This window comes from Nocardia sp. NPDC058658, from assembly GCF_042716665.1.
Lineage (GTDB): Bacteria > Actinomycetota > Actinomycetes > Mycobacteriales > Mycobacteriaceae > Nocardia.
Genome location: NZ_JBHXRR010000004.1, coordinates 114,531 through 172,201 on the forward strand (window position 1 = coordinate 114,531; position 57,671 = coordinate 172,201).

Below are 57,671 nucleotides of genomic sequence, written 5' to 3' on the forward strand. Positions count from 1 at the left end.
GACAACCCTCGCGGCTCCACCGGCCCAGATTCGTCGGCAGCATCACCGCACTTCCGGTGCCGGGGATGTCGATGTCGAGCCCCGCGAGCTCGGCGGCCTCTTCCTCGGAGGGCCTGGCGTCGGGAACGGCGAGCACACTCCAGCGGATCTGGCGTGCCAGCACCGGACCCTCACGGCGTTGCTCGCGCAGCGCCGTGAGCACCTTCTCGGCGCGCATGGTCGGTAGGTGCACCACGCACAGCCGGTCGGTGATCGGCAGCATCACAAAGCCGCCGCGCTCGCGGACGGGTAGCCGGAATTCGCGCTGGTAACACCGCACCCAGTCGTCGACAGTTCTGGCTTCCACGCTTCCAGAATCGCGCATGCGAGCGCGCGGGGCCACTGCCCTCCACCGCCCTTTCACTGCCTCTGATAGGCGATTGTGGCGAATTGTGGTGTGTCTCACTGCAAGCTCGTACCCTGGAAGGAGTAGTCCGTCGGATGAGGTGACGCCGTGGTCGGGGAGTGGACAGGCAGAGAGGCCAGAGCTCTACGTGATGCCAAACGCATGAGCATCCGGGAGTTCGCGGCTCATCTCGGTGTGCACGAACGACTGGTGTCGAAGTGGGAGGCGGGCGGGGTGCGGGTTCGCCCGCGTCCGGTGAACCAGGCCGCGCTAGACACGTCGCTGGCTCGTTCCGATGATGTTGTGCGCGCGCGGTTTTCGACCCTGCTTGCGCCCGCGGGTGATGTCGACCTGCTCGCGTTCGTCGATGCGGGAACTGTCAAAAGCGCTGTGCCCGAGGTGTTGTCGGAGAGGGAGTTGATCATGGCGGCTGCGCACGAGGCCAGCGAACACGCGGCCGCCGCGGAGGGCACCAACGTGGGGGCCACGACATTGGCCCAGCTCGACGCCGACGTGCGGCGCATCGCCAACGAATACGTCCATGCCGCACCGGCACCCATGATGGTGGAGATGCTGCGGGTGCGCAGACGGGTGTATCGACTACTCGACGGGCAGCAGAAGCCGGTCGACACCAGCCACCTATATCTGCTGGCCGGGACGTTGTCGGGGCTGCTGGCCAACGCGAGCACCGACCTCGGCTACCTCGATGCCGCCGGCGAACAGATCAGGGCCGCTTGGGCTTACGCGGAACTGAGCGGGCACAACGGGTTACGCGCGTGGACGCGGGGCATGCACGCGCTGATCGAGAACTGGTCGGATCGGCCACGTAATGCGGTCCAATTGGCCCGCAGTGGACAGGAATTCGTCGGCCCGGGGCTCGGGAAGGTGCGGCTGCTCAATATCGAGGCCAGAGTGTGGGCGCGATTGGGTAGTGATGTGGAGACAGACAGGTGCCTGCGCGCGGCCGAAGTGGCGGCCGGTGACCGGCGCGACGAACTCCACGACGAGATCGGCGGGGTCTTCGGGTTCGGGCCACCCAAGGCGGCCTATTACGCGGGTGCCACCTGCATCCAGCTCGGCCGCGCCGAACAGGCACTCGCCGCCACCGAACGCGCCATCACCCTCTACTCGAGCGGGCCACCTTTGCAGCGCTCCTACGGCGCCGAATCGCTGGCCCGCGTCGACAACGCGGCCGCGCATCTCATCAACGGCAGCATCGACGGTGCGGCGGACGCGTTGCGCCCGGTCCTCGACCTGCCCGAGGACAAACGCATCGCCCAGCTGAGCGAACGCCTCGTCGGGTTGCGTCGCCGCATCGCCGCCCCTACTTATCGCGACGCCGTCGAAGCGCGAGGCCTGGATGAGCGCATCGAAGAGTTCTGCGTGGCGACCTCGGCGTTGGCCAGTCACCCGCGCCCGTAGGTGTCCGGCCGATCACGCCCCGGTAGCGCGCTGGGGCGACCCGATCCGCAGCCCTGCGATCGCCCGCCCCCGCCGAGTAACGCCTGGTCACGCATGCACATGGGTAACTCGCCGGGGACGAGCCAACTGACTCACCACCTTGCCGCCGGCCGCGAACACACGCCAGACCGCGCCTCGGTCTGGCCAAAAGACGCGGAGAGGCGGAACAGGCCGTAATTCCACTTGCCGGTAATGGCACGATGGATCGCGTGAGTCCTCAATCGCCGCATGTGCCCCCGCGCGTTCTCGAGCAGTCGACGAAACTGCAGAACGTGGTCTACGAGATTCGTGGGCCGGTTCACGCGCAGGCAGCACGGCTGGAGGCCGAGGGGCACCGGATTCTCAAGCTCAACATCGGTAACCCGGCTCCGTTCGGGTTCGAGGCGCCCGATGTGATCATGCGCGACATCATCGCGGCGCTGCCCTATGCCCAGGGGTATTCGGAGTCCAAGGGGATTCTGTCGGCGCGGCGCGCAATTGTGACCCGGTACGAGCTGGTGCCGGGGTTCCCCGAGCTCGATGTGGACGACGTCTACCTCGGCAACGGGGTGTCCGAGCTGATCACCGTCACCATGCAGGCCCTGCTCGACAACGGCGACGAGGTGCTGATCCCGGCCCCGGACTACCCGCTGTGGACCGCCATGACCAGCCTCGCCGGCGGCACTCCTGTGCACTACCTGTGCGACGAGGAGAACGGCTGGCAGCCCGATATCGCCGATATCGAATCGAAGATCACCGACAAGACCAAGGCCCTGCTGGTGATCAACCCGAACAACCCGACGGGTGCGGTGTACTCGGCGGAGGTGCTGCAGCAGATCGTCGACCTGGCGCGCAAGCACCGGTTGCTGCTGCTGGCCGACGAGATCTACGACAAGATCCTCTACGACGACGCCAAGCACATCTCCCTCGCCTCGCTCGCCCCCGACCTGCTGTGCCTGACGTTCAACGGGCTGTCGAAGGCGTACCGGGTGGCCGGTTACCGCTCGGGCTGGCTCGCCATCACCGGGCCCAAGGAGCACGCGGCCGGGTTCCTCGAGGGCATCGACCTGCTCGCGTCCTCGCGACTGTGCCCGAACGTGCCCGCGCAGCACGCCATTCAGGTGGCGCTCGGCGGGCATCAGAGCATCGACGACCTGATCCTGCCCGGCGGGCGGCTGCTCGAGCAGCGCGATGTGGCGTACGAGCGGCTCAACATGATCCCGGGTGTCTCGGTCGTGAAGCCGCGTGGCGCGCTGTACGCGTTCCCCCGGCTCGATCCGAACGTGCACGAGATCCACGACGACGGCAAGCTCGTACTGGATCTGCTGCTGCAGGAGAAGATCCTGATGGTGCAGGGGACCGGGTTCAACTGGCCCGCGACCGACCATCTGCGGATCGTGACGCTGCCGTGGGCGCGGGATCTGGCCGTGGCGATCGAGCGATTCGGCAACTTCCTCGCCAGCTACCGGCAGTAAAGTTACAGTGGATACTCACTTGTCACGTCTGTGGCCTGTGAGTTTCTGGGCAATAGGCCGGATGGCGATCCTGTTAATCCTGATCGAAACCGACCTTGAGTTCGGAATCTTGGAAGTTTTGAAGATCTACTAGTGCAAAAGTCCATCTTTTGTGTACAGTAGACCTCGGCGCTTCGGCGCCCTGGCCCGGTTGTCTACCCCCCCCCTGGACAACCGAGAGCCTTAGGTACGCGCGCCTACCCCCCTGGGCGCCTGCCTCCGGCGGCGGAGACACCCCCCTGCTCTCCGCCGCCCACAAACCGCCTCCCCGGGTATCTAGGCCAGACCTAGGACCCGGGGAGTTTTTTGTGACCCCAGATCACGCACGAACATGGGTAACTCGTCGGGCACGGGCGAGCTGAGCAACCGAGCCTGCCGCCGCACGCCATCGCAGCCGCCGCACGCGCGTGAGTCTGGCCAAGAATCGCGGAGAGGCGGGCTGTGTTATTGAAAACCGGAGCCTTTAAGCTTCGGGGCGTGAGCGATCATCATCACCATCACGACCATTCCGGGCCCATTGCCATCAGTGACACGGCTGCCAAGGTTGTTGTCTGGCTGTTGGGGATCATCGGGGCGGTGGTGCTGGTCGCGACGGTGATTCTGTGGCCGAGTGCCCAGCACGTCGATATTCCGTTGCCGATGCAGACGATGACCGGCGGGGCGGTGCAGACCGAGGCAGGGACCGTGGTCATGCAGGACGTCGGGCCCTGCGGGAGTCCGTCGATGGGCAAGGCGTTCGCGCAGACGCCGGAACCGCCGCGCACCGCCGCCTACACCTGTCAGCGCAGCATCATCGACATTCGATCGGGGCCCGACGAGGGCAAGAAGACGTTGTTCGAGATCGCGCCGGGGCCGGGACAGCCGGATCTGCGGGCCGGTGACGACATTCGGATGGTGCGGGCCGCTGACCCGGCGGGGATCACCCTCTACGGGTTCGAGGACTACTCGCGCGGGCTGCCTTTGCTGGTGATCGTGCTGTTGTTCGTGGTGGTGATCTGCGTGGTCGCGCGGTGGCGCGGGTTCCGGGCGCTGGTGGGGTTGTGCTTCGCGTTCGGGGTGGTGGTGATGTTCCTGCTGCCCGCGTTGCTCGACGGGAAGGCCGCGATCCCGGTCGCGCTGGTGTCGGGGGCGCTGATTCTCTACGTGGTGCTCTACCTCGCGCACGGGGTGAATCTGCGGACCAGTTCGGCGCTGCTGGGGACGCTCGCGTCGATGGCGGTGGCGGCGGTGCTGTCGTGGGCGGCGATCGAAGTCACGCACCTGACGGGACTGTCCGAGGAACAGAACACCAACGTGGCCACCTACATTCAGCACGTCAGCATCACGGGACTGCTGTTGGCGGGGTTCATCATCGGCTCACTCGGTGTGCTCAACGACGTGACGATCACCCAGGCGTCAGCGGCCTTCGAACTCGCCGCGCTCGACGAAGGCGCGTCGCGGCGGGAGATCTTCACCGCGGCCATGCGCGTCGGACGCGACCACATCGCCAGTACCGTCTACACGCTCGTGCTCGCCTATGCCGGTGGGGCGCTGCCGCTGCTGCTGTTGTTCAGTGTGGCGGGGCGGTCGATCACCGATGTGCTCACCGGGGACGCGGTGGCCATCGAGATCACGCGGTCGGCGGTGGGTGGTATCGCGCTCGCGCTGTCGGTGCCGTTGACGACGGCCATCGCGGTGATGCTGGCGCGGCCCTTCGGGTCGAAGCAGGTCGTGGCGCCGGCACGCGCGCGGCACGCCCGGAACTGAACCTCTCGGTTACTGACCTGCGGGCGGGAAGCCCGGGATGACCACGGGCGGGAGAGTCGGCAGCACGACCGGGGGGAGGCCGGGGACCACGGTGAACGTGTTGGGGCCGGTGGTCGGGGGCGCTTCGGTGGTTTCCTCGGCTCGGCGCGGGTTGACCGGGGGCGCGGCGACGGTTTCGTGTTGGGCCTCGGTGGTGGTGGCGGGGGCCGAGGTCGGGCCCGCCGAGCTCGGCCGGGGCGGGGTGCTCGCGGGGACGGCGTGGGAACCGTCGCTCGACGAACCGCTCTCCAGCACCTCGGGGCCGTAACCGAGACCGAGCCCGATCGCGGCCAGAACCACCAGCGAACTCACCGTCAGCACCGCCACATTCAGCTCACGACGGGAATGCGAACGGTTGGTGAGGGCGCTGAGTGGGCGGCGGCCACGGGTGGGCGCGGTGAGCCAGGCGGGGGTCGCGTCGTCGTGCTCGCCCATCGGGATCGGGGCCGGAGCGGCCGGCGCCTGCTGGATCTGGGCAGGCCTTGCCAGCAGTGCGGCACCGCGGGCCAACGCCGTCTCCGGCTCGGGCGGCACGATCACCGGCACCCCGATCGTGCGCTCGAGCACGCGCGCGATCAGCGGAATCCGGGCGCCGCCACCGAGCACGAGCACCGCCTGCACCGGGTGCTGCGCGCGGATTATGACATCGCGCGTCATCCGGGCCGACGACTCGATCGCCAACATCATCAGCGATTCGAAATTCTCCTGGGTGAGCAGGACCAGGCCCTGCTCACTGGGTAACGCCACCGCGTTGCTGTTGGACAGCTGCTCCTTGGCGGCCCGGCACAGCCCGTCCAGTGCCGCCAGACCCGCCGGATCGGCCGGATGCGCGATCCGGCCGGAGGCGATCTGCTGCTCCCTGATCAGCGAATCCAGGTAATCGCCGCTGATATCGCTGATCCGCTCGCACTGGTACACATCGCTGGTGCGGGCGTTGATCACGCTCACCGTGAGACCCGAACTGCCGAGGTCGTAGACGGCCAACGTGGACACTTCGCGCATATCGCTGGTGGCGTGCGCGAAATGCACGGCGGCAACAGCTTCGGGCACGAGCTGGTAGTTGGTGAGCTGGCGCCGGGCCATCGCGGCACGAACGGCCCTGGCCTGCGGCTCGCTACGGAAGGTGATGGTGGTGGCGGCGACCTCGGGCGACGCGGCCAGCGTGGCGGCGATCGCCTCGGCCGCCGACTCCTCGGCCTGCTGCTCGGGCATCGAGATCGACTGCAGCTCGAACGAATGCGGGGGAACAGCACCGTGTTGTGGACGCGCAAGGCGCACCGTCCCGGCCCCCACCGATACTCCCAGAACCGAACTCATCCACTGCCCATCTCGCCTCGTGCTGTACGAAACTTCGTCCAGACCCCGCTTGGCTCGCTACTTTACGGGGTACCGAGTCCGGCGTACACCCACCCGGCTCCACGCCAGGTCGAGCTGTCCAAGCAGTTGCGACCGTCGATGATCGAACGGGAACGTACCACCGGGGCCAGGTCGGCCGGGGTCAAAGCGGTGAATTCGTTCCACTCGGTCAGGACCAGCACCACATCGGCACGATCGCAGGCTTCGGCGACCGAGGTGGCGTAGTTCAACGTGGGGAACACTCTGCGCGAATTCTCCACCGCCTTCGGGTCGTACACGGTGACGACCGCGCCGTGCAGCTGGATCATGCCCGCCACGTTCAGGGCGGGGGAGTCGCGGACGTCGTCGGACTCGGGCTTGAAGGCCGCGCCGAGGACCGCCACGTTCGCGCCGAGCAGGGAACCGCCGCAGGCACGGGCGGCCATGTCGACGACCTTGGTGCGGCGGCGCATGTTGATGTTGTCGACCTCGCGCAGGAACGCGACCGCGTGATCGGCGCCGAGTTCGCCCGAGCGGGCCATGAAGGCGCGAATGTCCTTGGGTAAGCAGCCACCGCCGAAACCCAGTCCGGCATTGAGGAACCGGCGGCCGATGCGGGCGTCGTAGCCGAGCGCGTCGGCCAGCATGGTGACGTCGGCGCCGGTGGCCTCACACACCTCCGAGACGGCGTTGATGAACGAGATCTTCGTCGCCAGAAAGGCATTCGCCGACACCTTCACCAATTCGGCGGTGGCCAGATCGGTGAGCAGGAACGGGATCTCGGCGGCGAGGAGGTCGGCGTAGACCTCGCGGATGGTCTGCTCCACCCAGGCGCTGCGCTCGCGGGCGGGGTCGAGACCGAGGACGAGACGGTCGGGGCGCAGAGTGTCCTGGACGGCGAAACCCTCGCGCAGGAACTCCGGGTTCCACGCCACCTCGACATCGACCCTCGCCTGTTCGCGCGCTCGAATGCCAAGGGCCGCAGCGGTTCCCACCGGCACCGTGGACTTGCCGACAATCATCGCCGGACGTTCCAGCATCGGGGCGAGCGTATCCACCACGGCGTGCACGTATTTCAGGTCGGCGCCGTATTCGCCCTTCTTCTGCGGGGTTCCCACGCCGAGGAAGTGGACGTCGGCGTGCGCGGCTGCATCCTCGTACTCGGTGGTGAACCGCAGACGGCCCGCCGCGAGGTTGCGTTTCAGCACATCCTCGAGCCCCGGTTCGTAGAACGGCACCACACCGTCGGCCAACTTGGCCACCTTGCCGGGATCGACGTCCACCCCGACCACGTCGTGCCCCAACTCGGCCATACACGCTGCATGCGTGGCTCCGAGGTACCCGGTTCCGAAGACTGTGCATCGCATAGTTCTGTTGGTAAGCGGCGCGCGTGGCTACGCCGCGTCAGTGAGGCAAGAGGGGGCGCAACATCTGGTGTACAGGGGGAAACGTTCGGTTTCGCGGTTCGTGCGCGAGGGTTCTACCTGCGGTGATGTGATTCTGGTCGGTGCACGGTTCGGATCGTCGGCCTGCATCCCGGGAGCTCTCGGTCCGGCGTAATCACGCAATCGGCGCCTTCATAATCAGATATCTGACTGTGCGAGCGCGAATTGCGTGATTACGCCGGGTCACTAGCATTCGCATATGCGCCGGATCCTGTTCGCCACGGGTGGATTGCTGGTCGCGGTGTTGATCGCGGTGGTCGCGCTGTGGCCGGTGTATGTGCGGCCGCGCACGGACGCGGTGCGGGCGGCCGATGCGATCCTGATCCTCGGGGGCGCGCACGACGGGCGCGAACAGCTCGGGCTGCGGTTGGCGGCGCAGGGGTACGCGCCGCGCGTGCTGGTCTCCAACCCCTACGAGCACAGCCCGATGGTGAATCGAATCTGCCACGGGGGCTACAGCTTCGAGGTGATCTGCTTCGACCCTTCGCCACGCACGACACTCGGTGAGGGACGCGAGCTGGCCCGGCTCGGTGCCGACTGGGACCGCGTCATCGTGGTCACCTTCACCCCACACATCTCCCGCGCCCGCTACATCCTCGGAAAATGCTGGGCCGGGGAGTTGCTCTTCGTCGACCCACGCCCCCACCTGTCACCAGCACGCTGGGCCTGGGATTACGCCTACCAATCGGCGGGATTCGTGAAGGCGTGGTTCGCGGACTGCTGACGGGGTGTCGCACGGGCTGGTTTCGCGGCGGCGCCGATACCTTTGAACGAAATCCCGAGTGTGGAGGAGCTGTCGATGGTCGATCGAATGCGCCAGGCCCAACTCGACGAATGGGGCGGTCCGGAGGTACTGCACGTCGTCGACGACGCTGCTGTGCCCGAGGCGTACCCGGGTCACCTACTGCTCGAGACGATATCGATCGGGCTCAATCCCGTGGACTGGAAGACTCGGGCAGGCTCGGGTGTTGCCGACCAGCTCCCGGCTTCGCGGCCGCTGGTACTCGGTTGGGACATCGCGGGCACGGTGGTGGCGACTGGGCACGATTCGACCGGGTTCGAGGTCGGGGACACGGTTTTCGGGATGGCGGGGTTCCCTGGCCTCGGCAACGCGTACGCGGACTATGTGGCGGTGCGCGCGATCGACGTCGCGCACGCGCCCACCGATGTGGACCCCGCGGAACTGGCAGGCACGCCGATGGTGTCGCTGACCGCTTGGCAGGCGCTGTTCGCCATCGCGGAACTCGTTGCGGGACAGAAGGTTCTCATTCACGGCGGCGCGGGCGGTGTCGGTCATATGGCGGTGCAGTTCGCGGTGAACGCCGGCGCCACGGTGTTCGCCACGGCGGGGCCATCGGACCAACAGTTCGTCACCGAACTCGGCGCGAGTCCGATCGACTACACCAAGGGCGACTTCGCCGACCACATCGACAAGGTCGACCTGGTGCTGGACACCATCGGCGGCAAGGTCTTCACCCGCTCCCTCGACGTCATCGCCGACGGCGGCCGCATCGTCACCACACCGGACCCCAGCCAGCTCGACATCGCACGCCGTCGCGGGATCCGCGCGGACTGGGTGTTCGTCCACCCGGACCAGGCGCAGCTCACCGAGATCGCCGCGCTGCAGTCGGCGGGCAAGATCCACACCCGCATCGACCGCAGATTCACCCTCGCCGAGATCGCCGAGGCGCACGCCTACGGGGAACAGGGGCGCGCACACGGGAAGATCGTGGTCACTCCTCGCTAGGCGTCCGGTAGATCTCAGCGCCACGCGCCGCGCATTCCTTCAGGTGACAAGGCGGTGTCGTGGGCGCAAAGGCGTCAGAGCATGTGCGCAACGACGTGGCGGCCGGCGACTTCGAGCGTGGTTGTCTTGCCACATTGCGGCGTGATGTTCGGTGCGCCGACGCTCGCGGTGACGGTTCCTGGTATGCGGGACGGCGATCGGTGCTGACAGCAGTGAGGCGCGGGTTCCGGGGAAACCGCGCCTCACTGGGTGTTCAGGGTGTTCAGTTCTTGCGGCCGGGAGCCTTTGCGCCGGACTTGAAGCCGAGGCCGCCTGGCTTGGCGGTCGGCGGGGCTGCCGGGGTGCCGTTGCCGTTGGCGGCTTCGGGCTGAGCGGGCGGTTCCGGTGCGGAGGTTTCCGGTTCGGACGGGGCTTCAGCCGGGGTGGCGGGAGCCTCGGTCGGTGCGGCGGCAGGAGCTGCCGCGGTGCCGGGGGCCTTCGGGCCGGGGCGCTTGAGGCCGGACTTCATGGCCAGGCCCTTGGCGGGTACCGAGGGCTTGGATTCGGTGGGTGCCGACGCCTCGGTGGCCGCGGTGGATTCGGCGGGGGCCGAAACCTCGGGGGTAGCTTCGGCGGCGGTTGCCGGAGCAGCCGGTGCCGTGGGCTTGGTGCCGGGGGCCTTGGGGGCCGGGCGTTTCAGGCCGGACTTCATGGCCAGGCCCTTGGCGGGGACCGACGGCTTGGACTCGGCGGGGGCCGAAGCCTCGGTGGCTTCAGTAGCTGCCGAAACCTCGGGGGCTTCAGCGGAAGTCGCCGCCTCGGCCGGAGCCGCTGCGGGGGTCTTCGCACCGGGGGCCTTGATGCCGCCCTTCATGCCGAGGCCGCCGGGAGCCTTTGCTCCACCCTTCATGCCCAGACCCTTGACCGGAGCGGCGGGGGCGGCGGTGTCAGCGGCGGGAGCTGCTTCGGCCGCGGGGGCCTTCGCGCCGGGGGCCTTGGCGGCGCCCTTCATGCCGAGGCCACCACCGGGAGCCTTTGCTCCGCCCTTCATACCGAGGCCCTTGGCGGGCGCGGCAGTTTCGGGAGCTGCTTCGGCGGCAGGCGCTTGCGCGCCCGGAGCCTTGGCTGCGCCCTTCATACCGAGTCCGCCGCCGGGTGCCTTCGAGGCGCCCTTCATGCCCAGACCACCACCGGGGGCACCCTTCATACCCAGACCGCCACCGGTCGGCGCGGCCTTCGGAGCGGCTTCGGTCGCGACCTCGGCGACGACCGGTTCCGGTTCGGGCTCGGGTTCCGGCTCGGCCTTGGGCTCCTGGATGACGACCAGGTTGGCCGAGAGCTGCTCGGCATCGATACGGGTGATCGAGTCCAGCATCAGCTGCGAGACGTCGACGACCTCGACACCCTCGCCCTGGCCCTGCTCCTGACGGGCGGTGACGCCGTCGTTGAGCATGACGCGGCAGAACGGGCAGCCGGTCGCGATCTTGGTCGGGTTGGTCGAGAGTGCTTCGTCGACGCGGTCGACGTTGATGCGCTTGCCGAGCTGCTCTTCCATCCACATGCGGGCGCCACCGGCACCACAGCACATGGAACGTTCGGCGTGGCGGGGCATTTCGACCAGGGTCGAGCCCGAGGCTTCCATCAGCTCACGCGGGGCGTTGTAGATCTTGTTGTGGCGGCCCAGGTAGCAGGGGTCGTGGTAGGTGATCTGCTGGGAGACCTGCGCGACCGGGACCAGCTGCTTCTGGCGCACGAGGCGGTTGAGGAGCTGGGTGTGGTGCACGACCTCGTAGGTGCCGCCGACCTGCGGGTATTCGTTGTTCAGCGTGTTGAAGCAGTGGGCGCAGGTGACGACGATCTTCTTCTTCGACTGCTCGACACCTTCGAAGACCGAGTTGATGACCTCGATGTTCTGCAGGGCCAGCTGCTGGAAGAGGAACTCGTTGCCCGCGCGGCGAGCCGAGTCACCGGTGCAGGTTTCCTCCGCGCCGAGGACCATGAACTTGGTGCCCGCGGTGGCGAGGAGTTCGGCGACGGCCTTGGTGGTCTTCTTCGCGCGGTCCTCGTAGGCGCCGGCGCAGCCGACCCAGAACAGGTACTCGTAGCCGTCGAAGCTGTCGGCGTCCTTACCGAAGACGGGGATGTCGAAGTCGACTTCCTTGATCCAGTTGAGGCGGTCTTTGGAGTTCTGGCCCCACGGGTTGCCCTTGTTCTCGAGGTTCTTGAACAGGCCGGCCAGCTCGGACGGGAACTCCGACTCGATCAGGACCTGGTAGCGGCGCATGTCGATGATGTGGTCGACGTGTTCGATATCGACGGGGCACTGTTCGACGCAGGCACCACAGGTGGTGCACGACCACAGGACCTCGGGGTCGATGATGCCGCCGAGGTCCTCGGGGCCGACCAGCGGACGATCGGCCTCGGCGCGCGCGGCCTCGGGGATCTTGGCCAGGGCGGCCTCGTCGGGCTTGCCGTCGGCGTCGACCAGACCGATCTCGTCGCCGGCGGCGTCCTTGCGGCCACCGGCCAGCAGGTACGGGGCCGAGGCGTAACCGTGGTCGCGCAGCGACATGATCAGCAGCTTCGGCGAGAGCGGCTTACCGGTGTTCCAGGCGGGGCACTGCGACTGGCAGCGACCACACTCGGTGCAGGTGGTGAAGTCGAGCCAGCCCTTCCAGGAGAAGTCCTCCATGCGGCCCGCGCCCAGGTTGTCGACCTCGGGGTCGACGTTCTCCATGTCGAGAACCTTGCCGTTGGACATCATCGGCTTGACCGCGCCGAGCGCGACGCTGCCGTCGGCCTCGCGCTTGAAGTAGATGTTGAAGAAGGCCGAGAAACGGTGCCAGGCCACGCCCCAGGTGATGTTGCGGCCGACCAGGTACAGGAAGGCCATGCCCGACATCAGCTTGATGAACGCGAAGATCGACACCATGGTCGGGCTCGCGGGCAGCAGCTTGGCGATCTGCATGGTGAAGAAGTCGGTGGAGGCGTGCCCGTTGCCGTAGGTGGCGATCTTGCCCGCCTTGACGAAGATCATGCCGAGGCCTTCCATCAAGACGATCGTCTCGATGACATAGGCGGGCGCCATCTTGGAGCCGCTGAAACGCGACAGGCGTTCGGGGATCCGCGGGTGGTTGAGCTGACGGATGATGATCAGCGCGCCGATACCGACCACGGTGCCGATGCCGAGGATCTCGTCGACCAGGTGGTAGATCGCCCAGTTGCCGATGATCGGCCAGTGGAACGAGCCGTCGAAGGTCTGGCCGTAGGCCTCGAACCACAGGATCGCGCCGAGGATGAAGCCGGTCATGACCAGCCAGTGCGCCCAGCCGACGGTGCGGAACTTGTTCATCCGCGTGTGTGCCGCGACCTCGATGAACATGTGCTTGAACCGGGGGAAGAACGGTCGCCAGCGATCGGGAGCTGACTGGCCGATGGTGATGGCCTTGCCGATGTTCCAGGCGCCGCCGATAAACGACGCCCAACAGAACAGGCTGAGCACAGCTCCAATCGTGCCCAACGTGATAGTCAGGGCATTCATGTCGCGACCTTTCTTTCGAGGCAACACGCGGTCTGGGCGAGGAGACCTCACCCGGTTGGACGTATCGTAACCGCCACTAAGTTACCGGCCAGTAACTAATGCTGTCCACCGTAGGATCGGCATTTGTGCTCTGACCTTGTTTACTGGGATTTGACCTGCGGATTGCTTGTGAGCAATATCACAAAAATGTTTGCTGCGGGGTTCCCGAAGCGCCTGCTGAACACCGTAAACCGTGCGTGAACTGCGGCGAAGCTAAGGTCAGGCTTACATGCCCCCTGAAATGTGGTGTGGCTTCCGGCGTTTCGGTCCATTAGGCTCCAGCTGTTCTGCATGTTGTGCCGGTCTTCACACTGCTCGGGGAGAAGTAGGGGACATCTCATAGAAATCCCTACTTGACGAGTCTCGCGTGTCGCTCGATCGCACTACACCGCACCACACCTGATGAATGGAACCTGAATGAACTTCCGTAGGGCTACTACGGCTGCCGCACTGGTAATCGGGGCGATGACCGTGGCCATGGGCACTGCTCATGCCGAAGAGGCACCGCAGGACATCAAGTACTCGGTCAAGCTGGTCGACAAGACCGTGGTCGCGACCGTGAAGAACGGCACCTTCTCGATCATCGAGCAGGACGGTGCGACCCCTGAGGCGCCCAAGACCAAGATCGCCGAGATCAAGGACACCCGCGGTGATGTGGTGATCGCGCTGCCGATCGCCTTCACCATCGGTGGCGCGGAGATCCCGACCAAGGCTGAGGTCGTCAGCGACTCCACCGTTCTGGAGATCACCCCGGAGAAGCCTGCCGGTGTGGATGTCACTGCCCAGACGGTCAGCCCGAAGCCGGTCCTCAAGGACATCGCTTCGGCGCAGGAGAACCAGAAGGCGATCAACGACTTCTCCAGCAAGTTCAGCATCGGTACCGCGATCGGTACGTTCGTCGGCACTGCTGTCGGCGCGCTGATCGGTTGCGTTGTCACCATTCCCGTCGGGTGCATCCCGGGTCTGACCGTTGGTGCTGCTGTCGGTGGCATCGTGGGCATGATCGCTATCGGTGGGCCGACGATGGCCGTCACCGGTTGGGAGCTGCTGCAGGTGCTGCAGGCTCCGGATGGCACGACTGTTTGGGCTGACAAGCCTAAGTAGGTTGCGTGGGCTGCGGCCCTTTGTACTGCGTGAGGCCTCGCTTCTTTATGGGAGCGGGGCCTTTTGCTGTGTGTGGGGTTTGTTGGTTGGCGGTCGTGGGTGGTGTTGTGTGGCGGGGGTTCGGGGTCTGGTTGTCCCAGAGGTTTGACGCTGTGTTTATTGGAGCGCTGGCGCGCTCGAGTCGCGACCCGGCCGCGACCGGCCACTTCGTGGCCGCTGCTCCCTAGGGGTCGCAGGTGGGGGGCTGGGTTGGTGCGGTCATGTGGGAACGGGGTGTGGTGAGGACATGGGTGACTCCCAGCCGCTTCGTAGCCGCCACGCGCGTGGCGGAAGGCCGAGAGCTGACAGTCGACTACCGGACGACACGCTGAAGGTTCGGGGAGGCGGTACAGACAGCCAAAAGGCCGGTAGCGCAATTGCTACCGGCCTCTTTAGGCTGCTCTGTGCCTACAGGGGGTTACTCAGTTGGTTCTGACCGACAAGCCGGGGTTGTCCGACAGGACCACGCTCAGGGGCTGGGCGAAGAGCTGGGGGGTGTCGCCTGTGATGGCGCCGATGATGTTGGGGATCTCGCAGATGGGGTAGTCGGCTACCGAGCTGGCGCTGGAGATGCCCAGGGCGAGGCGGCCGGTGACGATGGGGCCGCCGGAGTCGCCGGGGAGGGCGCAGATATTCGCCGAGAAGCTCTGGGTGAGCTGGCGGTCGCCGACCTGGACGGTCTGGTCGACGCCGTTGATCACGCCGCAGCTGAAGCCGGTGCGCGAACCGGACTTGCACACGGGGGCGCCGACCACGGGGGTGGCGACGCCGTCGACGGCGATGGGGGCCTGGCCGGGGATGCGGACCAGGTTGTTCTCGAAGCGGGCGCGCGCGTTGTCGTTGACGCGGATGATCGAGTAGTCCTGCTCGCCGAGCACCGATTTCCCGAAGGTGCCGAGCTGGGCGCCTGCCTTGTCGCCGACGATCTCGTAGATGGCGGCGGCGGTGCCGGTGCCTGCCGACTCGATCTCGGGGTTGCAGTGGCCCGCCGAGATGTTGACGACGTTGCCCGCGCGGTCGGTGCCGTTGAAGCCGAGCGAGCAGCGCAGCGAGCTGCGGCCGATCACCGAGGCGTAACCGTCGCCGCCTGCCAGCGCGCCGTGGCCGTCACCGGCGACGGGGGTGGCGGTCAGGTCGACGTGCTCGCCTGCCACCGGCGGGGCGGTGACGATGACGCGGGCGGGGTCGATGAAGCTGGGCAGCGGCAGACCGGCCTGCTGCACGCGGACCGCGATCGCGTTGTTCACGGTGTCGACGACGACGCCACGCACCAGCGCGGAGATCTCCGGCGGGGCTGCGGCGAGCCAGTTCTCGAACGCGGTCTTCTCCCCGCGCAGGGTCGACTCGCTCTTGGCGACGTTGCGGACCTCGAAACCGGCCGACTGCGCGGCCTCACGGGCCTGGTCGGCGCCGGGGCCCTGCGACAGCGCGACGACGGCGTTGCCCTGATCGTTCAGCCAGGAACCGGCGAAGACCTGCGGGAACTGACGCTGCGCGGTGGTGGAGAACGCGGCGACCTGCTGGGCGACGTCGGCGCGGCGCAGGTACTCGTCGGGCGAGATCTTCAGATCGCGGGTGACCGCTTCGATGAGCTGAGCGGGCAGATCTGCGGGCTGCGCTTCGGCAACCGCCATCGTGGGGCCGAACAAAAGAAACGCCGCCGAAGCGGCGATCAGGGATTTCCGAGCTCTTCTCGAGCTTCGCGCGGACGGGGTACGACCCATACGTGGCAGGAGCATGGTCCGAACTATATGGGCTCGAGCGACTTATGCCTACTCGGACCGGGCAAGAGATTTCGCTCACCCCCGGTCCGGTCGGTGATTCGTCCCCGCTCAGCCCGCGTTGGTCTTGGTGCGCACCATGATTCCGCTGCCGAGACCGCCGCCGGAGGACGCTTCGATGTCGGCCAGGATGGGCCGGATCGCGACGCCGAGGGAGGCGGTGCCGCCGTAGGGGGCGAGCTGGGTGTTGGCCTCGGTGCAGTTGGGTGCGCCAGAGGCGTTCGAACCGCTGGTGATGCCGAGGGCGAGGGTGCCCGAGACGATTGCGCCGCCGCTGTCGCCGCCGAGGGTGCAGGCGGTGCTGGCGAAGCCGCGGATGGTCTTGCTGACACCTTCCTCGGTGAACAGCTGGGTCTCCACATGATCGGCCGAGACGAAACCACAGGTGAAGGTGGAGGACTGGCCGGTCTTGCAGACCGGTGCGCCGGTGACCGGTTCGGCGGTGCCGGTGAGCGTGAGCGTGGTGCCCTCGGCGCCGCGCACGCGCGGCTGGTCCATGCCCGCGTTCACCGCGCGCTCGTTGAGCTTGATCACCGAGTAGTCCAGCGAGGCGGGCCCGCCGAGTACGGCGCGCGCGAAGGTGCCGACCTCGGGACTGTTGGGGATGTCGCGCACGTTCGGCACGTACACCGAGGCCGCGCCGCCGTTGTCGACATTCGGATTGCAGTGGCCCGCGGAGATATTGAGCGCGTTGCCCGCGGCGTCGGTGCTGTTGAAACCGAACGAGCACACGTCCACACCGCGCAGGCCCGCGTCGTGCAGGTCCTTGGTGGCGGTGATGTAGGTGTCGCCGCCCATCGGCTTGTACTCCACCGGACCGCCGCCGCCGGGCTGCAGCACCACCTTGATGGTGGCGATCAGGGTGGGCAGGTTGAGCATGTGGCCGGTGCCGGTGTTGGCCACGTTGAGCACCAGCTGGCTGTTGAGCACGTCGATCGCGATCGAGCTGATCGGTGCGGAGAGCGCGGGCGGCAGGTTCGCGATCCACTGACTCAGTTGCACCAGTGCGCCTTCCAGTCCACCGGCTGAGATCGGCGCGAGGTGGGTCTGGTAGCCGGCGGCGGTGACGAGCTTGCCCGCCTCGGCGTCGGTGGTGGCGACGACGGCCTTGCCCTCGGGGGTGAGCCAGGCGCCGGCGAAGGTGTCGGGATGCGAGGCACGGAAATCGGTCGCGTAGTCGCGCAGCTGCTGGGCGCGGGCGGCGCGATCGAGGTACTCCGACGGCGACATACCCAGATCACGCTCGAGCGCGGTCACCAATGCGCCGGGTAGCGCATCAGCTGAAAGTTGTAGTGGCGCAGCAGGTTCCGAGGACGCGATACCGGATCCGAGCAGGGGTGCGAGTAGAACAGTCGCGGCGAACCCGGCGGAGGCTGCCTTGACCGCGGCGCGACGCGCCACCAACTTGCGCATGAAATCCCTTCGTCGACAACCAGTGACCGAGAACACCGCCGGCGGCGATCATGTCGGTCAGCGCATCACTCTAGGGCACGCTCGCCGAGCTGGCGCGGTTACGGTCGGGCTGCTGGATTCAGCGATAGCCCGGGATCGGCACCGGCGCCTGCAGCTCGGTCCCGAACGGCAGCAGCGGACGAGTGGTGGTGCGGGGCGCGGTCGTCGTCGGTGGGGTCGTCGGTTCCGGGGTGGTCGTCGGCGGCGCCTCGGTGGTGGTCGTCGCTTCCGGCTCCGGTTCGGTGGTGACCGGGGCGGGCGTGGTCGTGACGACCGGCGGCGGCGGGGGCAGCGCGGGTTCCGGAGTCGGCGTCGGGGTTTCCGGGCGGGCATCGGAAATCGCGGGCGGCGGGGTGGTCTCGGCATCACGCAGCAGGGTCGACACCGCGACACCACCGAGCAGCAGGCCGATGAGTGCGGCGGCGGCGATCAGGAACGGGGTCTTGCTGCGGATCGGCTTGTCCGCCTTGGCGATCGGGGCCGCGGTGATCGGGGCCTGCGCGATCGGCGACATCCCCTTCGTCGGCAACGGTGACACCGGGGGCGCCGCGGAATACGCCTGCGCGGTCACCATCGGCGATGCCACCGCGGGCATCACATCGGTGGACACCCCCGCGTTCTCGGTGACGATCGGATCGGGCGGAGTCGCGCCCGCCGGCGTCGCCAGCACCGCGACCAGCGCGGCCTGCGCAGCGGCATTGGCGAACGTCTTGCCCGGATCGGCGCCGTCGGTGGGCTGGGGCAACTCGTCCTCGCCGAGCAGGGCCACCGACTTCAAACCCAGATAGTCCAGCGCCTCGCGCACCCCACGCACGACCTCGGTCGACCAGCCCGCGGGATGGGTCGCGTAGAACTCGGCGGGACCACTCAGGTGCTCGGTGGTCAGGTCGATCAGACAGAACATGGCCGTCGCGAAGAGATCCTCGGCGCGATAGGCCTCGCCGCCGTCGACATCGACACCGGCCGGATCACCGATCGCGCGCACGAACCCGTCGATCGAATGGGCGTGCCCGGTCGGCGCGGGTCCGCCCAGGGCGGCGTCACCGTCGTCGGACATGTGCAGCACGCAGGCACGCTCGATCACCTCGACCGTGCCGTCCTCGGTGACCACCGCGGCGATGCATTCATCATCGGCGATACGCAGGCCGACCCCAGTGGCCATCGGCGGAACACCCCTCAACTCGGCGTCGACATCATCCGCGCGAGTCACACCAGCAGTTGGCCGTGTCCCATCGCGCGCAGCATTGACAGTAATTCCGATCGTGAGCGCGCGCCTATTCGACGTCGGATTCGCGCGACGTGATGCTCCACGGTTTTCGCGGAAATGTACAGCCGTGCGCCGATCTCCCGATAGGTCAGACCGAGCAGCACCAGCTCGGCGACCTCACGCTCGCGGTCGCTGAGGGCGCGCGGTTCGATCACCTGCTGTGGGCCGGTCTGGGGGTCGTCGGTACTGGTCCTGGCCTGATCCGGGCGGGCGGGGATGCGGACAGAACGGGCCAGTTTCAGCAGTGCGTTGGCGGCGGCGGGGTCGTCGACGGCGCGCGCGGTGTCACCGGCCAGGCGGGCGCTGTCGAAGGTGTGGCCCTGGGCGGCCAGCGCCAGAACCGCGGACTGGACGGCCGCCAGATTGATCTGGCCGCGCAGGACCAGCAGCCAGGTGCGGCCCGCGTCGGCGAGGACGGCGGCGTGCGGATCGCCGTCGGCGGCGGCGTTCTTCAACGCGTGCGCGTGCGGGAGCAGGTTCTGCGGCGAGGACTTCGCGATGGCCGCCTGGACGCCGTACCAGTGGAAGGCATTGGTCCAGGCGGGGGCGCGGCCGAGTTTGCGGATCAGTGCCATCGCGGAATCGACCATGGGCTGGATGCGGCCCTCGTCGCGCAGGCCGATGCCCGCCAGCCACAGTTCGCCGACGGGGACCAGGCTCAACAGGTCGACATCGACCTCGTCGAACAGCGGGAACGCGGCGGTCCAGGCATTGTGCAGGGCCTTCTCATCACCGCTGCGGCGGGCTAGACCGACCGTGAGGGCGTGGGCCAGCAGCCGGTCGCGCGGGGGGAGGGTGGCGATGTCGATCTTCGCCAAGGTTTCGGTGGCCAGGCATTCGTCGCCGATGCGCAGGGCGGTCCACGCGGAGAGGACGGGCAGTTGCAGGCCCGAGCCCGCGGCGGCGCGGATCGCGTCACCGGCGCGACGGGGCTCGCCCGCGCTCAGACTCAGCAGCGCGGCGGCGGTGACCGCGCTGCACGGGGTGGTCCCGCCGTCGCCGGTATGGGCGGCCTGGACCAGTTCGGAGATGGCGGCGGCGGTGCCGGCGCCGTGCGGGTCGAGGGAAGCGAGCAGGGCGTGGGCGGCCAGGCGGGCGCCCGCGGCGGCCTGGGTGGGCGGCCACTTGTCGGCGTCGGTGGCCATGTCAGCCGCCGCGGCGCCGTCGCCCGCCAGGACAAGAACCGTGGTCGCGACCGCCCAGTCGGCACCGACGCGATCGGCGCCGAGCCAGCGGTACAGGGCGGCGGCCCTGGTCACCAGGCCGCGGCGGGTGAGGACACTCGCGCAGATGCGGACCGCGACGGCCAGGTCGGTGTTGTCAGCGCTTTCCAGGAGGGGTTCGGCCAGGCGAAGGGCGGTCTCGTCGTCGCCCGCGCGGGCGGCGGCTTCGGCCCAGGCCAGGGCGATCGTGCGGGGGTCGGTGCCCGCCGCGACGGCCGCCCGGTAGTAGCGGGCCGCCTCGGCGCTGTTGTGCTCGGCCGCGCGGCAGAGGAATTCGGCAAGGCGCTCGTCGTGGACACCGGATTCGGCGAGCAGCAGGGCGGTGTGGTCGCGCAGCAGGCCCGCGGCGAGACGGGTGTCGAGCAGGCGCTTCTGGACGGCGACGAAACGGCGGTCGCCGAGCATGACCCGCAGCTGCGGGACGGCCGCGCTCAGCAGGAGATCGGCGTCGGTGACCAGCGAGCACGCTCTGGCCCTTGCCAGCAGATCGTGGGCGAGGGGCAGGTCGATGCCGAGGACTTCGGCGAGCTCGCCCGCGTCCAGGCCGGTCCCGGTGGCGGCGACGACGAGGGTGTCGAGCAGGGCCGGGTCGGCGCCGGCGAGCTGGGATCGCGTCCAGCCGATCAAGGCTTCGTCGACCGCGGCGAAACCCGCGTCCAGGCGAGCTGTGCCCGCGGCGAGCAAGGCCGCGACCACGCCGCCGTGCACGCCCGCGGTCCGATCGTGGATGTGGGTGACCAGCGGGCGAGGGACGGTGACGCCGAGTTCCCTGGCGAACGAACCGATATCGCCGCAGCCAAGAGCGCGCAGTTCCACCGTGCGGCCGTGCCGGTTGACGGCCTCGCACAGGGCGCGCAGCGCGGGGTGATGGGGGCGGGGCTGCATGGCGCAGATGAACGATCTGGTGCCGGATTCGATCTCGGCGCGCAGAGCATCGAGCTGTTCGACGGGCATGGTGTGCAGGTCGTCGGCCACCACGATCGCGCCGTTGTCGGCTGCGGTGGGGGCGCTCGCCATCACGGACAGGCCGCGGCCGCGCAGGCGTTGGCGCACCGCCTCGAGCAGAACGGACTTTCCGGTACCGGAACGGCCGGACAGGAGCAGGACGACCGGTCGGTCAGGAGCCGCGTCGACCGAACGGAGGACTTCGCGGGCATTGGGCATGGTGTCGAGCGCGATGGTGCTCAATTGCCTCCTCCGAGCAGTCCACCGGGCAGGCCGGTGACGCCTTCGACAACATTGCCCGCGCCGTCGAGAACCTGGCCGGGAACCGCGCCGACATTGGGGACATTCGGGGCCGGGAACTGTTGTTGGGGCGCGGGTTGTTGGGGCGCAGGCTGTTGCGGGGCAGGCTGTTGCGGAGCGGGCTGTTGCGGAGCGGGCTGCTGGGGGGCGGGCTGCTGCGGGGCCGGTTGTTGCGGGGCGGGTGCCTGCTGTTGACGGGGAGCGGGCGCCTGCTGTTGTTGCGGGGCGGGAGCCTGACCGCCCTGAGCGGGGGCCGAACCACCCGATTGGACCTGCTGCTGACTCTGGGGCGCGCTCTGGGTGCCGGGGGCGATCGGCGCGCCGGTGGCGTCGCGAGTGGGGGCGCCGACCACCGGCTGCCCGGTCGCGTCGACGGTGGTGCCCGGGATGGGCTTGCCGGTCGGATCGAGAGTGGGGGCGCCGGGGATCGGTTTGCCGGTCGCATCGAGAGTCGGGGTGCCGAGGACGGGCTTGCCGTCGGCGCCGAGAGGTGGGGTGACCGCAACGGAAACCGGCGAATCGATATTCGCGACCGGAGTGCCGCTGGTGGTCGTCTCGGGGACGCTCGGAGTGGCGAACTGGGGGGCAACGGCCAAGGTTCCCGCGGTCAGCGCACCGAAGACCGCGACCGCCGCGGCGACGACAGCCAGGCGTTTCTTGGTGACGAACGGCGGGGCCGGCTCGTCGTCGTCGATGTCGGCGAGTGCGGTGATGTCGCTGAAGGGCTCCGCGGTGGCGATCTCGGAGGTCTTCACGAGCGACACCTCCGTCGCCGCGTGTCTGCCCGCGGGCTCGGCTGCCGGGTGTTCGGGCGTTGCGTGCTTACCCGTCGGCTCGAGCTCGATCACCGAATCATCGGCCTCAGCTGTCGCGAGCCCCGCGACACCCGACGCGCTCGCGAACATCCCGTCCACCAGCAGCGGCGCCGCGCCGTCGGCCTCGGCCGCCAGCAGATCCGCGGCCAACTCCGCGGCACCCGCCGCGCTCGCCGTCGCGGGGTCCTCACACGCCACCACCGGCAGCCCGAACTCCGCCGAGATCAGCTCCGCGACCAGCGGAATCGCGCCGCCGCCGCCGGTCAGCAGGACAGCCGCCACATCGGCGAGTCCGACACCGGCGCGCTGCACCGCCTCGTGAACCAGTTCGAGCGAATCCCGCACATCCGAGCGCAGCAAGTCCTCTAGTTCATTGCGCACGATGCGCACCTGGCCGGTGCCGTCGGCCGCGAGCGCGCCCACCGAGACCACCGCCGCGGTATCGAGCGACAGCGCTTCCTTCGCGGTGCGGCAGCGTTCGCGCAGCGCGGCCAGCTCGGTCTCGACCACCGGATCGAAGGGGTCGATCTCCTTGTCACCGAGCGCGTGACCGAGCACGTAGCGCATTGTCAGCAAATCGAATTCCGAGCCCGCGATCTCCGCGCTGTGCGCCGCGACGCCGAGCAAACCGGACTTCTCACCCGTCCGGACGACCGAGACGGTCAGGCCGCTGGCACCGAGGTCGTAGACCACGAGGGCGCCTTCGTCGAGGAGTCCGCGCTCGATCTCATAGCGACGAACCACCGCCAACGGCTCGGGAACGAGCACCACCGCGCCTGCGCCCGCGTTGTCCAACGCCGCGCGCACGGCCTGCACCCGAACATCGGGCCACCAACCCGGATGGCACGACACCACCGCCGCGTCGACATCGGAGATATCGGCGATCAAACGGGTCGTTGCCGCCGCTACCAGGTCGGCGGCCACATGACTCGAACCGTCCTGCGCGAGCATGCGCACCGGGTCGCCCACCCGGGACAGGAACCCCTCCACCACCACCGCGGGACCCGCGGTCGTCGCTACTTCTACTGCGGTGGGTCGCTGGATCACGGCAACCGGTGCACCGCCGTCGGCCGCCGTCGCGACGGCCACTGAACGGGATGCACCGACGGTGAGGCCGAGCGCGAGACGGTCTGTCATATCGGAACCTCTGCGGATGCGGGAGATGCGGACACCATCGAGCGAGCTATCCCCATTGTCGGTTGCTGGAGGGCTGCTGTTACCGCTTCGCGGGGGATCGTCGGGCCGATCCCCTATTCCCAGCCGATCCCCTAATAAACATTCCCGACCAGATGCGGGGGTTCGCCCCGTTACGGGCCGGTGGCCTCCCGCCATAGCGTCGATGCATCGTGCCGATTCACGAAGGAGCTGATTTCGATGACCACACCCATGGAGAACGCGATCCTGCAGTTCATTCTCGATCTGCTGCGCGACCCCAAGGCCGCCGCGGCCTACTGCAACGCGCCGGACAAGGTCATCGAACAGGCCCAACTGTGCGCGACTCCGCAGTACATCGCTGCCTGCGCGCCGATGGTGGCGCGCTCGGTCTGTGACGGTGGCGGGGCGCCGCTGCGGGGGATCGTCGGGGCGGGCAACGGAGGATACGGCGCGGGTGGGGGGTTCGGGGCCGGTCGATTCGGTGCGGCCGGCGGTGGCGGTGGTGCCGCAGCGTATGGGGCAGGGCCCGCGATGTTCTTCGGCGGGCCGGGGCGTTGGTTCGGGCCGGGTGGGCCCGGTGGTGGTGGATGGGGCCCCGGTGGGGGTAATGGTGGCGCAGGTGGTGGTGGCCGCGGTGGTAACGGTGGTGGCGGCAACGGTGGCAATGGTGGTGGCGGCAACGGGGGTAATGGTGGTGGCGGAAATGGTGGGCCCGGGGGCCCGGGTGGACCCGGTGGGAACAACGGTGGTGGCGGCAACGGTGGCAACGGTGGCAACAACACCAACAGCGGCAACACGACCAACACCAACAGCGGCAACACCACGAACAATCAGGGCAACGGCGACAACGAGATCTTCAGCCCCGACATCCTCACCGGCGATCCGATCAGCAACGTGCTCAACGGCAGCCCGATCGGCAACGTGCTCAACGGTGGTATCGGCAACCTCGGTGACGTAGGCAATCTCGGCGACGTCGGCAATCTGGGCGACACCCTCAACGAGGTCGTCAGCATCGGCAACGTCGGCGACACCCTCAACGATGTCGGCAACTTGACCAACGCGGTCGGCGACATCTCCGGCCTCGGCAACGTGGCCAACCTGACCAACACGCTCGGCGACCTCGGCGACGTGACCAACACGCTCGGCAACCTGGGCGACGTCGGCAACCTCACCAACACGCTCGGCGACCTCACCAACGTCGGCCAGCTCGGCGACCTCACCAACACCGTCGGCAACCTCGGCGACATCACCGGGCTCGGCGACGTGATCGGCGGCGGCAACACCCTCGGCGACGTCACCAACCTGGTGAGCGGCGCCAACATCGGCGACCTGGTCGGCGGCAACACCGTCGGCGACGTGACCAATCTGATCAGCGGCGCCAACATCGGCGACATCGCCGGCCTCGCAAACGGCAGCACCCTCGGCGACATCACCGGCATCGACGCGTTCAACGAAGCCGCCCAGATCGCCGCCGACATGACCGACGCGTTCAACGCCGTCCAGATCGGCGACGCCCTCATCGGCAACCTCACCGCCCCCGTCTCGGTGGTGTCCGGGTCGCTCGGCGGCGTGAGCGGCGTCCTCAACGGAATCAGCCCGATCAGCAACGTACTCAACGACTTCGGCGACGTCAGCCACGTCATCGAGGAACTGGCGTTCGGCGACTTCATCCAGACGCTCAACAATGTGGGCAACGTCGGCGACGTGATCGGTTCCGCCGGCGACATCAGCGGTGTCGGCGACGTACTCGGCGGCATCACCAACGTGGGCGATGTGCTCGGCAACGTCGCCTCCGTCGGGGACGTGACCGACCTCGGTGGCATTACCGGAATCGGTTCTGCCGGAGACATTCTCAGCAACGTCGGATCCGTCAGCAACGTAATCCGAGATGCGAATATCGGGGACGTGACCGACCTGGTCGATGCCGGGTCGGTTGGTGATGTGCTGGGTGGGGTCACCAATATCGGGTCGCTCGGAGACGTGACCAACTTCGGCGATGTGCTCGGGGATATCACCAACACCGGCGGCGTGGTGAACGGTGTCGGTGATGTGAGCAATGTTGTCGGCGACGTGCTCGGCGGAGTCACCAATGTCGGTTCGGTGGGCGACATCACCGACCTCGACGCGGTCAGCAATGTGCTCAACGGCGCGGGATCTGTCGGGGATGTCAGCAATGTGGTCGGTGATGTCGTCAGCGGTGCCACGAATGTCGGCTCGGTGGGCGACGTGCTCTCGAACGTGACCAACACCGGCGACATCGTCGGCGACCTCACCAACGTCGGCTCCGTCGGCGACGTGCTCGGCGGCATCACCGACATCGACACCGGCACCGTCGGTGACGTGCTCAACGGGACGGGTTCGGTCGGCGATGTCACCGATGTTCTCAACGGCTCGACCGTCGGCGACGTGTTGTCCAACAGCGGGGACGTGATCGGCAATGTCGGCTCGATCGGCGACGTCACCGACGTGCTCAATGGCGACGTGACCGACGTGGTCAGCAACGTCGGCTCGATCGGTGACCTGACAAACGTCCTCAACGACGCTGCCGTGATCGGCGACATCACCAACGGCAACGTCGGCGACCTGACCAACGCCGTCACCGGCATCGGCGCCATCGGCGACATCACTAACGTGGCAGGCGATATCGGCTCGGTCGGCGACGTCACCGAGGTACTCAGCAACGTGGGCTCCGTCGGCGACGTGAGCAACGTGGTCGGCGACGTGAGCAATGTGGCAGGCAACATCGGCGACGTCACCGACGTGCTCAACGGCGCGGGCTCGATCACCGATATCACCGGCGTCGCAGGCGATCTCACCAACACCGGCGACATCGGCAGCATCACCGGTGACCTCGTCGACGGCGGTATCAGCAACGTGACCGGCGACATCGGCATCGGCGACGTGACCGACGTACTGAACGGCGCGGGCTCGGTCACCGACGTGGTCGGCGACGTCAGCAACATCGGCTCCGTCACGGACGTGCTCAACGGGGCCGGCTCGATCAGCGACGTGACCAACACCGTCGGCGACACCCTCAACGGGGCAGGCGCGATCAGCAGTGTGGTCGGCGACGTCACCAACGCGACGGGCGACATCGGTTCGATCGGCGACATCAGCAATGTCGCAGGCAACGTGACCGACGTGCTCAACGGCGCAGGCTCGGTCGGCGACGTGACCAATGTGGTCGGCTCGGTGGTAGGCGATGTGGGCTCGGTCGGCGACGTGACCGACACGGTGACCGGCATCGGCTCCGTCGGCGACGTGATCGGCGACCTGACAGATGTCGGCAATATCGGCGGCGACGTGACCGACGTGATCGGCGACCTCACGAACGTGGGCAGCGTCGGCGGCGACGTGACCGATGTGGTCGGCGGGATCGGCAATGTCAGCGATGTCGTCGGCGACCTCACCGACGTCGGCAATGTGGGCAACGTCGTGGGCTCGGTCGGCGACGTAACCCAGAACATCGGCTCGATCGGCAGCGTCGTAGGCGACGTGACCGGTGTCGGTGGCTCGGTCGGCGACGTGATCTCGGGCGTCGGTTCGGTCGGCGACATCGGCTCGGTCGGCGACGTGGTCGCCGGTGTCGGTTCGATCGGCGATGTGAGCAACGTGGTCGGCGATATCGGTTCCGTCAGCGACGTCCTCGACGGTGGCATCGGCTCCGTCGGCGATATCACGCAGTCGGTCGGCTCGATCGGCGACATCACCGGCATCGCGGGCTCGGTCGGCGAATTCACCGGGGTAGCAGGCGATCTCACCGGCGTGGCCGGCGACCTCGGTTCGATCGGCGATGTGAGCAACGTCGTCGGCGACGTGGTCGGCGGCGATGTGAGCGGCGTAGCGGGCGACCTGACCAACACGATCGGTGACCTCACCGCGGTCGGCGGCGACCTCGGCTCGATCAGCGACGTGACCGGCGTAGCGGGCGACCTCACCGGCGTGGCTGGCGACCTGACCGGAATCACCGGCGGCATCTCCGGCGTAACGGGCGATGTCATCGGCACGGTCGGCGACATCACCGGCGTCGGCGGCGACCTGGGTTCCGTCGGCGACGTCCTCGGTTCGGTAGGCGACATCACCGGAATCGCCGGTTCGGTCGGCGAGGTAACCGGCGTCGCAGGCGATCTGACGAACACCTTCGGCGACCTCACCAACACCGTCGGCTCGGTCGGCGACGTGACCGGCGTAGCGGGCGACCTGGTCGGCTCCGTCGGCGACGTATCCGGTGTCGCTGGCGACGTGGTCGGTTCCGTAGGCGACATCTCCGGCGTAGCGGGCGATCTCACCGGTGTAGCAGGCGATTTCACCGGTATAGCTGGCGACGTGCTCGGCACCGTCGGCTCGGTCGGCGACCTGACCGGCGTAGCAGGCGACCTCACCGACATCGGCTCGATCGGTGACCTGACCGGTGTGGCGGGCGACCTGACCAACACCGTCGGTTCCGTGGGCGACATCACCGATATCACCGGTGTCGCAGGCGATCTGACCAACACAGTCGGCTCGGTGGGTGACATCGCCGGTGTAGCGGGCGACCTCACCGGCGTGGCAGGCGACCTGACCGGCGTAGCAGGCGACCTCACCAACACCGTTGGCTCCGTGGGCGATTGGACCAACACTGTCGGCGACGTAACGGGCGTGGGCGGCGACCTGCTCGGCACCGTCACCGGCACAGTCGGCTCCATCGGTGATGTGACCGGCGTCGCCGGTGACCTGACCAATTCCGTCGGCGACATCTCCGGCGTCGCAGGAGACCTCACACAAACCGTCGGCGACGTGACCGGCGTCGCGGGCGACCTGACCAACACCATCGGCTCGGTAGGCGACATCGCGGGCGGCCTGACTGGTGTGGCGGGCGACGTCACCGGAATCGCCGGTTCGGTCGGCGAAGTGACCAACTCGATCGGCGACGTCTCCGGCGTGGCGGGCGATCTCACCAACTCCGTCGGTGACTTCACCGGTGTAGCAGGCGATCTCACCAATTCGATCAGTGGAATCACCGGCGACCTCACCGGCGTGGGCGGCGACCTCTCCGGAGTCACCGGCGACGTGACCGGTGTCGCGGGCAATCTCACCAACACCGTCGGCTCGGTAGGCGACATCGCGGGCGGCCTGACCGGTGTGGCGGGCGACGTCACCGGAATCGCCGGCTCGGTCGGCGAAGTGACCAACACGATCAGCGACATCACCAGCATGACGGGCGACATCACCGGCATCACGGGCGACATCACCGGCATGACGGGCGACATCACGGGCGTAGCGGGCGACCTGACCGGCACTGTCGGCTCCATCGGCGACGTGACCGGCGTCGCGGGCGACCTGGTCGGCTCGATCAGCGACGTGAGCGGTGTGGCGGGCGACCTCACGAACACCGTCGGTTCGGTCGGTGACATCGCGGGCGTGGCGGGCGACATCACCGGTGTCGCGGGCGACCTCACGAATTCCACGACCGGCGTCGCGGGCGATGTCGGCAGCGTCGTCGGCTCGGTCGGCGACGTCACCGGCGTTGCCGGTGACCTGACCAACACCGTTGGGTCCGTGGGTGATTGGACAAACACGGTCGGCAACCTCACCAACACCGTGGGTGATGTATCGGGCGTAGCGGGCGATCTCACCCAGTCGGTGGGCGATGTGTCCGGCGTCGCGGGCGACCTGACCGGCACCGTCGGCTCCATCGGCGACGTGACCGGCGTCGCAGGCGATGTGCTCGGTTCGGTCGGTGATGTGACAGGCGTAGCCGGCGGCATCTCGGGCGTGGCGGGCGATCTCACCAATTCGATCACCGATATCAGCGGTGTCGCCGGCGATTTCACCGGCGTGGCAGGCGATCTCACCCAGACCGTCGGTTCGATCAGCGACGTGACCGGCGTCGCGGGCGACCTCGTCGGTTCGGTCGGCGACGTTTCCGGCGTGGCAGGCGGCATCTCCGGTGTGGCCGGTGACCTGACGAACACGGTCGGCTCGATCAGCGAGGTGACGGGAGTCGCCGGCGACCTCGTCGGTTCCGTCGGCGACGTTTCCGGCGTGGCGGGCGATCTGACGAACACGGTCGGCTCGGTCGGCGACGTGACCGGCGTCGCGGGTGATCTCACCCAGACCGTCGGCGATGTGACCGGAACCGTTGGCTCCGTGGGCGATTGGACCAACACGGTCGGAAACCTGACCCAGTCCATCGGAGACGTATCCGGTGTCGCCGGCGACCTGACCGGCGTGGCGGGCGACCTGACCCAAACAGTGGGCTCGATCGGCGACGTGACAGGCGTGGCCGGTGATCTCACGCAGACTGTCGGTTCGATCAGCGACGTAACCGGTGTCGCGGGCGACGTACTCGGCTCCGTCGGCGACGTCACCGGAACGGTTGGTTCCGTGGGCGATTGGACCAACACGGTCGGAGACGTCACCAACGCCATCGGCTCGGTCGGCGACGTGACGAACACCGTCGGCGACCTGACCGGCGTCGCGGGCGACTTGACCAACACTGTCGGTTCGATCAGCGACGTGACGGGCGTGGCGGGCGACCTCACGCAGACCGTTGGTTCGATCAGCGACGTGACCGGTGTCGCCGGTGACCTCACAGGGGTGGCGGGTGACCTGACACAGACTGTCGGTTCGATCAGCGACGTCACCGGTGTGGCGGGCGATCTGACCAACACGGTTGGTTCGATCAGCGACGTAACGGGCGTAGCGGGCGACCTGACCCAGACCGTCGGTTCGATCAGTGACGTGACCGGTGTTGCCGGCGACCTCACAGGTGTTGCCGGCGACCTGACGCAGACCGTCGGCTCGGTCGGCGACCTCACGAATTCCGTCGGTGACCTCACTGGCATCGCAGGTGACCTCACGGGTGTGGCGGGCGACCTGACCGGCACAGCCGGTTCGATCGGCGACGTGACAGGCGTGGCCGGTGATCTCACGCAGACTGTCGGTTCCATCAGCGACGTCACGAATACCGTTGGCGATCTGACCGGTGTCGCGGGCGACCTCGGCTCCATCGGCGACGTCACAGGCATCGCCGGTGATCTGACCCAGACCGTCGGTTCGATCAGTGACGTGACAGGCGTGGCAGGCGATCTCACCCAGACCGTCGGTTCGATCAGCGACGTGACCGGCATCGCGGGCGATCTGACGAACACCGTCGGCTCGATCGGAGATCTCACCGCGGTCGGCGGTGACCTGATCGGCGAGGCGACCGGGGTGGCAGGCGATTTGACCAACACGGTCGGCTCGATCAGCGACGTGACGGGTGTCGCGGGTGATCTCACGCAGACCGTCGGTTCGATCGGAGATGTGACCGGTGTGGCCGGCGACCTCACCAACACCATCAGCTCGGGTGATCTCACCGGCATCGCGGGCGGCCTCGTCAACAACACCGGCGACCTGACCAACACCATCGGCGACGTGACCGGCGTGGCAGGTGGCCTGCTCAGCAACTCGGGCGATCTCACGGGCATCGCGGGTGACCTCACCGGGGTAGCAGGCGATCTCAGTGGCATCGGCGACGTGACGGGTGTCGGTGGCGACCTGGTCGGTGACCTGACCGGCGTCGCGGGTGACCTGACCGGCAATTCCGGCGACCTGACAAACACCATCGGCGATGTCACCGGCGTTGCGGGTGGCCTGCTCAGCAACTCGGGCGACTTCACCGGCATCGCGGGAGACCTGGTCGGTTCGGTCGGCGACATCACGGGCAACACCGGCGACCTGAGCGGAATCGCCGGTGACATCACCGGCGTCGCGGGTGACCTGACCGGCATCGTCGGCGACCCCAGCGGCGTCGGCGACATCACGGGCGTAGCGGGCGGCTTGATCAACGGTGACGTCACCGGCGGTCTCATCAACGGCGACGTCACCGGTGACCTGATCGACAACGCGGGCACGATCACCGGCGTCGCGGGCGGCCTCGTCAACAACACCGGCGATATCAGCGGCGTCGCGGGCGACCTGATCGGCTCGGTCGGCGATATCGGCAACAGCGGTGACCTGACCGGCATCGCAGGCGACCTGATCGACAACTCCGGTGACCTGACCGGCACCATCGGCGATCTCACCGGCATCGCGGGCGATCTCACCGGCAACAGCGGCGATCTCACCGGCATCGCGGGCGACCTTCTCGACAACTCCGGCTCGATCGGCAGCATTTCCGACAACGTCGACGACCTGGTCTTCTCGGTCGGCGACTGGACCAACTCGGTCGGCGACGTCACCGGTATCGCGGGCGATCTCACGGGAGTCGCCGGCGGGCTGATCAACAACACGGGCGATATCAGTGGCATCGCGGGCGACTTGACCGGCGTCGCAGGCGGTTTGGTCAACGGCGATGTGATCGGCGACTTGACCGGCAACTCCGGCGACATCATCGGCGACCTCACCAACACCGGCGACCTGACCGGCGGCCTCGTCAACGGAGACCTGCTCAGCGACATCACCGGCAACTCCGGCGATCTGACCAACGTGGTCGGCTCCATCACCAACAACGGCGATCTCGCGGGCGTCGCAGGCGGAATCCTCAACGGCGACATCACCGGCGCCCTCGTCGACGGCGACCTGACCGGCATCGCCGGCGGCCTCGTGAACGGCGACGTACTCAGCGACGTCACCAACAGCGGTGATATCGGCGGCGTGATCGGCACGGTCGGTGACATCACCGGCAACAGCGGCGACCTGACGGGCGACCTGCTGGACAACTCGGGCGACATCGGTGGCGTGGTCGGTGACATCACCAACTCCGGCGACATCGGTGGCCTGATCGGTTCGGTCGGCGACATCACCAACAACGGCGATATCGCCGGCGTAGCAGGAGGACTCGTGAACAACACCGGAGACATCGTCGGTGACATCACCGGCAACAGCGGAGACCTGACCGGCATCGCGGGTGGCCTGATCAACGGCGACGTCACCGGCGTAGCGGGCGACCTGGTCGACAACTCGGGCACCCTGGTCGGCGACCTCGTCGACAATTCCGGCGACATCGGCGGCGTAGTCGGCGACATCACCAACACCGGCGACCTGCTCAGCGACATCACCGGCAACACCGGCGACCTGACCGGCATCGCAGGCGATATGAGTGGCGTCGCGGGCGGCCTCGTCAACGGCGATCTCACCGGCATCGCAGGCGGTTTGGTCAACGGCGACGTCACCGGCATCGCGGGCGACCTGCTGAACAACTCCGGTGACATCGGCGGCGTCCTCAGCGACATCACCAACACCGGTGACCTGACCGGCATCGCGGGCGGGCTGGTGAACGGCGACTTCACCGGCGATCTGATCGACGGCGGCCTGACCGGCATCGCAGGCGGCCTCGTGAACGGCGATATCGCCGGTGACCTGCTCGATAACTCGGGTGACCTGACCGGTGTCGCTGGTGATCTGACCGCAGGACTCGTCAACGGCGACCTGGTCGGTGACATCACCAACACCGGCAACCTGGTCGGCGATCTGACCGGTGTCGCGGGCGGCCTCGTCAACGGTGACATCACCGGTGATCTGATCGACGGTGACATCACCGGCGTAGCGGGGGATCTCGCCGGAGTGGCGGGCGGCCTGGTGAACGGCGACGTGATCGGCGACATCACCAATGGCGACTTCACCGGCATCGCAGGTGGCCTCATCTCCAACACCGGCGACATCACCGGCGACCTCATCGACGGCGACGTGACCGGCGACCTGATCGACGGCGGCCTCACCGGCATCGCGGGCGGCTTGGTGAACGGTGACATCACGGGCGATCTGCTCGACGTGACCGGCGTGGCGGGCGATCTCACCGGTGTCGCGGGCGGCCTCGTGAACGGTGACATCACCGGCGATCTGCTCGACAACTCCGGCGACATCGGCGGCTTGGTCGGCTCGATCACCGACAACGACATCGCCGGTGTCGCGGGCGGAATCCTCAACGGCGACATCACCGGCGTGGCGGGCGATCTGACCGGCGGCCTCGTGAACGGCGACCTCATCGATGGCGACTTGACCGGCGTGGCAGGCGATCTCACCGCGGGCCTGGTGAACGGCGGCCTGACCGGCGTCGCGGGCGATCTCACCGGCGGCCTGGTGAACGGCGACATCACCGGCGTGGCAGGCGACTTGACCAACGGTCTGGTCAACGGTGACATCACCGGCGACCTCCTCGACAACTCCGGCGACATCGGCGGCCTCGTCGGTTCGATCACCGACAACGACATCACCGGCGGCCTCGTCAACGGCGACCTGACGGGTGTGGCCGGTGGAATCCTCAACGGCGACATCGTCGGTGACCTGACCGACGTCGGTTCGATCGGCGACATCACGGGCGACCTCGTGGACGGTGACATCACCGGCGGCCTTATCAACGGCGATGCCTTCAACGACATCACCGGTGTCGCGGGTGGCCTGGTCAACGGGGATGTGACCGGCGATCTGCTCGATGTCGGCAACGTGACCGGCGACCTCGTCGGCGGTGACCTGACCGGTGTCGCCGGCGGAATCCTCAACGGCGACATCGTCGGCGATGTCACCGAAAACGGTGTCCTCACAGGCGATTTCCTCAACGACCTCTCGGCGGCCACCGGCGGCGTGGTCAACGGTGACATCCTCAGCGACATCACCGGTGCCGCGGGCGGTGTCGTCAACGGCGACATCACCGACAACGACATCGCCGGCCTGATCAATGGCGACGTCCTCAGCGGCATCAGCGACAACGAGCTCACCGGTGACCTCGTCGAGAACGTCGGCAACGTGACCAACACCGGCGACATCGCGAACCTCATCGGCCTCACGGGTCTGGCCGCGGCGGTCACCGGCATCGGCGGCGACTTCATCGGCGGCGACCTGATCGGCGGCATCGACCTGGCAGGCCTCGCGAGCGACCTGTTCGACAACTCCGGCGATATCACCGGCGTCGCAGGCGGCCTCGTCAACGGCGACGTCCTCAGCAACATCACCGACAACGACTTCGTCGGCGGCGTCCTCAACGGCGACATCACCAACACCGGCGACATCGGCAACCTGGTCGGCGACCTCACGAATACCGGCGACATCGGCGGCGTGGTCGGCGACATCACCGGCGGTGACCTCACCGGGATCGGCGACATCACCGGCGTCGCAGGCGGAATCCTCGACGGCGACCTGACGAACGTCGGCGCGATCGGTGATATCACCGGCGGCCTGGTCGGCGGCGATGTAGTCGGTGACATCACGGGTGGTCTCGTCAACGGCGACGTTGTCGGTGACATCACGGGTGGTCTCGTCAACGGCGACGTTGTCGATGACATCACCGGTGGTCTCGTCGGTGGCGACCTGGTTGGCGATATCACCGGAGACCTTGTTGATGGCGGCGTGGTCGGTGACATCACGGGCGGCCTGGTCGGTGGTGACCTGGTCGGCGACCTGACGAATGTCGGCACTGTCGGTGACATCACCGGCGGCCTCGTCGGTGGCGACCTGGTCGGCGATCTGACCGGAGTCGCGGGCGACCTCAACGGCGTCGGCGACATCCTCGACGGCGACTTCACCAACGTCGGCAACCTGACCGGCATCGCAGGCGACCTGACGAACGTCGGCAACATCGGTGATGTAACCGGTGGCCTCGTCGGTGGCGACCTGGTCGGCGACGTGACCGGCGACCTGATCGACAATTCGATCGGTGATGTAACCGGAGGCCTGGTCGGCGGCGACCTGGTCGGCGATCTGACCGGAGTCGCAGGTGACCTCAACGGCATCGGCGACATCACCGGCGACCTCTTCGACGGTGACCTCACCGACGTCGGCAACCTGACCGGCATCGCAGGCGACCTGACGAACGTGGGCAACATCGGCGACGTGACCGGCGACCTCACCAACGTCGGCAACATCAGCGACCTCACCGCCGGCCTGATCAATGGCGACGTGACCGGCGATCTCCTCGACGTCGGCGCCGTCGGCGACATCCTGAGCGGCGACCTCTCCAACACCATCGGCGACATCACCACAGACCCGAGCGGTGCCCTCATCGGCTCCATCGGCGACCTGACCGGTGTCGGCGGCGACCTGACCGGAATCAATGACGTGACCGGCATTGCCGGTGACCTGACCAGCACGGTGGGCGACATGACGGGACCTCTGAGCGGCAACGACATCACAGGCACGATCGGCGACATCACCGGGATCATCGGCGGCGATAGTGGCGGCGGGGGAGGTGTCGGTGGCGGCACCGGCGGTCTTCTGGGCGACATCACCTGGGTCGGTGACGTGACGGGCGTGGCGGGCGACCTGTCCGGCATCACCGATTCCTTCAGCGACGTGACCGCGGTCTTCGGCGACTGGTCGAACATGATCGGCGACGTCGGCGGCACCTTCGGCGACCTGACCGGCACCTTCGGTGACCTGAACGTGGGCGATCTGGTGGGCGATGTCGCGGGCGTCTCCGGCGACTGGTCGGCCATGATCGCCGGCATCAGCGACAACGCGCTCGAGATCACCGGTTTCGGCAGCGGTCTGGTGAGCGACCTCGTGTCGGTCTCGGGCGACTGGAACAACACTTTCGAAGGCATCACCGGCAGCTTCGGCGACGTGGTGAACGTGGGCGGCGACCTGCTCGGCTCGGTGACCGGCATCGGCGGTTCCGTCGGCGACATCGGCGGCACCTTCGGCGACCTCACGGGTTCGCTCACCGGCATCGGCGGTTCGGTCGGCGACATCACCGGTTCGCTCACCGGCATCGGTGGCTCGGTCGGCGACATCACCGGCTCCCTCACCGGAGTCGGCGGATCGCTCACGGGTATCACCGGTTCCTTCGGCGATATCACCGGCAACCTGACCGACGTGTTCGGTGACGTGACCGGTTCGTTCGGCGACCTGACCGGCTTCGGTGGCGACATCACCGGTTTCGTCGCCGACATCACCGGTATCGGCGGTGACCTCACCGGTTCGTTCGGCGACCTGACCGGCTTCTTCGGAGACTTCACCGGTATCGCCGGTGACGTGGCCGCCTTCACCGGCGACCTGACCGGCATCGTCACCGACGTGGCCGATGTGACCGGCATCGGTGGTGACCTGATCGGCTCGGTCGGTGACCTCACCGGTGTCGGTGGCGTTGTCGGCGACGTGACCGGCTCGATCGGTGACATCAGTGGGATCGCAGGTGATGTGACTGGTGTTGCCGGTGGCATTGCGGGAGACATGACCGGGATCGTCGGCTCGATCGGCGACGTGACCGGAGTTGTAGGTGACCTTGACCTTTCTGGCATTGGGGATGTGAGTGACATGGGCGACATCAATATCGGCGGCAACAACAACATTCTGGGCGCGGGACTCAACGATGTGAACGGCATCGGCGACGACTTCGGCGGCCTTGCGAACAGCGTGGCGAGTGCCTGGGAGGACGTGCAGATCCAGGGCATCGGCGGCCAGGTCGACGAGTCGCTGAACAACTTCGGCGGCCTCGGCAACGGCGCGCTGACCGGAGCGCTGGCGGGAGGCCTGGTCGGCGGCGACCTGACCGGCATCGGCGCCCACGACGTGACCGATGTTGTCGACGTCGATGATGTCGCTTCGAATATCAACGACGTCACCGCCAACGGCATCGGCGCGGCGATCGACGAGAGCAACGTGCTCAACAACATCACCGGCGTCGGCGGTGCAGGCGGCGTCCTCAGCGGTGACGGCGGCTTGGCCGGTGCCGGTGGCCTCCTCAGCGGCAACAACGTCACCGACTTCGCCGACCTCACCGACATCACGACCAACGGCATCGGCGCGGCGATCGACGAGAGCTCGGTTCTCAACGACCTCTCGGGCAGCGGCGGCGGCATCCTTTCCGGCAATCTCACCAACCCGACCGATCTGGTCGATGTCAACGACGTGACCGCGAACGGCATCGGCGCGGCGATCGACGAGTCCCCGATCACCGGCGTGGCGGGCGGCTTGCTCTCCGGCGACGGCGGCCTGGCCGGCGCGGGCGGCATCCTCAGCGGTGACGGCGGTCTCGCCGGCGCGGGTGGTGTCTTCAACGGCAACGCCTTCGAGGACATCACCGCCAACGGCATCGGCGCGGCTGTGGACGACGTGTCGGATGTGGTCGACGGCGGCATCCTCTCCGGCAACACCTTCGAGGACATCACCACCAGCGGCATCGGCGCGGCGATCGACGAGAGCTCGGTCCTCAACGACCTCGCGGCAGGCGGTGGCATCGGCAACGGCAATGTGGTCGGCGGCATCGTCGGCGGCCTGACCGGCGACGGTGACGGTGGCCTGGCCGGTGCGGGCGGCGTGCTCAACGGCGACGGTGGCCTGCTCGGTGCGGCCGGTGTCGGCAACGATTTGCTCGCCGCGGGTGGCGACGGCGGCCTGTTCGGTGGCGCCACGGACACCACCATCAACGGCATCGGCGCGGCGATCGACGAGAGCGCGATCCTCAACAACGTCAATGTCGAGGACATCACCGGTATCGGCGGCAACGTCGACGATATGGGCGGCATCCTCAACGGCGATGGTGGTCTGGCAGGCGCGGGCGGCGTCCTCAACGGTGGCCTGCTCGGTGGCGTCACCAATACCGGCGACATCACCGGCGTCGGCGGTCTGGTCGACGGTGGCGCGGGTGGCGGCCTGGTCGGTGGCATCCTCAACGGCGCGAATTTCGAGGACATCACCACCAGCGGCATCGGCGCGGCTATCGACGAGTCCCCGATCCTCAACGACGCCGTCGACGGCGGCATCACCGGCCTGGCGGGCGGTGTCTTCAGCGGTGACTTCGAGGACATCACCACGAACGGCATCGGTGCGGCGATCGACGAATCCACCTTCACCGACCTGGTCGACGTCGAGAACATCACCGGTATCGGTGGCGCGCTCAGCGGCGACGGCGGTTTGGCCGGCGCGGGTGGCGTCTTGAACGGCGACGGTGGCCTGGCCGGCGCGGGCGGCATCCTCAACGGTGCGGCGTTCGAGGACATCACCGGCATCGGCGGCAACGTCGACGACCTGGGCGGCATCGCCAACGGCGCGGCGCTCACCGGCCTTGCGGGCGGCGTCCTGAGCGGCGACTTCGAAGACATCACCACCAATGGCATCGGTGCGGCGATCGACGAGTCCAACGTCCTCAACGACGTGCTCGACGGCGGCGTGGCCGGCGTCGGCGGCGCGGGCGGCGTCTCGGATGTGGTCGACGGCGGCGTCGCCTCCGGCCTGCTCGGTGGCGCGGTGTTCGAGGACATCACCGCCAACGGCATCGGCGCGGCGATCGACGAGTCCCCGATCCTCAACGACGCGGTCGACGACGGCGTGGTCGATGTTCTCAACGGCGCGGTGTTCCAGGACATCACCGCCAACGGCATCGGTGCCGCGATCGACCAGTCCCCGATCGGCAACGACCTGGTCGACGGCCTGATCAACGGTTCCAACTTCGAGGACATCACCGGCGTCGGCGGCAATGTCGACAGCGTCGGTGGCGTCATGAACGGCATGACCGATGTGCTCAACCCGACCGCGGTGGCCGGCCTGTTCAGCAGCGGTCTGAGCGGTTCCACCCATGACAACACCGGTTCGACGAACTCCTCGCCGTACAGCTCGGCCACTTCGGCCGCCTCCGACGGCGCGGCTTCGGCGGCCAACGCGGCCAGCGCCCTCACCGGCGCCGCGGCCACCACCGCCGGTCTGGCTGCCCTCAGCGATGACGATCTCGGCTTCGATCTGGGCAACACGTTCGACAACGCGGGTCTGGCGACCGGCCTCGGTGACCTGTCCGGCATCGCCCCGGGCGAGCCGAACCCGTCGGGTACCGGCCTGGAAACCGGTTTCGCCCCGCTCGATGCGGTGACCGGCGCCATCACCGGCGACTCGACCGGCGGCGGCATCCTCGGCGGTGTCCTCCCGACCGGCGACGCGGGACTGCCCGCAGGCGACCTCGGTGGTGTGGTCGGCGGCCTGACCGGCAACGTCCCCACCGACGGTCTGCCCACCGGCGACGGCCTCGTCCCGAGCGTCGATGTCTTCCCCGACACCGCGCACATCCTGCCCACCGACACCACCGGCGGCCTCCTCGGCGGCGCCACCGACGCGGTCGGCTCCGGTCTGGAAACCGGTTTCGGCACCGTCGACAGTGTCACCAGCGGTCTCCTCGGCGGCGACGGCGGGCTCGGTGGCGTCGTCCCGACCGACCTGAACGGTTCGGGTGCCCCCTTCGACACCACCGCCGGCCTCGGCTCCACCGTCACCGACACGGTGGGTGGCGCGACCGACACCGGCCCGCTGCCCGGCCTCGATTACACCCCGATGCCGACACCGGCCCCGACAGCTCCGGTGTACGACACCGGTGAAGCCGCAACCGGCGGACTCGCCGATACCACCGGCGCGGCGACCGGCGCGGTCACCGATACCGCGGGTGCTGCGACGGGCGGCCTGACCGACACCACCAGCGGTCTCACCGGTTCCCTGGACGGTGTGGATGTGGGCGGCGCCTTCGGTCCCGGCCTCGGCGCCACGGACACGGGCCTGCTGGGCGACTCCGGCACGACCACGCCGGACACCGATGACGGTGGCGGCCTGCTCGGTGGCGGCGGACTGCTCTGAGAAACGATGACATCTCCAGCGAAGACGACACCGTCGGCAGCGGGCACCCCGCTGCTGACGGTGCTCGGTGACACGATCGAGGCGGCGCGCGCCGCCGACCGTGACGACCTGGTCGTCCGGTTGGAGGCGGTCGCGCAGCGTGTCAACGATCCGCGCAGGCGAATCGTGGTGACCGGTCAACTCGAACAGGGCAAGAGCCGTTTCGTGAATGCCCTGCTCGGCCTTGATGTCTGCCGGGTCGGCGACGACCTCACGACAACGATCCCGCTGCAGCTCGAATACGGCGCCGTCCCGCACGCCGAGCTGGTTCTCACCGCGGCGGGGGCGAACGAGATGCGGGTGGAGGTGCCGTTCGAGGAGATCGGCACCATCGATGCCCGCAGCCCGTACGCGCAGGGCCGCCAGATCGCCCGGATCGAGGCGGCGGTCCCGAATCAGCTGCTCAGCGAGGGCATCGTGCTGCTGGACACGCCCGGTGTGGGTGGTCATGCCAGTGCCTATTCGGCCGCGGTGCTCGGCATGGTGCCCGCTGCCGACGCGGTGCTGGTGCTCTCCGACGCCTCGACCGAGCTGACCGAGCCGGAGCTGTCGTTTCTGCGTCAGGTGCGTGAGTTGTGCACGACGGTCGCGGTCCTGATCACGAAGATCGACATGTACCCGCATTGGCGTCAGGTCGCCGAGGCCGACCGCGCACATATTGCTCGCGCCGGCCTCGATGTGCCGATGATCCCGGTCTCGTCGTTGCTGCGCGCCCATGCCCTGCGCCTGAACAATCCCCAACTGGGCCGTGAATCCGGTTTCGGTGCCCTGTTCGGTTTCCTGAAGGAACAGGTCGTGGCCCGTGACCAGGTGTCGGCTCGCGAGGCGGTCGCCCGCGAACTGCACTCGGCCGCCGAACACCTCGCGTTGGTGCTCGGCAGCGAACTGGTGGCCCTGAGCGATCCGCAACGCTCCGACGCGGCGATCAGGGAACTCACCGCCGCCCGCACCGCCGCCGAGGACCTGCGCCGCAACTCGGGCTACTGGCAGCAGACACTGTCGGACGGCATCACCGATCTGATGAGCGATATCGACCATGACCTGCGCGAACGTCTGCGCGCCGTCGCCCATACCGCCGAGGACTGGATCGACGAGCACGATCCGAGCAGGCACTGGCAGGCCATCGCCGAGTGGCTCACCGGCACGGTCGACACCGCCCTCGGCGACAACCTCCTGTGGACGCACACCAGAGCCGAAACCCTGGCCGAACGGGTAGCCGAGCACTTCGGCAAGGCCAGCGCCGTCGACCTTCCCGACGTCGACAACGCGATGGACTCCGAAGGCAAGGGCGCCGCGGCGGGCACGCTCGGTGGGTTGGAGCCCGATATCAGCATGACCAGCAAGGTCCTGGTCGGTCTTCGCGGTTCCTACGGCGGTGTCCTGATGGTCGGGCTCGCCTCCACCCTGGCCGGTCTGGCCCTGCTGAATCCGCTCTCGATCGGCGCGGGCGTGCTCGTGGGCGGCAAGGCCTACAAGGACGACAAGCAGCAGCGTCTGGCGCGTAAACGCATCGAGGCGAAGGCCGCGGTGCGCCGCTTCGTCGACGACGTCGCCTTCCAGGCGGGCAAGGAGACCAAGGACCGCATGCACCGCATCCACCGGGCTCTGCGCGACCACTACACCGGTGTCGCCGACCGCACCCTGCGCTCGATCGATGCCTCGCTGCGCGCGGCCCAGGATGCCGCCAACAGCGCGGTGGCCGACCGTTCCGATCGCCGCGGCGAGCTCGAACACCAGTTGGTCCGTGTCGCGGAATTGCGTCGCTACGCCGACGGAATGCTCGAACTCGGCGGTCCGGGCCGGCAGCGTTCGTATGCCCCGCCCTCGGCGGGTGTGCGTCCGGTCTCGGTCGACGACGCGCACAAGGTCAAGTGAGCTGCGGACTCCTCGCCGGATCCGCCCGAAGGTGTGTTTAAGTGAATAGATGAAGTCGGCCGCGTGGACTCGGGCAACAGCCGAGAACTTATGAGGCATCACGCGGACACCCCTGTCTCGGGAAGCGGTGCCCACGCCGCTCGCCCGAACGAGGCGGCGCGGACCGCATCGGGCCCGGCGACCGACAGCCTGAGCGAGGCGCAGCAGCTGGTGGCCGCGGCCGCCCGCGCGCTCGGCCACGATCCACTGGCCCGCAGCCTGCTGTCCGACTGCGCCGACCGATTACGCCAACCCCTGCGCGTTGCGCTGGCGGGCTCGATCAAGGCAGGCAAGTCGACCCTGCTCAACGCCCTGGTCGGCCAGAGCATCGCCCCCACCGATGCCACCGAATGCACCCGCGTCGTCACCTGGTACCGCACCGGCGCCACCCCGATGGTCACCGCGTACGCCGCGACCGGCGCGTCGGCGAACGTGGTGGTCCGTCGCGGCGCGGGTTCCCACGGACTCACTTTCGAAATGAACAGCCTGCGCTGGAACCCCGCGGGCGACCACACCGTGGACCACCTCGAAGTCCGCTGGCCCACCGCCGAACTCTCGCGTACCACCATTATCGACACCCCCGGTACCTCTTCCCTTTCGCGTGATGTTTCCGAGCGCACGATGCGCTTGCTGACTCCCGCCGACGTGGATGCCGATGCGGTGACGATCCCCGGTGCGGACGCCGTCGTTTACCTCCTTCGTCGTCTCGATGCCACCGACGTGCACTTCCTCGAACAGCTCGGCGCGGGCGGTCAGGCCGGTCACCTCGGCGTGGTCGGGGTCGTCTCCCGTGCCGACGAGATCAGCGCGGGCCGCATCGACGCCCTCGAATCCGCCCGCGATGTCGCTTCCCGGTTCGCCACCGAACTCGAACGAACCGGCCTGTGCCAGGCTGTGATCCCCGTTGCCGGCCTGCTCGCTTTCGCCGCGGCCACCCTCACCCAGCCCGAATTCGCCGCGTTCGCCGCGCTGGCCGCCCTGCCTCCCGAAACCCTCGAGCTGGCGATGCTCTCGGCCGACCGTTTCTCCCGTCCCGACATCGATCTGCCGGTCTCCCCGCTGACGCGCGCCCAACTCCTCGACCGTTTCGGCATGTTCGGCGTGCGCATGGCCACCGAACTCGTCCGCACCGGCGTCCGCGACGCTGCCACCCTGTCCGCCGAACTGACCGCCCGCAGCGGCATCGACGACCTGCGCACTGTTCTCGACGTCCAATTCGGCCAGCGCGCGGACCAACTCAAGGCCCACTCCGCCCTCACCACCCTCGACCGGGTCATCACCGCCCACCCCGGCACCGCGGCCGACCAACTCCTTCCGCGGATCCGCACCCTCCTCGCCGACGTTCACGGCTTCGCCGAACTGCGCCTGCTCGGCCGTCTGCGCACCGACGATCTCCCGCTCCCACCCGACGATCGCGCCGAACTCTTCCGCCTGATCGGCGGTGCGGGCGTCGCCCCCCATGTGCGCCTCGGTCTCCCGGCGGACTCCGACCCCGAAACCCTGCGCACCCACGCGATCGCCGCGGCCCACAAGTGGCACACCCGATCCCGCCACCCCCTCATCGACAAGGCCACCGTGACCGCCTGCCTGACCGCGGTGCGCAGCGCCGAGGGAGCACTCACCCAGTTACCGGGCTGACAGCTCCCGTTACCCTTTCGATCCTCACTCGATCTTGTTCGGACATGTGCGTAACGAATGTGTCCCGATTCCGGAATAGCTTTCCAAAGACTCGCATCTCCAAGCGTGAAAACTCACCCACCGACAGACGAGCACGGATCCGGCGCACACCCGCGATCCGAAGGAGCCGAGCCCCATGACCCCCTCGACGATCCTCGACTTCATCCTCAATCTGCTGCGCGATCCCCAAGCTGCAGCAAACTATTGCGCTAACCCCGTCCAGGCTCTCTGCACCGCCGAACTGTCGGCAACTCCCGCCGAAATCAGTGCCGCCGCACCCACCATCGCGGCCACCCTGCGCCCCGACCCCAACAGCCCCCTGCACGCGATCGTGGCTGCGGGCACAGCGTCCACCGCTGCCGCGTCGACGGCCGTAACCGCCGCCGCCGCAACAACCTCCGACGCAGGCCTCGACACTTCTCTCGGCCTCACCACCGACATCGCCACCGATCTCGGTGCCGCGGTGACCACTGCCACCGGCCTCACGACCTACCTCAGCAGCGCGTCGAACATGAGTATGAACGTGGGCACTGACATGTTCGCGACAGTGAACTCGGCGACCGAGATTTCCGGTGCGTTCGCCGCCCAGATCGGTGGTGTCGCAACGACGTCCCTCCCCGATGTCGACCTCGGCGCCCAGATCGCCACCGGCCTCACCGCGGGCACCGGCGCCGCCCTCGGCACAGCTCTCGAAACGGTGCCGACCACCGGCCTCGAAACGTCACTGAACTCCGCATTCGCCACCACCGACTTCGCGACGTCGGTTGTCGGAGCAGCCGAAACATCCACCGCGCTCACTGTCGAATCCGCGCTGGCTAGCGCGACCAGTCTCGGCGGCACCGTGCAGTCATCGCTGACCTCGACCGCCGACACGGGCGTTTCCCTCGTAACCACCGCCGATCTCGGTACGGCCGCCGATCTCGGTGCCGCTGCGGGGGTCTCAACAGCCGCGGCAACATCGGCTGCCACCCCCACCGCCTCGGCAACCGCGAACGGCGCAGTCGAAGCCGCCGCACAGGTCAGCAGCGGCCTGGAAACAAGCCTCGGCACCGCCACCGCACCGCTCGATGTCGCCGTCGATGCCGCAACAACCGCCGACGTCACAATCTCATCCACCGCGAGCGCCGACGTCACCGCCGACACCTGGTCCACCGTCGACGTGGACAGCGTCTTCGGCCCCGCCCTGCACGACTCCCCACTGACGAGCAACGCCGGCCTGTTCGCCGAATCCCCCGCACAAACCTTCGAAACCCCCGACGAACTCTTCCACTAAAAGTCCATGGACCCCCTCCTGTCCCTGCTCGCCGACACCATCACCGCCGCCCGCGCGTCAGCCCGCGACGACCTGGTGGCGCGCCTCGAATCGGCAGCCACCCGCCTGCGCGACCCACGCAGACGAATAGTCGTCGCGGGCCATCCCGCCCAGGGCAAGAGCCGTTTCGTCAACGCGCTGCTGAACCAGGAAATCTGCCCCGTCGGCGACGAGAAGACCACCACGATCCCGCTACAGCTCGCCTACGCCCCGCAGCCCCGAGCCGAATTGGTCATGGATACAGCGGGTTCCGGTGAAGCTCGCGTCGAGTTCCCGATCGCCGACCTACCGTCGGTCGATGCCCGCTCCGCCACGGGCCACACGATCACCCGCATCGACCTGTACCTCCCGAGCGACCTACTCGCCGACGGCATAGTCATCATCGACACCCCCGGCATCGGTGCCAGAGCGGGTTCGCTCGCCGTCCTGGAAATGCTCTCCACCGCCGACGGCGTCCTGATGATCACCGACGCCTCGACAGAACTCACCGCCCCGGAACTGTCCTTCCTCCGCCAGGCGCACGAATTCTGCCCGGCAACAGCGGTTTTGATGACAAAGACCGACCTGTACCCCCACTGGCGACAGGTCGTCGAAGCCAACCGCGACCACCTACGAACAGCCCACCTCGACCTGCCCCTACTCCCGGTCTCCGCCCTGCTGCGCACCCACGCCCTGCGCCTACAGGACGCGCAACTGGGCGCCGAATCCGGTTACGGCGACCTCTATCAGTTCCTCCGCGCGGTAGCCGCCAGCGACGAAACCGCCTCGAGAAGGTCCGTAGGACGCGAAATCGCGGCTGCCGCAGAACATCTCACCCTCACACTGGCCAGTGAACTGACCGCCCTACGAGACCCCACCGCAACCATCACCCAACTGGAAGCGGCGAAAACCAAAGCCCAACAACTACAAAGAAGAACCGCCGCCTGGCAGCAAACCCTCACCGACGGCATCACCGACCTGGCAAGCGACGTAGACCACGACCTCCGCGAACGCCTGCGCACCATCAGCCGCACCGGCGAGGACTGGATCGACGACCACGACCCCGGCCGCCACTGGCAGGCCATCACCGAATGGCTCACCGGCACAGTGGACACCGCCCTCGGCGACAACCTCCTCTGGTCGCGCGCCAGAGCCGAAACCCTCGCCGAACGCGTCGCCGAGCACTTCCACGAACTCGGCGCGGTGGAGCTCCCCACCGGCTTCGTCCAGCTCGAAAACACCCACCAGTCAGGCACTCTGGCCGACCTCGAACCGGATATCGGCATCCTCTCGAAGGTCCTGGTGGGTATGCGAGGCTCCTACGGCGGCGTCCTGATGGTCGGCCTCGCAACAACATTCGCGGGCTTGGCCATGCTGAACCCGATCTCGATCGGCGCGGGCGTGCTGGTCGGCGGCAAGGCCTACCGTGACGACAAACAGTCCCGCCTTGCCCGCCGCCGAGCCGAGGCGAAAACCGCCGTCCGCCGCTTCATCGACGACATCGCCTTCCACGCAGCCAAGGACACCAAGGACCGCACCCACCACATCCACCGCTACCTTCGCGACCACTACGCGGCCGTCGCCGAACGCAGCCTCCGTTCGATCAGTGATTCCCTCGCAGCCGCCCAGGACGCCGCGAACACCCACGCCGCCGACCGCGCCGCTCGGGTCGCGATCCTGGAACGTCGACTGACCGCGATAGCCCGCTGAACCCGGGACGTGAGGATGGTCTCCACACCGTCACGATCGCGCATCAGGGGCTGACGTTGAGCGCACTCGTGGCAAGAATGGCCGGGGGTCGGAAAATATTTTCGTGGCGGCGGGAATGAATCGTCGCAGTTACAGGTTGTGCCGATCAACAACATGAGTGACCCAGACTCAACTTCAGGTTGACTCGCGGCGGGCTCGTAGGCAAGATTGAGCCCACCACGCTCAGCGTTGCTGAAACCGAACGTCAAACAGGAGGAAACCACTATGGCTCGTGCGGTCGGAATCGACCTCGGGACCACGAACTCCGTCGTCGCCGTGCTCGAAGGCGGCGAGCCGGTCGTCGTCGCGAACTCGGAAGGCTCGCGCACCACGCCCTCGATCGTCGCCTTCGCGAAGAACGGCGAGGTTCTCGTCGGTCAGCCCGCGAAGAACCAGGCGGTCACCAACGTCGACCGCACCATCCGCTCGGTCAAGCGCCACATCGGCACCGACTGGAATGTCGAGATCGACGACAAGAAGTACACGCCGCAGGAGATCTCCGCGCGCACGCTGATGAAGCTGAAGCGCGATGCCGAGGCCTACCTGGGCGAGGAGATCACCGACGCCGTGATCACCGTCCCGGCCTACTTCGAAGACGCGCAGCGTCAGGCCACCAAGGAAGCCGGCCAGATCGCCGGTCTGAACGTGCTGCGCATCGTCAACGAGCCCACCGCGGCCGCGCTGGCGTACGGCCTGGACAAGGGCGACAAAGAGCAGACCATTCTGGTCTTCGACCTTGGTGGCGGCACCTTCGACGTCTCGCTGCTGGAAATCGGCGAGGGCGTCGTCGAGGTCCGCGCGACCTCCGGTGACAACCACCTCGGTGGCGACGACTGGGACGAGCGCATCGTGTCCTGGCTGGTCGACAAGTTCAAGGCGTCCTCTGGCATCGACCTGACCAAGGACAAGATGGCCATGCAGCGTCTGCGCGAGGCCGCCGAGAAGGCGAAGATCGAACTGTCCTCGAGCCAGTCGACCTCGATCAACCTGCCCTACATCACCGTCGACGCGGACAAGAACCCGCTGTTCCTCGACGAGCAGCTCACCCGCTCGGAGTTCCAGAAGATCACCTCCGATCTGCTGGATCGCACCCGCGCGCCGTTCCAGTCCGTGATCAAGGACTCGGGCCTGAACGTGGCCGATATCGACCACGTCGTGCTTGTCGGTGGCTCCACCCGTATGCCCGCCGTCTCGGACCTGGTCAAGGAACTGACCGGCGGCCGTGAGCCCAACAAGGGCGTGAACCCGGACGAGGTCGTCGCCGTCGGCGCCGCGCTGCAGGCCGGTGTCCTCAAGGGCGAGGTCAAGGACGTGCTGCTCCTCGACGTCACCCCGCTGAGCCTCGGTATCGAGACCAAGGGTGGCGTGATGACCAAGCTCATCGAGCGCAACACCACCATCCCCACCAAGCGCTCGGAAACCTTCACCACCGCTGACGACAACCAGCCTTCGGTGCAGATCCAGGTGTTCCAGGGTGAGCGCGAGATCGCCTCGCACAACAAGCTGCTGGGCTCCTTCGAGCTCACCGGCCTGCCGCCCGCCCCGCGCGGCGTGCCGCAGATCGAGGTCACCTTCGACATCGACGCCAACGGCATCGTGCACGTCACCGCGAAGGACAAGGGCACCGGCAAGGAAAACAAGATCAAGATCCAGGACGGCTCCGGTCTGTCCAAGGAAGAGATCGACCGCATGGTCGCCGACGCCGAGGCGCACGCCGCCGACGACAAGGCGCGTCGCGAAGAGGCCGAGACCCGCAACCAGGCCGAGTCACTGGTGCACCAGACCGAGAAGTTCATCAACGAGCAGAAGCTGAGCGAGGGCGGCGCGCAGGTGTCGGCCGATCAGCTGGCGAAGGTGGAGACCGCGGTCGCCGAGGCGAAGGCTGCCCTTGACGGCACCGATATCGCAGCGGTGAAGTCGGCCGTGGAGAAGCTGGCCACCGAGTCGCAGGCGCTGGGCCAGGCGATCTACGAGGCCACCGCCGCCGCCGACGCGCAGTCGGGCAACGGCGCGGGCCCGAGCCAGGCCGATGACGATCAGGTCGTCGACGCGGAGGTCGTGGACGAGCCGGTCGACACGGACAAGAAGTGACCGAGGCGAACTCCTCGGAGCAGGAGTTGGTCGAGGACATCCTGGAAGACACCGACGCCGAGACCGTCGAAGAAGCGGTCGAGGCCGAGGTCGTCGAACCGGAACACGACGAGCTGGCCGAGCGCACGGCCGACCTGCAGCGGTTGACCGCGGAATACGCGAACTACCGCCGCCGCGTCGAGCGTGACCGCCAGGCCAACATCGATGCCGCCAAGGCGTCGGTGGTCACCGAATTGCTCGCGGTGCTGGACGATCTGGATCGGGCGAGGGCGCACGGCGACCTCGAGTCCGGCCCGTTGAAGTCCGTCGCCGACAAGCTCGAGACCGCGCTCACCAAGCAGGGTCTCGTCGAGTTCGGTGCCACCGGTGACCCGTTCGACCCCACGTTGCACGAGGCCGTGCAGCACGAGGGTTCGGGCGCCGACCCGGTGATCGGCATCGTCATGCGCAAGGGCTATCGATTCGGCGATCGGGTGCTTCGGCACGCGCTCGTCGGGGTAACTGACGCGGAGGCATCGGACGCAGATGCCGCCGACAACGAGCAGTAGGAAAGGAGGAGATGCCCGGTGAGCCAACGGGAGTGGATCGAAAAGGACTTCTACAAGGAGCTGGGTGTCTCCTCCGGCGCCTCGCAGGACGAGATCAAGAAGGCCTACCGCAAGCTCGCCCGCGACCTGCATCCGGATTCCAACCCGGGTGACACCAAGGCCGAGGAGCGGTTCAAGGCCGTGAGCGAAGCCAATGCGGTGCTGTCGGATCCGGCCAAGCGCAAGGAGTACGACGAGACGCGCCGCATGTTCGCGGGCGGCGGCGGTGGCGGACGGGCCTACGGCGGCGGCGGGTTCAATCCCGGTGCGGGCGGCGGCTTTTCGCAGGACTTCAACATCGGCGACATCTTCGGTCAGGCCGGTGGTACCGGTGCCGCTGGCGACGGCGGGCTCGGCGATCTGCTGGGCGGGCTGTTCAACCGTGGTGGCGGCGGTGGCCGGGCGGCGGCTCGTCCGCGTCGGGGTTCGGATGTGGAGACCGAGACCACGCTGGGTTTCCGCGAGGCGGCCCAGGGTGTCACCGTTCCGCTGCGGATGACAAGTCCGTCCCCGTGCACCACCTGCCACGGCAGTGGTGCCAAGCCGGGCACCAGCCCGCGCGTGTGTCCGCACTGCAACGGTGCGGGCGTGGTGAGCCGTAATCAGGGCGCGTTCGGTTTCAGCGAGCCCTGCGACGACTGCCGCGGCACCGGGTCGATCATCGACGACCCGTGTACCGATTGCGCTGGCAGTGGCATCCAGAACCGCACCCGCACCATCACGGTCCGGATCCCTCCGGGCGTGAGTGACGGTCAGAAGATCCGGCTGGCCGGTCAGGGCGAGGCGGGCCTGCGCGGTGCGCCTTCGGGCGATCTGTATGTCACCGTGCACGTCAGCCAGGACAAGGTCTTCGGCCGTCAGGGCGACGACCTCACCCTGGTGCTGCCGGTGAGCTACAGCGAATTGGTGCTGGGGACAACGGTTTCGGTGCCCACGCTGGACGGCCGAGTCGGTGTGAAGGTGCCCCCTGGCACCGCCGACGGGCGTATCCTGCGGGTCCGGGGTCGTGGCGTGCCCAAGCGTGGGGCGGCGGGCGGCGCCGGTGATCTGCTGGTCACGGTGAAGGTCGCGGTGCCCCAATCGCTGGACTCCGATGCCACCGATGCGCTCAAGCGTTATCAGGAGGCGGAGAAGACCAGTGGTTTCGAACCGCGGGCAGGATGGGCGGGTGCTTGATGTCCGATGATTCTGTTTCGGGTGCAACCTCGCGTGCCGAGTTCTTCATGATCTCGGTGGCGGCTCAGCTGGCGGGGATGCACGCGCAAACGCTGCGTACCTACGACCGGCTGGGTTTGGTCACCCCGCAACGGACCTCGGGTGGCGGCCGCCGTTATTCGGCCCGCGACGTCGAGGTGCTGCGCGAGGTGCAGCGCCTGTCGCAGGACGAGGGTGTCAATCTCGCCGGCATCAAGCGCATCATCGAGCTCACCAATCAGGTCGAGGCGCTGCAACAGCGCGTCGAGGAGATGAGCGCGGAGTTGGAGCGGTTGCGGGCGGGCTACCGGCCCGATCTGTCGCCGCCGGCACGCAGTACCGCGCTCGTGGTGTGGCAGCCACGGCATCGGCGCTGAGCGTTTTCGTTCGACGGGCCTCCGGTTCGATATCCGCTGCGGTGGATTTCGGGCCGGAGGTTCGTTCGTCTCCGGTCAACCGCCGGCGATCGGCTGGTGACTCTCCAGCAACCCACTTATTCGTGATCTCGCTGATCGGAAGTAGCGTGGCGACGCGCTGAGGTGCGGATTTATCACCGTGGACGTCCAAAAGTTTGCTGGCTGGTCGCTGAATTCGGGCCAGTGGGAAGGCATTCCGACGGTGCATACCAGCCATTCCAGTGTGCACACCCCGCGTGTCATGGCCCGGCGCGCCAGATCGCGACCCACGGCCGCTGTAGCGGAAAGGTCGCCCTACCAGGCACGTTGGTGCCCAATTGCCTGATATGCCGGGTACTTTGAGGAATCGTGAGCAAGTGTTCACCCCCAATTAACGGGCTATGGGTATGTTTTCATGGGAAACTACTGGATACCGCCTGGTATTTCGAGAATTACATGCGTGATGTTTAAGAGTACGATTCCGAACCTGGCAAACCTCGCCTAGACTTCTCGCATCGGCTGCTGACGAGTGTCCTCCCAGCCCGTCACTCGCCGGCGCGGCTAGCGTTCGATGGCGAAACGAGGTTGTGACACATATGGATTCGCGGACTGTCGCTTTGATCCGTACTACGTTCAAGGCGGTTGCTGCGGAAGACGGTGGCACCGAGAAGCTGTCGAGGTCGTTCTACTCGATCCTCTTCACGGACTACCCAGGTGTCCGCGACTACTTCCCGGCTGCCATGGATTCCCAGCGCGACCGGCTCGTTCAGGCGATCTCCTACACCCTCGACCGCCTCGAGGAGCCCGACAAACTGTTGCCGTTCCTGGCCCAGCTGGGACGCGATCATCGCAAGTACGGCGTGCAACCGGCGCACTATGTGGCCGTGGCCAATTCGCTGAAGAAGGCCATCAGCGTGTTCGCGGGCAACGAGATGTGGACCGACGAGGTCGCCAACGCCTGGGACGAGGGGCTGGCCACCATCAGCGGCGCGATGATCGCCGCCGCCGACAAGGAGACCACGCCCTCGGCCTGGACCGCCACGGTCGTCGAACATCGTGAGGTGTTGCGCAACCTGTCGATCGTGCGCGTGCAGCTCGATCAGCCGATGCAGTACGCCGCGGGCCAGTACCTCAGCGTGGAGATCCCGTCGCGGCCACGCATGTGGCGTTATCTCTCGCCCGCGAACCCGTCCAATATCAACGGAGAGATCGAGTTCCACGTGCGCGGCGTGCTCGGCGGCTGGGTGAGCCCCGCGATGGTCGCGCACACCGCCGTCGGCGATCAGTGGCGTCTCGGTTCACCGCTGGGCGGCCTCGGCGTGCCCCGCAACACCAAACGCAAAATGTTGATGGTCGGCTGCGGCACCGGCATCGCCCCCCTGCGCGCCCAGATCATGGCGATGGCCCAACGCCGCGTGAACCCGAAGGTCCACCTCTTCGTCGGCGGCCACCACCCCTGCGACCTCTACGACCTCCAGGTCCTGAGCCAACTCGCCGTCGCCAACAAATGGCTCACCGTCACCCCCGTCACCGAGAGCGACGAAAACCCCTGGTGGTACTACGATTCCGGCGAACCCCACCCCGACCTCCCCGGCCTCGAACCCCGCATGACCGGCCAAATCGGCAAGGTAGTAGCCAGCTACGGCCCCTGGTCAGACCGCGACGTCCAAATCGTCGGCTCCCCCTCGATGGTCCAAACCACCAAGTTCCGCCTGATGGCAGCAGGCACCCAGGCCCAATCGATCCGCCACGACCCTCTGTTCTGACTCGTCATTCCCGCAGGCACCCAAGCCCAATCAATCCGCCACGACCCCTTGTTCTGACTCGTCATTCCCGCAGTCGACCGAGCCCGGGCAACCCGACGCGATCCTGCGCACGCGACGGGAAACACGGTGTCGGCGTTCCGGTTTCGAGAATCAGCCGACCAAAAGAGCTTCGACTCCTGGAAGCTCACCGAACTCGGCGACTCGAAGGGGTTCTGTCACCTGACGGATAGACTGCGCTATTTCAGTGTGGGCGTCGGGTCACGCGGATCCGGAGAGCAGAGCGTGAGGAATTTCTTTCCATTCAGCGCCGCAACCTCAGCGAGGTTCAGCCAGCCGATATCTTGGAACCAGTAGGTATCATTCGGGTGTGCGGTAGATTCCCGCACAACTGTCGGAATATCAGTAGATTCTCCCATTAGAGTTAGCTCGTTCTTAGTTTTCCAGTCGAACCCTTGTGGGAGCGGTGTAATGATTCGCCAGCCCGGATTATGTCCGAGGGTCAGATATTCGATGTCGGCTCCCTCTGGTAGTTCGGAGGCTAGCACCAAGTAGGTAGCATTGTTTCGATCGAAGAGAAATGACAAGCGATCCTGCTTAGGGCATTGTGGTCCTGTCCAGATGTGCAATATTCCGTCCGTCATGCGCGCACCGAATGCTCTCGGCAATCCCGGACTCGTATCTTGATCTAAATCGGTGAGGAGTTGGCAGGAAGTCAGCATCGCTGTTGCGATCAAAGCCGCAGCTACGCGGCGGATCACTTGTATCCTCCGTCTCGCAAGCCGGCATCCTCCTCCAAGCCGTCCATATTGGTTCCTGCAGCCCAGAGCATGCCGAGAAAGCCCTTTTGTGCCCATTGCTGAGAATGCCGTTCCTCGTGATGAAGGAGTGGATCCAGATCTCTGCCAGTATTGAAGGTCGTGATCCCTTTTTCGCCCCACTTATTGCCGCTTTCGACAACCTGCTGGAGCTTGTCCGCTGGGTCGAGCGGATAATCGATATTCAGCATGAATATGTCGCCGTAAGTGGTTCCACCCAGCTGGCTGTAGACGCTTTGCAACATGTTGCCACCCAAACCCATCAGCATTCCGTTGGGAGTGGCGACGAGGCTTCCGCCATTATTATTAACAAAGCTCACGTCCTGACTGTAGGTCCAAGAATTCTTGTCTTGGCGGTCAATAATGCGCTGAATCTCGCTACTGGAATATGGGGTTTCGAGGAAATCGTTTGGCTGATAGGAGCTACTTGCTGCCGCATCATAGTCGGTGCCCCCGTTCAAAATATAGGACATGACTACGGCGCGTTTCGCATCATCTCCGCTGATGTCATACGGCAGTTGGAAGTAGGTTTTACCATCCGGGTCGGTGATCGGCTCGAGTCGATCGAGAATTGCGAAGTCGTCCGGAGTGATGTCGTATGCGGCGTCATGCGCCCTGCCCATCCAATACGACTGGCTGTCTGTGAACACCCTCTTCGCTCGATCCGGTGGGTCGAGGTAGAGCTGATTCTCGGTCTCGATCCGGGCGGCGAGGTCGTAGAGTCGACTGGTCTTCCAGTTGATCACCTGTGCCCGGGTAATCGTCACGCGCCAGCCAATCGCTGTACGTCGAACTGGTGCATAGCTTGGGCGAAGTCCTCGTCGGTTGTTTGGACGTTCGACGCGGTCGTGGTCACTGCCTTTGCGATGGCCTCGAGCCGTTTGGTCACTCGCCAGTAGGCGCCTTCGATGAACTCGCCGAGCTGCTTGCCTGCCGCCGCTACTTCGCAGCCTGGCGACCCATAGTGGGTACAAGTCGAGTGAGCACGTCAACCGGATGAGCATCGCGCGGAGAAGCGGGCCCCTCAGGCTCCTTCGGAAATGATGTTGGCCGGGGGAGTGCCGGATTCGATCAGCCGGTCGACGGTGGTGTGAACCATTGCGGGCGAACCACACACCAGCACTTGATGTTTGGTGAACGGCCCATGTGCCGCAGCCACCTCGGCGAGCGTCCCGTGCAGCATTTCCTCGAGCCCGAAACCGATGTCCGAACGAGTCTGCTCGTACCATTCATCCCGCACCGCAGGATCATCCGGACTCTCCACAACGGGAATCACCGAAAGCCAAGGTAATTCGCCCGCCAGCAGGAAAAGCATGTCGTTGGCGTAGAGATCACGCGGCGAGCGCCCACCGACGAACAGGTAGGTGCGCGGGGGAGTCTCACGCCGAGCCAGGTCCAGAATCTGCGCACGCATCGGCGCCAGCCCCGTACCCCCGGCGATCATCACCAGCTCCACCGCATCGGGATCAACCGCGAAAACCCCATGGGGAGCATTGATTCGCCACTGATCACCCGGTTTGGTGTCGGCGACGATAGAACTCGAACACCACCCGCCCGGCACCGTCCGCACGTGGAACTCGAGCTTGCCGTCCAGCGAGGGCGGCAGCGCGGGCGACAACCGCCGCCGCACCCCGGGATGCTGCGGCACCTCCACCTCCACCGAGCCCCCCGCCTCGAACGGCACGAAGTCCCCGATCAGCCGGATCACGGCCAGATCATTGCGCAACCGATGGTGTCCGACGACGGTCGCGGTCCATGCGGGATCAGGAAACTGGTTGCTCATCAGCCTCTTTCGCGAAGGGTCAGACAGGATCGGCAGCGATGATCTCACTGGGTGTACCGGCTCGCAGCAGCGCGTTACGCGTGTTGGCGATCATCGACGGCGATCCCGCGATCTGGATCTGCCGGTCCGACCACGCCCCGAAGCTGGTCACCACCGCACCCAGATTACCGACCAGCCGACGCGGCATCCCCATCGGCGCCTGTCCCGAATCCTGCGGATACCACCAGGGATTGGAGGCTTCCTCGCACACCGGCACCACGGTCAACCACGGGTTGGACTGCGAGAGCTGCCACATGTTGTCCACGTCGTAGAGGTCGCCCGGGTAGCGCCCGCCGGTGAAGAAATGCACCCGCGGATTGATCCCGCGCTGACTCATCTCGATCAGCTGCGCCCGCAACGGCGCGATCCCCGTGCCGGACCCGATCATCAGCACATCGCGTCCCGACTCGCGGTCGACATGCAACCCACCGAGCGGCCCGGCGATCTTCCACCGATCCCCGACCTTGGTGTCGTTGACGATCGCCGGACTCACCCAGCCGCCACTGATCCGCCGCACATGGAATTCGATCTCGCCATAGGGGTTGGCGGGGATGGCGGGGGAGAAGTAGCGCCACATGTTCGGCCGCTGCGGCACCGCGACCGGCACATACTGCCCGGCCTTGAACGGAATGGGCCCGTCGGCTTGTAGTCGCACGATCGCCAGGTCGTCGAGCACCCGCCGATGCCCCACCACGGTCGCGTCCCAGTACGGCTGCGAGGTGTCCTCGTTGGCCCCGATCGCCATCGACGCCGAGATCAGCAGCGTGATGTCGCGCCAACCCTCGTCGAGTTCCCTGGTCCAGCGGTTGCCGTGATAGGTGCGAAGCGCAGCGAGCAGCGCCCGTCCGGCCATGTCGTAGTGGTCGGCTTCGACCCCGTATTTGCGGTGGTCGCGGGCGAGTTGCTCGAGGAAGCGTTGCGCGCGCTCGAAGTCCTCGAGATGGTCGAGCACGAACTGCACCGCGGTCGTGATCCGCTTGGCCTGCATCTCCATGGCAGGCGGAAACAGCTCACGTAACCGCGGGTCCTGTGCGAACAGGTGACCGTAGAACGCGCTGATCAGCCGCTCGGAACCACCGGGTGTCTCGGCCACCCCGCGGAAATCGGCGCGGACCAGCGCAAGCGAACGCGCATCCACGTCGTCAAGCTCCATTTCCTGTCATTGCTGCAAAGTGGCCCCGCCCTGCGACGCAGCCATCACCAGTATCCCCCGAAACCACCATCTCGGTGCAGGGATGCTCGTCACGCCGTACCCAACCGCACGGATCGTAAACGCCCAACCCCCGATCAGCACGATCTCCCCACCATCGATACGAGTCGGTGATCTTGTTGCTCCGGATAACCAGTGCCATGGGTGCGTGAGAATCGTGGGATGGCGAGCGACAACATCATGGTGATTCACGATCCAGAACTTCTGGCGCAGGGTGAGCGCGTGCTCGGTCCCGAGTTCAAGGCGATGCACGAGCGGGTCATGGTGGTCACCGCGCTGACCTCGCGCCTCAACGTGCTGCCCTTCGACGACGAAACGGGCAAGGCCGCCCTACTCGAACAGATCCTCGGTCGCCCCCTCCCTCCGAGGCTCACCATCTACCCGCCCTTCTATACCGACAACGGCCTGAACATCGACCTGGCCGACCGCGTGTTCATCAACCAGGGCTGCACGCTGCTCGACTACGCCGGTATCCAACTCGGCAACGGCGTGATGATCGGCCCGAAGGCCACCCTCATCACGGGCGGGCACCCCGTGGACCCGGAGGAACGCCGCAAATTCCTCACCGGCGCACCGATTGTCGTCGAAGACAACGTGTGGATCGGCGCGGGCGCGATGATCCTGCCCGGCGTCCGCATCGGCCGCGACGCGGTGATCGCCGCTGGCGCGATCGTCGCCGACGACGTCCCGGCGAACAGCCTGGTCACCGGCTCGAAGGCGACTGTGCGGCGGAGTTGGTAGCGCCGTTCGGCCCCGAGTCAGCCGACCACCTTCTGCACCGCCGCCTGCCGAGCCTGTTCACCGACCTCCCCGATCTCGAACCCCTTGCCGACGATGTGCTGAACCAGCGCGGGCTCCGGCGGCAGCCCGTACTTGCGCAGGTAGTACGGCACAGCGCCCGGCCACACGAACACGCCGTCGGTGTGGAAGTTCAACGGCACGTCGCGCTGGCCGGGGTCGAACTCGTCGGCGTCGAAGCTGCGGGCGCTCAAAACCACCGGTGCGTGCTCGAGATAAGCCAGCACCCGATCCTGGATATCGGAGTCCACCGCCGACCGGTTCACCACCGGTTTGCCCTCGGAATTACGTCCGTCGAACGGCGCGGAAAGTCGAAGTTCGCTCATGCTCCGACAACCTACGCGGCCCCGGCTCGACCCGTTCACCCGTGCTAATGTCCCTGGTCAAGGCAGTGCTCGGCCGGAAGGGGTGGGGATGAAACGCGCAGGTACGGCGTTGGTGGTCGCCGGTTTGGCGGTTGTCGGACTGGTGGGGTGTGACTCGGGGGAGTCGCGGTCGTCGGGTCCGACGACGACGGCCA

32 protein-coding genes (2 of these 32 cut by a window edge) are annotated in these 57,671 nt (G+C 67.1%); 18 read left to right on the forward strand and 14 right to left on the reverse strand.

Features of this window, described 5'->3' with window-relative positions; genetic code table 11:
* Positions 1-346, reverse strand: partial view of a hypothetical protein gene (locus ACFWUP_RS09585; protein WP_379232541.1) — the 5' portion only. Its footprint begins 164 nt before the window's first position; 346 of the gene's 510 nt are visible here — the first part of the coding sequence; its start codon is at positions 344-346; its stop codon lies off the left edge, out of view.
* 201 nt (positions 347-547) lie between these two features.
* Between ACFWUP_RS09585 and ACFWUP_RS09590 the strand changes: the two genes are divergently transcribed.
* The 3 genes from ACFWUP_RS09590 to ACFWUP_RS09600 all read left to right on the forward strand — a co-directional run bounded on the left by ACFWUP_RS09590 (position 548) and on the right by ACFWUP_RS09600 (position 5,085).
* A complete protein-coding gene (locus ACFWUP_RS09590; protein WP_379232542.1) occupies positions 548-1,807 on the forward strand; it encodes a helix-turn-helix domain-containing protein in 1,260 nt (419 codons plus the stop codon).
* Positions 1,808-2,046: 239 nt separating this feature from the next.
* Positions 2,047-3,300 carry a pyridoxal phosphate-dependent aminotransferase gene (locus ACFWUP_RS09595; protein WP_379232544.1) on the forward strand — a complete coding sequence of 418 codons (1,254 nt, stop codon included), beginning with the start codon at positions 2,047-2,049 and terminating at the stop codon, positions 3,298-3,300.
* Positions 3,301-3,816: 516 nt separating this feature from the next.
* Positions 3,817-5,085 (forward strand): YibE/F family protein, encoded by a 1,269-nt coding sequence (locus tag ACFWUP_RS09600; protein ID WP_379232546.1) that lies wholly within the window; start codon positions 3,817-3,819, stop codon positions 5,083-5,085.
* 9 nt (positions 5,086-5,094) lie between these two features.
* Here ACFWUP_RS09600 and ACFWUP_RS09605 read toward each other — a convergent pair whose 3' ends face one another.
* Together ACFWUP_RS09605 and ACFWUP_RS09610 are read right to left on the reverse strand one after the other, a co-directional pair.
* Positions 5,095-6,441 (reverse strand): Hsp70 family protein, encoded by a 1,347-nt coding sequence (locus ACFWUP_RS09605; RefSeq protein ID WP_379232548.1) that lies wholly within the window; start codon positions 6,439-6,441, stop codon positions 5,095-5,097.
* Positions 6,442-6,503: 62 nt separating this feature from the next.
* Positions 6,504-7,826 (reverse strand): UDP-glucose dehydrogenase family protein, encoded by a 1,323-nt coding sequence (locus tag ACFWUP_RS09610; RefSeq protein ID WP_379232550.1) that lies wholly within the window; start codon positions 7,824-7,826, stop codon positions 6,504-6,506.
* A 277-nt stretch (positions 7,827-8,103) separates the two neighbouring features.
* On the opposite strand from ACFWUP_RS09610, the gene ACFWUP_RS09615 reads away from it, so the two are divergent.
* Positions 8,104-8,628, forward strand: a complete 525-nt coding sequence (locus tag ACFWUP_RS09615) for a YdcF family protein (RefSeq protein WP_379232551.1) — start codon at positions 8,104-8,106, stop codon at positions 8,626-8,628.
* A 75-nt stretch (positions 8,629-8,703) separates the two neighbouring features.
* A complete protein-coding gene (locus tag ACFWUP_RS09620) occupies positions 8,704-9,651 on the forward strand; it encodes an NADP-dependent oxidoreductase (protein WP_379232553.1) in 948 nt (315 codons plus the stop codon).
* 262 nt (positions 9,652-9,913) lie between these two features.
* On the opposite strand, the gene ACFWUP_RS09625 is transcribed toward ACFWUP_RS09620, so the two are convergent.
* Positions 9,914-13,171 carry a heterodisulfide reductase-related iron-sulfur binding cluster gene (locus ACFWUP_RS09625; protein ID WP_379232554.1) on the reverse strand — a complete coding sequence of 1,086 codons (3,258 nt, stop codon included), beginning with the start codon at positions 13,169-13,171 and terminating at the stop codon, positions 9,914-9,916.
* 456 nt (positions 13,172-13,627) lie between these two features.
* On the opposite strand from ACFWUP_RS09625, the gene ACFWUP_RS09630 reads away from it, so the two are divergent.
* The gene (locus ACFWUP_RS09630; protein WP_379232556.1) at positions 13,628-14,314 is read left to right on the forward strand and encodes a hypothetical protein; all 687 of its coding nucleotides are present in this window, start codon (positions 13,628-13,630) and stop codon (positions 14,312-14,314) included.
* 461 nt (positions 14,315-14,775) lie between these two features.
* Here the strand turns inward: ACFWUP_RS09630 and ACFWUP_RS09635 are convergent, their stop codons facing one another.
* From ACFWUP_RS09635 to ACFWUP_RS09655, 5 genes are all read right to left on the reverse strand, one after another.
* Positions 14,776-15,987, reverse strand: a complete 1,212-nt coding sequence (locus ACFWUP_RS09635; RefSeq protein WP_379232557.1) for a S1 family peptidase — start codon at positions 15,985-15,987, stop codon at positions 14,776-14,778.
* A gap of 198 nt (positions 15,988-16,185) precedes the next feature.
* Positions 16,186-17,547, reverse strand: coding sequence for a S1 family peptidase (locus tag ACFWUP_RS09640; RefSeq protein WP_379232559.1), 1,362 nt, complete (start codon positions 17,545-17,547; stop codon positions 16,186-16,188).
* A 118-nt stretch (positions 17,548-17,665) separates the two neighbouring features.
* Positions 17,666-18,748: a hypothetical protein gene (locus ACFWUP_RS09645; RefSeq protein WP_379232561.1), complete on the reverse strand. Its 1,083-nt coding sequence runs from the start codon at positions 18,746-18,748 to the stop codon at positions 17,666-17,668.
* Between the two features lie 44 nt (positions 18,749-18,792).
* Positions 18,793-21,264 carry a LuxR C-terminal-related transcriptional regulator gene (locus ACFWUP_RS09650; RefSeq protein ID WP_379232563.1) on the reverse strand — a complete coding sequence of 824 codons (2,472 nt, stop codon included), beginning with the start codon at positions 21,262-21,264 and terminating at the stop codon, positions 18,793-18,795.
* Positions 21,261-23,273, reverse strand: coding sequence for an Hsp70 family protein (locus ACFWUP_RS09655; protein WP_379232565.1), 2,013 nt, complete (start codon positions 23,271-23,273; stop codon positions 21,261-21,263). The genes ACFWUP_RS09650 and ACFWUP_RS09655 overlap by 4 nt, the downstream gene beginning before the upstream one ends.
* Before the next feature lie 237 nt (positions 23,274-23,510).
* Between ACFWUP_RS09655 and ACFWUP_RS09660 the strand changes: the two genes are divergently transcribed.
* The 10 genes from ACFWUP_RS09660 (at position 23,511) to ACFWUP_RS09705 (ending at position 52,506) form a co-directional block, all read left to right on the forward strand.
* Entirely contained in the window at positions 23,511-39,803 is a 16,293-nt protein-coding gene (locus ACFWUP_RS09660) for a hypothetical protein (RefSeq protein ID WP_379232567.1), read from the forward strand.
* A 6-nt stretch (positions 39,804-39,809) separates the two neighbouring features.
* The gene (locus ACFWUP_RS09665; RefSeq protein WP_379232569.1) at positions 39,810-41,717 is read left to right on the forward strand and encodes a dynamin family protein; all 1,908 of its coding nucleotides are present in this window, start codon (positions 39,810-39,812) and stop codon (positions 41,715-41,717) included.
* A 90-nt stretch (positions 41,718-41,807) separates the two neighbouring features.
* The gene (locus tag ACFWUP_RS09670) at positions 41,808-43,394 is read left to right on the forward strand and encodes a dynamin family protein (RefSeq protein WP_379232570.1); all 1,587 of its coding nucleotides are present in this window, start codon (positions 41,808-41,810) and stop codon (positions 43,392-43,394) included.
* A 175-nt stretch (positions 43,395-43,569) separates the two neighbouring features.
* The gene (locus ACFWUP_RS09675; protein WP_379232572.1) at positions 43,570-44,706 is read left to right on the forward strand and encodes an IniB N-terminal domain-containing protein; all 1,137 of its coding nucleotides are present in this window, start codon (positions 43,570-43,572) and stop codon (positions 44,704-44,706) included.
* A 6-nt stretch (positions 44,707-44,712) separates the two neighbouring features.
* Positions 44,713-46,434: a dynamin family protein gene (locus ACFWUP_RS09680; protein ID WP_379232574.1), complete on the forward strand. Its 1,722-nt coding sequence runs from the start codon at positions 44,713-44,715 to the stop codon at positions 46,432-46,434.
* Positions 46,435-46,698: 264 nt separating this feature from the next.
* Positions 46,699-48,564, forward strand: a complete 1,866-nt coding sequence (gene dnaK / locus ACFWUP_RS09685; RefSeq protein WP_379232576.1) for a molecular chaperone DnaK — start codon at positions 46,699-46,701, stop codon at positions 48,562-48,564.
* On the forward strand, positions 48,561-49,112 hold the full coding sequence (gene grpE / locus ACFWUP_RS09690; RefSeq protein ID WP_379232578.1) for a nucleotide exchange factor GrpE: 552 nt from the start codon (positions 48,561-48,563) through the stop codon (positions 49,110-49,112). Before dnaK ends, grpE begins: the two co-directional genes overlap by 4 nt.
* A gap of 18 nt (positions 49,113-49,130) precedes the next feature.
* Positions 49,131-50,327: a molecular chaperone DnaJ gene (gene dnaJ, locus ACFWUP_RS09695; protein ID WP_379232580.1), complete on the forward strand. Its 1,197-nt coding sequence runs from the start codon at positions 49,131-49,133 to the stop codon at positions 50,325-50,327.
* Complete coding sequence (locus tag ACFWUP_RS09700; protein WP_379232582.1) at positions 50,327-50,722, forward strand: heat shock protein transcriptional repressor HspR; 396 nt, start codon at positions 50,327-50,329, stop codon at positions 50,720-50,722. Before dnaJ ends, ACFWUP_RS09700 begins: the two co-directional genes overlap by 1 nt.
* Before the next feature lie 614 nt (positions 50,723-51,336).
* A complete protein-coding gene (locus tag ACFWUP_RS09705; protein WP_379232584.1) occupies positions 51,337-52,506 on the forward strand; it encodes an FAD-binding oxidoreductase in 1,170 nt (389 codons plus the stop codon).
* Between the two features lie 236 nt (positions 52,507-52,742).
* On the opposite strand, the gene ACFWUP_RS09710 is transcribed toward ACFWUP_RS09705, so the two are convergent.
* The 4 genes from ACFWUP_RS09710 to ACFWUP_RS09725 all read right to left on the reverse strand — a co-directional run bounded on the left by ACFWUP_RS09710 (position 52,743) and on the right by ACFWUP_RS09725 (position 56,281).
* Complete coding sequence (locus tag ACFWUP_RS09710; protein WP_379232586.1) at positions 52,743-53,264, reverse strand: hypothetical protein; 522 nt, start codon at positions 53,262-53,264, stop codon at positions 52,743-52,745.
* Positions 53,261-54,067: a hypothetical protein gene (locus ACFWUP_RS09715; protein ID WP_379232588.1), complete on the reverse strand. Its 807-nt coding sequence runs from the start codon at positions 54,065-54,067 to the stop codon at positions 53,261-53,263. The genes ACFWUP_RS09710 and ACFWUP_RS09715 overlap by 4 nt, the downstream gene beginning before the upstream one ends.
* Positions 54,068-54,345: 278 nt before the next feature.
* On the reverse strand, positions 54,346-55,104 hold the full coding sequence (locus ACFWUP_RS09720; protein WP_379232590.1) for an FAD-binding oxidoreductase: 759 nt from the start codon (positions 55,102-55,104) through the stop codon (positions 54,346-54,348).
* Between the two features lie 19 nt (positions 55,105-55,123).
* Positions 55,124-56,281: an FAD-binding oxidoreductase gene (locus ACFWUP_RS09725; RefSeq protein ID WP_379232592.1), complete on the reverse strand. Its 1,158-nt coding sequence runs from the start codon at positions 56,279-56,281 to the stop codon at positions 55,124-55,126.
* A 234-nt stretch (positions 56,282-56,515) separates the two neighbouring features.
* Between ACFWUP_RS09725 and ACFWUP_RS09730 the strand changes: the two genes are divergently transcribed.
* A complete protein-coding gene (locus ACFWUP_RS09730; RefSeq protein WP_379232594.1) occupies positions 56,516-57,094 on the forward strand; it encodes a DapH/DapD/GlmU-related protein in 579 nt (192 codons plus the stop codon).
* Positions 57,095-57,111: 17 nt separating this feature from the next.
* On the opposite strand, the gene ACFWUP_RS09735 is transcribed toward ACFWUP_RS09730, so the two are convergent.
* Complete coding sequence (locus ACFWUP_RS09735; protein ID WP_379232596.1) at positions 57,112-57,477, reverse strand: hypothetical protein; 366 nt, start codon at positions 57,475-57,477, stop codon at positions 57,112-57,114.
* Between the two features lie 88 nt (positions 57,478-57,565).
* On the opposite strand from ACFWUP_RS09735, the gene ACFWUP_RS09740 reads away from it, so the two are divergent.
* Positions 57,566-57,671: the start of a DUF3558 domain-containing protein gene (locus ACFWUP_RS09740; protein WP_379232598.1), read on the forward strand. Its footprint extends 422 nt past the window's final position; only the first 106 of its 528 coding nucleotides appear in the window; its start codon is at positions 57,566-57,568; its stop codon lies off the right edge, out of view.

What these genes read in the sequence shown, in the direction of transcription:
- ACFWUP_RS09590 (WP_379232542.1), top strand. Translation starts at nt 548, where the DNA reads ATGAGCATCCGGGAGTTCGCGGCTCATCTCGGTGTGCACGAACGACTG.
- ACFWUP_RS09595 (WP_379232544.1), top strand. Translation starts at nt 2,047, where the DNA reads ATGGATCGCGTGAGTCCTCAATCGCCGCATGTGCCCCCGCGCGTTCTC.
- ACFWUP_RS09605 (WP_379232548.1), bottom strand. Translation starts at nt 6,441, where the DNA reads ATGAGTTCGGTTCTGGGAGTATCGGTGGGGGCCGGGACGGTGCGCCTT.
- ACFWUP_RS09610 (WP_379232550.1), bottom strand. Translation starts at nt 7,826, where the DNA reads ATGCGATGCACAGTCTTCGGAACCGGGTACCTCGGAGCCACGCATGCA.
- ACFWUP_RS09615 (WP_379232551.1), top strand. Translation starts at nt 8,104, where the DNA reads ATGCGCCGGATCCTGTTCGCCACGGGTGGATTGCTGGTCGCGGTGTTG.
- ACFWUP_RS09620 (WP_379232553.1), top strand. Translation starts at nt 8,704, where the DNA reads ATGGTCGATCGAATGCGCCAGGCCCAACTCGACGAATGGGGCGGTCCG.
- ACFWUP_RS09625 (WP_379232554.1), bottom strand. Translation starts at nt 13,171, where the DNA reads ATGAATGCCCTGACTATCACGTTGGGCACGATTGGAGCTGTGCTCAGC.
- ACFWUP_RS09630 (WP_379232556.1), top strand. Translation starts at nt 13,628, where the DNA reads ATGAACTTCCGTAGGGCTACTACGGCTGCCGCACTGGTAATCGGGGCG.
- ACFWUP_RS09635 (WP_379232557.1), bottom strand. Translation starts at nt 15,987, where the DNA reads ATGGCGGTTGCCGAAGCGCAGCCCGCAGATCTGCCCGCTCAGCTCATC.
- ACFWUP_RS09640 (WP_379232559.1), bottom strand. Translation starts at nt 17,547, where the DNA reads ATGCGCAAGTTGGTGGCGCGTCGCGCCGCGGTCAAGGCAGCCTCCGCC.
- ACFWUP_RS09645 (WP_379232561.1), bottom strand. Translation starts at nt 18,748, where the DNA reads ATGGCCACTGGGGTCGGCCTGCGTATCGCCGATGATGAATGCATCGCC.
- ACFWUP_RS09655 (WP_379232565.1), bottom strand. Translation starts at nt 23,273, where the DNA reads ATGACAGACCGTCTCGCGCTCGGCCTCACCGTCGGTGCATCCCGTTCA.
- ACFWUP_RS09660 (WP_379232567.1), top strand. Translation starts at nt 23,511, where the DNA reads ATGACCACACCCATGGAGAACGCGATCCTGCAGTTCATTCTCGATCTG.
- ACFWUP_RS09665 (WP_379232569.1), top strand. Translation starts at nt 39,810, where the DNA reads ATGACATCTCCAGCGAAGACGACACCGTCGGCAGCGGGCACCCCGCTG.
- ACFWUP_RS09670 (WP_379232570.1), top strand. Translation starts at nt 41,808, where the DNA reads ATGAGGCATCACGCGGACACCCCTGTCTCGGGAAGCGGTGCCCACGCC.
- ACFWUP_RS09675 (WP_379232572.1), top strand. Translation starts at nt 43,570, where the DNA reads ATGACCCCCTCGACGATCCTCGACTTCATCCTCAATCTGCTGCGCGAT.
- ACFWUP_RS09680 (WP_379232574.1), top strand. Translation starts at nt 44,713, where the DNA reads ATGGACCCCCTCCTGTCCCTGCTCGCCGACACCATCACCGCCGCCCGC.
- dnaK (WP_379232576.1), top strand. Translation starts at nt 46,699, where the DNA reads ATGGCTCGTGCGGTCGGAATCGACCTCGGGACCACGAACTCCGTCGTC.
- ACFWUP_RS09700 (WP_379232582.1), top strand. Translation starts at nt 50,327, where the DNA reads ATGTCCGATGATTCTGTTTCGGGTGCAACCTCGCGTGCCGAGTTCTTC.
- ACFWUP_RS09705 (WP_379232584.1), top strand. Translation starts at nt 51,337, where the DNA reads ATGGATTCGCGGACTGTCGCTTTGATCCGTACTACGTTCAAGGCGGTT.
- ACFWUP_RS09720 (WP_379232590.1), bottom strand. Translation starts at nt 55,104, where the DNA reads ATGAGCAACCAGTTTCCTGATCCCGCATGGACCGCGACCGTCGTCGGA.
- ACFWUP_RS09730 (WP_379232594.1), top strand. Translation starts at nt 56,516, where the DNA reads ATGGCGAGCGACAACATCATGGTGATTCACGATCCAGAACTTCTGGCG.
- ACFWUP_RS09735 (WP_379232596.1), bottom strand. Translation starts at nt 57,477, where the DNA reads ATGAGCGAACTTCGACTTTCCGCGCCGTTCGACGGACGTAATTCCGAG.